The following is a 57,671-nucleotide window of genomic DNA, read 5'->3' as shown; positions in this document are numbered from 1 at the left end:
GGCGTCATAGGTCAGGATCGGTTGCAGGGTGACAGGGTCGATACGGCCGGATTCGTGCGGGTTGTAGGCAACAAGGCCGCCATCGAAGGCAATCCGGCTGGGCGGCTGGAAGGGTTCATAGCGGCTGTCGGGGTCGTGGGGCGCGAGAAAGCCGCCGAAGATGACCGTGACCAGCAGCAGCACCAGCATGGCGAGCCCGGCGAGGCCCAGCCACGAGCGGCGAAAGCGCTGCCAGACGAGGCGCGGATAGCTCTGCGGCGCCGTGCTCACGCGTCGTTCCCGAGGCGCAGGCGCGGATCGAGCAGCACCAGCGCCAGGTCGGCGAGGATATTGCCGACGATCAGCGTCGTCGCCAGCACCAGCATGAAGGTCGCGGCGACATAGATATCGCCCACCGCCATGGCGCCGACGATGGCCGGGCCGACGGTGGCGAGGCCGAAGACGATGGCGACCTCGATCTCGCCGGTCATCATATAGGGCAATGCGGTGCCCTGATAGGCGATGATCGGGTGGATGGCGTTGGGCACGGCATGGCGCAGCATGACGGTGCGGGGCGACAGGCCCTTGGCCCGCGCGGTCTCGACGTACTGCGCGCCGAGCACATCGAGCAGATTGCCGCGCATGACGCGGACATTATAGGCCAGCCCACCCCAGGTCGCGATCAGGATCACCGGCCAGACATGGGCCAGAAGATCCCGGAATCGCGCCAGATTCCACGGCGCGCCGGCGAATTGGGCGGACTGGAAGCTGCCGATTCCGGTGATTCCGGCGTGAAAAATCAGCACATAGAGCATCACCAGCGCGAGCAAGAAGCGCGGAGTCGTCATGCCCATGAAGGCAATTATGTTGATCGCGCGATCAACCCAGGTTCCCGCCCGGGATGCCGCCAGTACCCCCAGACCGATACCGATCGCCGACGCCAGCAGGTGGCAGACCAACGCCAGCGCGATCGTCGCGGGCAGCCGCTCGGCGACGATGGCGGCAACAGGGCGGTTGCTCGCCATCGACATGCCGAAATCGAAGCGGGTGACGATGCCCCAGAGCCAGCGGGCGTACTGCACGAGCAGCGGATCATTAAGGCCGTTCTGCGCGCGGTACAGCGCCGCCTGGGCATCGGCCTCCGCCGCCGAGGCGCCGCCCTGGTTGACGAGCATGGTGCGCAGGCCATCGGCATAGTCGCCGGGCGGTGCCTTGATGATGAGGAAGGTGACGAGGCTGAGCGCCAGCAGCGTCGGCAGCGCCGCCAGCACGCGGCGGCCAAGGAAGGCGAGGACGGGCCCGGTGAACAATCGGCTCATGATCGACAATCGAAGCAGCCGGGCAGCGTGCGCGGGCGCAGCTCGGCACCGCCCTGCCGGGCCCGCGGCACGAACAATCGCTCGCGCATGATCGCATCCTCGGCCCAGTTGAACATGAAGATCGGCGTCGCCGGTGGCACATTGGCGATGCGGCGGTTGACGATCAGCGCGCCCGGAAAGCGCACCAGCCCGATGCTGTTGGCGTTGGCGGTGGACAGCCGCTGGTAGCGCGCCATGGCGGCGCGGCGGACGGCGGGGTCGCGGCTGTCCTGGAACGCCGCGACCGCCGCGACCATGTCCCGCTCATAGGGCAGCAGGTCGAGCCGGCCGCCGGGGCCGGCGCGGTGGAAGGCATGGGTGTACGGCCCCATCGGCGCCAGCGCATCCGACCCCTGCACGACGGTGATCAGCTCGGTGGTGTTGTTGCGCGACAGCAGCCAGTCGAACTGGCCACTGGCACCGGCGGCGTCGCGCTGGGTGCCGCCGACGAAGCGCAGGATGATCCGCAGCCCGATCTCGCGGGCAAAGATCTGCACGCCTTCGGCCAGGCTGCGATCGGTGGCAGTATCGGGGCTGGCGGTCAGCACGATCTCGATATCGGGGCCGCCACCGGGAAAATTGCGCATCCCGCTGCCGTCGCTGTCGATGATGCCGGCGTCATCGAGCAGCGCCCGCGCCCGGGCGGCGTCATGGCCCCATTGGACGGTGGCGGCAGCGTCGTAGAAGGGCGTATCGGGCAGGATGCCGCCGGCATAGGGCAGCACGAACGGCCCCTTCACCAGCGTCGTCGCCAGCGCCTGGCGATCCATGGCGAGGCTGACAGCCTGGCGAAAGGCGAGGGTGCGGTTGAGCCGCCGCACCTGCTGGCCGCGGGCATCGGGTTCGCCCCAGCCGTTGCCCGACAGGTTCATTAGCACCGCATAGGCGGCGCCGCGTGGCCCGAAGGCGATGCGGAACGGCGCGCCGGGTTTCGCCGCCTGGCGCAGCACCTCGACATAATTGCCCGGCACCTCGACATTGGCGAGATCCGACGTGCCGGCGATGACCTGGATGTCGCGGTCGTTCCAGCCGAGCAGGCGGTACTGCAGTTCGTCGAAATAGGGCAGTTGCTGCCCGGCGGCGTCGACCTTCCAGTAATAGGGATTGCGGCGGAAGATGATTATGTCGTCGGGGCGATATTCGGTGGCGACCCAAGCGCCCATGACCGGAAAATTGACCCGCGCCGCCGGAAAGGCGTTGCGATAATCGGCATAGCTGTTGCGCGGGTTGTGGCGCGGATGCTGCGGCCGCAGCACATGCGCCGGGCCGGGGCAGAACTTGCCATAGGCCATCTGGTAGAGGACATCCTCCGGGAACGCCTGCCTGAACGTCCAGCGGATCGTGTACGGCCCCAGCGCCTCGAGCGTCGTGCCGGCGCCGAAGCTGTCGGGCCCCGCCCCGCCCAGCGGCGACACCTGCGGATCGAGGACATTGTCGGTCCAGAAGAACATCACGTCGTCGCTGGTGAACGGGTGCCCGTCGGACCAGCGCGCGCCTTCGACCAGGTCCATGGTCAGCTGGTGGCCGTCGGGCGACCAGGTCCAGCGGCGGGCGAGGTTGGGCAGCGGCTGCAGCGCGTCGCTGCGCACCAGGAACAGCGGCCCGGTGCGGGTCAGGCATTCCAGCGTGCCGATGTCGACGCCGCCCCAGCCCTGCGACTGGCCGGCGCTGGTGTTCCAGCCTTCGGGGCGCCCGCCGGTGACCTGGCGCAGCGCATCGCCATGAACGCCGATGCCGTCGGGCATGGCGCCGGCGGCGACGACCAGAGGCTGCTTCGGCAAGCGGTCGCGAAGCGGCGGCAGGCGACCCTTGGCGACGAAATCTTGGCTCACCCAGGCCGGTTCGGAATAGGCCGGCAGGCTGCGGAAACCGACGAGATCGGCGGGCTTCAGCCGGGGCCGGACGCCGCCACCAGGGGCCAGCGCCGCGGTCGCCTGGGGGTCGGCGACGCCGGCGGACGGTGCCGGCGCCGAACAGCCGGCGAGCAGCAGCAGCACGGCAATGCCGGCCTCCACGCTCCAGCACCGCCGCTCCATCCCGACCCCTTCAGCACTTGGTAATCCGGTTCTGTCAGACAGGATGCCTGCGCAATCACCCCGTCGCCGCCGCTGGTTTGACTTTAGCAGATTGATATTATAATTCGCAAATCGATGGTGATCGGGATCAACCCGGCACCCGCAGGCGCGGCGCCGGTCCCCCCGACCCGCCGCAAACGGGGAGGAATTTCCATGGCACAGTGCATGGCACGGCTGACGGCGTCGACGATCCTGGCAGGCCCGGCTCTGGTCGCCCTGGCGCTGGCCTTCCCCGCGACAGTCGCCGCGCAGACGACGGCCACCCCCGCTGCCGCGCCGGCCGAAGAGGAAATCATCGTCACCGGCCTGCGCGCCGGCCTCGCCCGCTCGATCGACACCAAGCGCAACAGTGACCTGATCGTCGATTCCATCTCGTCGGAAGATCTCGGCAAGTTCCCCGACACCAACGTCGCGGAATCGCTGCAGCGCATCACCGGCGTGTCGGTCGACCGTTCCGGCGGCGAAGGCCAGTTCATCACCGTCCGCGGCTTCGGCCCGCAATTCAACACCGTGCTCGTCAACGGTCGCTCGATCGCCACCGAAAACGCCGGCCGCGCCTTCAGCTTCGACCTGCTGGCGTCCGAGCTCATCGCCGGCGCCGATGTCTTCAAGAGCAGCAACGCCCGGCTGCAGGACGGCGGCATCGGCGCGACGATCAATGTCAAGACGGCGCGGCCGTTCGACTACAACGGCCAGAAGATCATCGTGTCGGGCCAGGCCAATTACGAGCGCCTGTCGGACAAGTTCGCCGGCGACGGTTTCGCGCTCTACAGCAACACCTTCGGCGACGACCGCATCGGCGTGCTCGCGTCGGTCAGCTACCAGCGGCGCAAGGCGCTGGTGAACACCATCGCCACCAACGGCTATTTCCGCGCCGACCTGCCGCTGGCCGGGCTGACCGGCGTCAACTTCCCGCAGAATTACGACCAGATTTCGGACGCGCAGGACCGTGAGCGCATCGGCATCAACGGCACCGTGCAGTTCCGCGCGTCCGACGAGCTGCTGCTGACCGTCGACGGCCTGTGGAACAAGTTCACCGTCGATTCCCAGGGCAACAGCGTCGGCCATTTCTTCTCGCCGGGTTCCGCGACCACCGCGACGATCGACAGCAACCGCACGGTCACCAATTTCTCGCAGAATGCCGACGGCCACACCGATTACATCAACCGCACCTTCAACCGGCCGACCAAGCTGCTGGCGTTCGGCGCCAACCTCAAATGGACGCCGACCGACCTGATCGAAGTGGCTTTCGACAGCAGCTATTCCAAGGCGACGTCGAACAACGGCGGCAACGAGATCTTTGCCGTCATCGGTTTCAACAATGCCGTCAATTTCGACAACACGGGCACCGGCCTGCCCAGCCTGACGGCGGCCAACGGCTTTACCAACACCGGCGTCGGCCGCGCGCATTTCGCCACGCGTGAAGGCTTCGACCGCAGCGAGGAAAATTACGAGAACCGTATCGACGCGACGCTGAAGACCGATGGCGGCTTCGTCAAGGCGCTGCGCTTCGGCGGCTATTTCCAGGATCGCACCAAGAAGAATACGCTGGTCCGCACCGAATCGAACGTCGGCTGCGCCTATTGCGGCTATGCCATCCCGGTCGCGCCGGGGCTGCTGCAGCCGTTCGCGCCGAACAATTTCTTCAACGGCACGGCAGGTAATTTCCCGCGCCAGTGGCTGCAGTTCAACGCCGAGGATTATTTCACCTTCCTCGAATCGACCGCCGCCGCCAACGCCCAGGATGCCGCCGTCGGCCGCCCGGTCGGCACCCTGGCCGGCTTCCTCGCCGCCAACAACGGCTATGCGGCGATCGTCTATCCCGACAGCTTCACCGTCAAGGAACGCGTCATCGGCGGCTATGCCCAGGTCGATTTCGGGTCGGAAATCGCCGGCCTGCCGATCAGCGGCAACCTTGGCGTGCGCTATACCCACACCCGCGTCCGCTCGCGCGGTTCGCAGCAGCAGCTGCTCGACCTGCGCGTCGTGCCGGGCGACACCACGTCGTACACCGGCGTTTTCGCACCGACCGCGGTGCCCGTCGAACAGACGACGACCTACAATAATTTCCTGCCCAGCCTCAACGTGAAGGTCGATTTCACCGACAGTTTCATCGGTCGCTTCGCCGCGTCGCAGACGGTGACGCGCCCCGATCTCAGCCTGCTGGCGCCGCGGGTCAGCTATACCAACCTGCGCCCGGGCAATCTGCAGGCGGCCGGCGGCAATCCCGACCTGACGCCGTACAAATCGACCAATTTCGACCTGACCGGCGAATGGTACTACCAGCCCGGCGGCTATCTGACGGTCAGCGGTTTCTACAAGCGCGTCGACGATTTCGTCGGCAGCTCGGTCGCCGTCGAGAATTTCCCGGTCGCCAATGCCGACAATATCTTCCCCGGCGGCCAGGCGCCGTTCAACGTCCAGCGACCGCGCAACCTCGGCACCATCGATGTCTATGGCGTCGAGATCGGCTTCCAGCACAATCTGACCTGGCTGCCGGCGCCGTTCGACGGGCTCGGCGTCACCGCCAACGCGACTTTTGTCGGCAGCAACAACCCGACGACGGCAACCGGCACGACGCTGGCGCTGGAAGGGCTCGGCAACAGCCAGAACGCCGTGCTCTTCTATGAAAAGGGTCCGGTGCAGGCGCGCATCGCCTACAACCACCGCGACGAGTTCGTGCAGACGCTGGCCAACGGCACCGGCGGCCGGCCGATCTATTTCGAGGATTACGGCCAGCTCGACATCTCGGCGGCGTTCGCGGTGACCAGCTATGCCACGCTGTTCGTCGAAGGCGTCAATGTCACCAATGCCAAGACGAAGACGCGCGGCGAATTTGCCAACCAGTTCCTGTCGATCGTCGATACCGGCGCGCGCTATGCCGTGGGCGCGCGCTTCAACTTCTAGCGGGTCCTCCCCCGCTGGCCGGGCGTTGCCTCGCGGCGACGCCCGGTACGTCACGTCCGCGGCACGCCGCCGGGCAGGGTCGGGAAGGTCTATGCCCGGGCAGGAACGCCGATCGCCGCCCGACGTCGCACGGCGGCGCCGACGAGGCCGAAGCCGATGACCAGCAGCGCCCAGGACGCCGGCTCGGGGACGTTGGACGCAAAGGTGATGCCGGTGATCTCCGCCGGGATCAGGAACGGCTGGTTCAACGCCACCGACGTGAAGACACCGTCGATGACGAAACCGGGCGCTTCCTCGCGGCCGCCGCCGGTGAACAGGCCGGTGAAACCCGTGCGGCCCGGCGTCAGCGTCAGCGACTGCGGGTTCGATTCGGGACACGTGCTGGGCGAGGTCGGCCGCACGCAGGTGAACCATTCGACCCGGATGACGCCGAACGGGCCGACCGCGACGCGCGAGCTCTGGAGAAAGACGTTGTCGAAGTCGAGCTCGACATTCTGCCCGGCACTGACGAGGTCGATGCCATAGCTGGCCGGAGCCGGCGTGCCGCCTGCGAAGATCGTATCCTGGAAGCTGGGCTCACCTTCGGGACCCGAGAAGAAATCAACCGCGCGTCCAAAGGTCAGCAGCCCGTTGCCATGGGTGATGACATTGGTAAACGCATCCGCCGATCCGATCTTGACGGTATAGCCCAGCGCGGTGCCGCCGCCGCAATCATCGCCATTGATGTCGCAATAGCCGCCGAGTGAATAGCGCACCTGGCTGCCGTCGGGATTCTCGTCGACGGCGGTGCGGCGCGCCGCGGCCGGCGTGGCGGCGATCGTCGCCGCCAGCAGGCAGGCGGATACCAGACGAGTGCGCATGACGCTTCCTTGGTTCGACGAGACGAGGCATTTTTGGATAGGCGTAATCACCAAATTGTTAAATGTTTTTCTGACGACGCTTCAAGCGACCGGGCCGACGCCGCCGCGCGCGTCTTGCAGTCGCTGTTCGGCCAGTGCGCCGAACAGGGTGGATCGCGGCCAACGCGCGCGAATGGCGGCCATGCTTTCGGCGATGGCGGCCCTGCCCTCCGCTCCGCGACCCGCGGCGACCAGGCATTTGCCGCGCGTGTTCAGCACCCAGGCCTGCCGCCACGGGTCGTCGGGATAGTCCGCGCGCATGATCGGCGCGGCGCGGTCGAGCAGCGCCAGGCCCCTTGCCGGCGTCCCCCGGTCGCAGGCCAGGTCGGCAAGTTCCGCGAGGATCGGCGCGCGGTTGCGGTGCTTGTGAGCATCGGCCGCCAGCAGGGCCGCCTGCAATGTCGCCGTCGCCGCCGCGGCCTGCCCCAGCCCGCGTTCGGCGAGACCCAGATTGCCGAGGACGAACGCCAGGTCGTCGTGCGTCGCGCTGCGCTGCCGCAGGCTGATGTCGCGGGCGCGCACCAGCAGCTTGTAGGCTTCGGCAAAGCCGCGGCGTTCGAGCATGACCCGGGCGACGTTGTTGATCGAGATGGCGACATCGGGATGATCGGGCCCGAGCACCAGCTCGTCGGATTTCAGCGCCCGGGTCCACAGCGCCTCGGCGGCGGCGGAATCGCGCTGCAGATAGGCGATGGAGCCGAGCTCGTTATAGTCTTCGGAAACGCGCGGATGGGCGAGGCCCTGCAGCGGGATGCGGATGGCCAGCGCACGCTCGAACAGCGCCTTGGCATCGCCGAGCCGATCTTCCGCCAGCGCGTTCAGCCCCAGCGCCTCGAGATCGCGGGCGACGGCCGGATGGCGGTCGCCGAAGCCGGCCCGATCGACCGCCAGCGCGCGGCGGATGTCGGCCTCCGCACCCCTGGTGTCGTCGACGGCCGATCGTGCCTCCCCCCGCCCGACGAGGATCGGGGCGATCAGCGCCGGGTTACCGCGCCGGCTGTCGCTGGCGAGCGCGAGTGCGCGCGTGAAGGTTTTGGCCGCGGTGGCATATTCGCCCTGCCGGGTTTCGGAATCGCCGAGCGCCAGCAGTTGCCGCGCCGCGACGCCCGGGTCATCGACCTTCAACCGCAGCGAATCGCGGATGATCGCATCGCCTTTCCTCAGCGAACCGAGGCCGAGATAGACCTTGCTGAGGGTCGTCATCAGCTCGGCCTTGACGCTGGGTTCGTTGCCGAGCGAGCCGGCGATCCGCGCCGCGCCCTTTTCGAGGATGGCGAGCGCGCTGACCTGCGCGCCCTTGGCTTCCGACGGGTCCGACACCTCGAACAGCGACTGGACGAACTCGACGGTGCGTTCGGCGGTGATCGTCTTTTGCCGGGCGATGTCGCGCTGCAGGACGGCTTCGTTGCGGGCGAGGACGGCGCTCACCGCCAACCCGGCCATGACGACGAAGCCGATCGCCGAGGCGCCGGCGACGATGGCCAGCTGGCGCTGCCGGCGGCTGGCCTCGCGCTGCCGCAATTCGTCATAGCCGACCCCCATGATGCCGGCGAGCAGCTTCAGCCGGGCCGCGGCGCGGCCGTCCTTGCCGGGCCGGATGTCGGAGGCGAGCGGTTCGGCGCCACCATCCTCGAACAGCGCCGGCGGCAGGCATTCGAGCGCCGGATCGGCGCCCGGCAGGGTCGACGCATTGGGCTCGCCGCCGATGATCAGGCACTGGATGCGGTCGCGGCGGCCCAGGGCGACAAAGGCGCGGATTTCCTCGTTGACCCATTTCGACCGGGCGCCGTCGGGTGAACAGACGACGATCAGCGATGCCGAATCAACGAGCGCGGCGCGGACGGATTCGGCGAGGTTGGACGAGGCGGCGAGCTCGGCACGGTCCTGGAACACCGGCGGCAGCCGGTTGCCGAGCACGCCGACGGCGCTCGGCCGGCCCTGCAGACGCTTCGGTACCCGATAGCTTTCGAGCGCCTTCAGCAGCCAGGACGCTGCCTTGCGGTCCCGGTGGTTGTAGCTGATGAAGGCGGCGTAGCGCATCGGGCGGTCAGGCTGACGGATTTGCGCAGCGGCTGGGTACGGTCAATGTCGCGGCTCTCCTGGTCGTCATGTGCCGGGTCATCGCGACAGGCGGTAAAGCGCCATCGTGCCATAGCCCTTCGCCAGCGTCACCCTGCCGGCATATTCGAGGCGGAACGGTGCATCCCGCTCCAGCGCCAGCATCGCGGCAAAGGGCTGGGTGACATAGACCTGGCCGATCGGCGTCACCGGTTCGATCCGCGCCGCGCGGGTGACTTCGGTGCCGATATAGCCCGGCAGGCCGGTGATCGGGTCGATCATCCGGTAGACGGGGCCATAGTGCAGCGCCACCCGCATGCCGCCGGCATCGGCCGGCGCCGGGATGGCGGCGACGATGTCGATCGCCACGCGCGCCGCCACCTGCAGGTCGTCGACGACGGCAAAGACCGCATCGCCCCAGCTGTTGCGGAAATCGATGGCGGTGCCGGCGCTGGCCAGCACGCCGGCGACGGCGCCCATGACATCGGCCCAGAACGGCGGCAGGTCGTGCTCGCCGATACGCGAAAAGCCGGCATAGTCGGTGAACAATATGGCGCGCTGGCAGCGCGTCGCCGTCGTCGCCGGCGCGACCCGGCGGCCGGCGGCGACGGGCGGCCGAACGATGGCGCCCGGGTCGATGATGCGCGCCGCATGGCCGAGGCTGCGCCAGTGATCGACATAGGCGCCGGTGCCGCCGACCCCGCGCGCCGCGGCGCCGTCCCAGACCGTCACCAGTTCGGCGGCGGTCTGCAGGTGCGAGGCGCGCAGCACCGCCAGGCCCATGGCGAGGCTGTTGCCGTGCTGGAACTGCGCCGGGTCGCCGATATAGGCCGCCTCGCTGGCGAAGGTGACATCCCTTGCGGCTGACAGCACCGCCTCGAAGCGCGGCAGCCAGCCCGCGCCGCCCGGCAGCACCGATTCGGCGATGAAATCCCCGGTACTGAAAGGCAGCACGACGTGGAGATCGGCGCCGCGCCGCAACACGCCTTCCGCGAACAATATGTCGGCGCCGCACGCCAGCGCGCCATAGGCGATCGCAGTCCCCGATGCTGCGAGCGCCGCATCGATGCGTGCCGCTATGGCCGCCTCGATGGCGGGATCCTCGACGAACAGATGGCCCGAATAGAACAGGATCGGCGGCGGCCGCAGCAGGCTGCACAACCGCTCGGCAAGCGCGGCGGAGACGGCGGCCTGCCGGCCGAGCCAGAGCAGCTGGCGCACGGTGGAACCGCGGGGCCCGAGCCCGGCATCGGGCAGCGCGCAGGCGCGTGTCGCCGCGGCGATCGCCGGTTCGGCATCGCCGAGCAGCAGCCACGCCTCCGCCGCGCTGGCAGCGGCGAAATAGGATGTCGGCGCCGCCACCTCGGGATCGGCGAGCACCCGCCGCGCCAGGTCGTGGCCGCGCGCGACATCGCCGGCGAGGCACGACAGGCTCGCGGCGTTGATGAGGCTGTAATAGCCGCCGAACCTGGTGTTCGCATCCTGATACGCCGCGCTCGCCGCCGCCAGCAGCGCGGCCCGCGCCGGGCCGGTGGCGGCGATGGCGCGGTCCTTCAGGATGCGCGCCCGCAGCGACAGCACATCCTCGCTCGCCTCCGAGGCCAGGTCATGGTGCAGGAACAGCGCATGGGCGCGATCGGTGTCCCCCATGCGGGCCAGCGTCAGCACCAGCAGATAGTGCAGCTCGCGGCTCGCCTGCCCCGCCGCGATGCCGGCGACGGCGGCATCATAGGCGCCGAGCAGATCGCCGGCCCTGATCGCATCGCGGGTCTGCTCGAGCGGCATTGCTGGGTCCCCCGGCCGTTCCTGCAAGCCGTATGCCCGCGCGCCGCCGCTGCCGTAGCCGCATATGATTGCGAGCGCGATACCCAGGCGCGCGGCAGGGTCGCGCCCGCATCGAAACCTGCCCCCGGGCGTTCTTCCGCCAACCAGGGAGCCTTTGCCGATGCCGATCATTCTGAAACCCGTTGCCGCGCAGCGCATCGTCATCACCGGCGCCAGCAGTGGCATCGGGCTTGCCATCGCCGAGGCGGCGGCAGCGACCGGCGCGCGCCTGATGCTGTCGGCGCGCAACGAGCCTGCGCTGCGCGAAATCGCCGACCGGCTGGCGCTCGACGGCGCCGACGTCGCCATCCTGGCCGCCGACATGGCCGACGAGGACGCCGCCGAACGCATCGCCACCGCCGCGACCGACCGCTTCGGCGGCTTCGATACCTGGGTGAACAACGCCGCGGCGGGCATTTTCGGGACGGTCAGCGAAACACCGATCGCCGACCAGCGCCGGGTCTTCGACGTCGGCTATTGGGGCACGGTGGCGGGATCGCTGGCGGCGGCACGGCGGCTGCGCCAGACCGGCGGCGCCATCATCAACATCGGCAGCGTGCTCGGCGACCGCACGATGATCCAGCAGGGATCCTATTCGGCGATGAAGCACGCGGTGAAGGGCTTTACCGACGCCCTGCGCGTCGAACTGCTGGAGGCCGACGCCCCCGTCGCGGTGACGCTGATCAAGCCGTCGGCGATGCACACGCCGTTCCCGCAGCACGCCCGCAACTTCATGGACGCGCCGGCCCGGCTGCCGCCGGTGCTCTACGATCCGCGGCTGGTGGCGCGCGCCGTGCTGTTCGCCGCCGCGCATCCGCGCCGCGCGATCACCGTCGGATCGTTCGGGGAGGGTGCGACCTGGGGCGACATGCTGGCGCCGGGCCTGCTCGACCGCGCCATGGCAAGCTTTGGCACCGAGGTTCAGCAGACCGGTCAGGCGCCGCCGGCCGAAACCGCCGACAATCTGTGGGAAAGCCGCAGCGACGGCAGCGTCGAAAGCAACCAGCCGCAGTCCGTCCGCCGCACCAGCCTGTGGCTGGAGGCGCAGCTGCGCCCCGTCGCCGCCACCCTGATCGCCGCCGGCCTGGTGGCGCTGCCGCTGGCAATTGCCCAGGCGCGGCAGCGCCAACCGCGTTTGCGCCAGCGCCCGCGGCGCTAGCAACAAAGGCCGGGGCTTGCGCGCGGCGCGGCTCCGGCGCCAGATAGGGCATGGCGACCCTCGCGCTCCACACCGCCGAAGGCGGCTGCCACTGCGGCGCCGTTCGCTTTCGCGTGACCTTTGCCGACCCGCCGCAATTGCTCGACTGTGACTGCTCGATCTGCGCCAAGACCGGTTACCTGCATCTCATCGTACCGGCCGACGGCTTCACGCTCCTCTGCGGCGGCGACGCGCTCACCGAATATCGCTTCGGCACCGGCACCGCCCGCCACCTGTTCTGCCGGCATTGCGGCATCAAAAGCTTTTACGTCCCCCGTTCGCATCCGGGCGGCTACAGCATCAACTGGCGGGCCCTCGACGACGTCGGCGGCATCGTGCCGGTGATCACGCCCTATGCCGGTCGCGACGGCTGGGAACAGGCGCGCGCCGACCTGGGCTAGCTGCAGGGCTGCGGTTGACCGCGTTGTGCCGATAGCCAATTGTAACGCGCCGGCAATGGCAAGGACATGAGGACGCATGGCGAGAGGCTTCAGCTGGGCGTGCCTGCTGTTGATGGCGGCATCGCTCGCGGCGTGCAGCGAGCGGACGTCCAACCCGGCGCCGCCGCGGCTGACCAGCGTATCGCCGATCCAGCCCCAATCCTCCACCATCGTCGTGCCGATCAGCGCGCGGGTCGCCGACCTGGAGGCGCGGCTGAACGCCGAGGTGCCGCAGACGCTGGTCGAGATCGACAAGCAGACCGAATGCGTCAAGGCGGCCCGCGTCACTGCCTGCGTCGTGCCCAAGTTGAAGTGCAAGGGCCTGAAATGCGAGAAGACCGGCTGCGAGGTCGGGCTCGACAAGGCCAGGATCACGCCCGACATCAGCTGCCGCATCGTCGGCCGGGTCACCCGCGGCCCGATCCGCCTGTCGGGCAGCGGCGATGTCATCCGGCTGGTCATGCCGGTGTCGGCGACGGTCGCCGCCAGGGACGTCGGCCATGTCATCAAGTCCGAAACCGCCACCGCCGCCGCGGAGGTCCGCGCCAGCATCCGGCTCGGCATGACCGGCAACTGGCAGCCGACCGCCAAGGTCGACATCGATTACGACTGGACCGAAAAGCCCGGCATCTCGCTGCTCGGCGCGCGCATCACCTTCGCCGGCCGCGCCGATCCGGAGGTCGCCAGGATCATCGCCAGGCTGCAGGCGCGTATCCCGACCGAACTCGAACGGCTGCACCCGCGCGACCGCATCGAGACGGCGTGGAAAAAGGGCTTCACCGCGGTAATGCTCAACCGCACCAACCCGCCGGTGTGGCTGCGCATCGCGCCGCAGCAGCTGCGCTATGACGGCTATCACCTCGCCGATGGCGAACTGATGCTGAAGCTGGCGGTGCTCGCCAACACCGAGACGTTCATCGGCAAGCGGCCGCCCGACCCGCCGGCGACGCCGCTGCCGCCGCCCTCCCGCATCGCCGTCGACAACGGCTTTCGCGTCCATATCCCCGTCGTCGCCGAATACGACCAGCTCGAACCGGTGCTCGCCCGCGCGCTGAAGAAGCTGGCGCGGCAACCGATCGAGCTGCCCGGCATCGGCGCCGTCACCGTCGAATTCGGGCGCGTCCGCATCTATGCGACCACCGTCGGCCGGCTGGCGATCGGCGTCGACATGAAGGTCACCGGTCCCGGCGGGCTGGTGCAGGCGCGCGGCACCGTCTGGGCGACCGGCATCCCCTATAACGAGCCGGGATCGCAGCGCGTGCTGGTCCGCGACCTGCGCATCGATGGCCGCGGCGACGATGCCGCCTTCGACGTGCTGCTCGCGGTCATGCAGGCCCCTCCTGTACAGGCGGAACTGCGCGGCGGCCTGTCGCAGAATTTTGCCCGCGACTATGCCAAGCTGCTCGTCAAGATCGACCGCGCGCTGACCGAAAAGCGGCTGGGCGATTTCGTGCTCAGCGCCGATATCACCGGCGTGCGCAACGGCGTCGTGACGCCGTTTGGCCAGGGGTTGTTCATGCCGGTGGATGCGGAAGGGGCAGGCTCGCTGCGCTATGCCCCGACGCAGGCGCCGAAATGATGTCACCATCTATCTCAGGAGCATTGTCACAGGGGTCAAATACCCCATTGCGGTGGCGCCGCGTCGCCGTGTCCACTGGCATCTATCGCACTGCACAATCGGGGACGTAGCTGCATGGACATGGCCGGGGGCGCGCCGACACGACGTGAAATCCTGCACGCGATCGGGGTCATGGGCGGTGCGTCGGTGCTGTACCAGGCGATGGCGACCATGGGCCATGCCGCCGAAACGCAATTCGCCGGGCCGCCCAACCTGTCGGGCGCCCGCCCCGGTGCCAGCGTCGTGGTGCTCGGCGCCGGACTGGCCGGGATGCTGGCGGCGTACGAGCTCGGCAAGGCCGGCTACAAGGTCCGCATCATCGAATACAACAACCGCCCGGGCGGCCGGAACTGGTCGCTCTATGGCGGCGACACCTATACAGAACTCGGCGGCGCCACCCAGAAAGTCGGCTTCGCCAAGGGCAATTACCTCAATCCCGGGCCGTGGCGCATCCCCTATCACCACCGGTCGCTGCTGCATTATTGCAAGGCCTTCGGCGTTGCGCTGGAACCCTTCATCCAGCTCAATCACCAGGCGCTGATCCACAGCAGCAAGGCGTTCGGCGGCAAGCCGCAGCGCTACCGCGAGCTCGCCGCCGACTGGGACGGCAACGTCGCCGAGCTGCTGTCCAAGGCTATCGACAACAAGGGCCTGAACGGGGTGATGACCACCGAGGACGGCGAGATGCTGAAGGAGGCGCTGCGCACCTGGGGCATGCTCGACAAGGACATGCGCTATGTCCGCGGCCGCGAATCGGCGTCGCGGCGCGGCTATTACCGGCCTCCCGGCGGCGGCGTCGACGGCGCGCCGATCCCGTCCGACCCCTTCGATTTCCGCGATGTCCGCCAATCGGGCGTGTGGCGCGCCTTTGCCCAGCACATGGGGCACGAGCGCCAGACGACGATGTTCCAGCCGGTCGGCGGCATGGGCATAATCGGCAAGGCCTTTGCCCGCCAGGTCGAAGGCAAGATCCGCTATGGCGCCAAGGTCACCGGGATCGACCAGTCGGGCGGTGCCGTCACCGTTACCTATACCGATGTCGCCAGCGGCGCGGTGGCAACGGAAAAGGCGGACTATTGCGTCTGCACCATCCCGCTCGGCATCCTCAGCCAGATCGATGTCGACGTGTCGCCCGGCATGCGCGCCGCCATCGCCGCGGTGCCCTATTCCAACTCGGTCAAGGTCGGGCTGGAGATGAAATCGCGCTTCTGGGAGGATGACGAGGCCGTCTATGGCGGCATCAGCTTCACCGACCAGCCGATCGGCATGATCTCCTACCCCAGCGGCGGCATGCACAGCGCCGGGCCGGGCGTCATCCTCGGCGCCTATGCCTTTGGCCCGGCCTCGTACAAGCTCGCGGCGCTGACACCCGAACAGCGCATCGCCGCGGCGCTCGACCAGGGCGCGGTGTTCCACCCCGGCCGCTACAAGGAGCAGTTCAGCAACGGCGCCGCCGTCGCCTGGAGCCGATCGCCCTTCACGCTGGGCTGCTGCGCGCAGTGGAACGAGGATACCCGCAAGGAACATTACCAGACGCTGGTCGCCGTCGACGACCGCATCGTGCTGGCCGGGGAACATGCCTCGTACATCGGCTGCTGGATGGAAGGCGCGCTGCTGTCCTCGCTCGATGCCATCACCCGCCTGCACAAGCGCGCGCTGGAGGCCTGACATGAAGACGATTTTCATCGCCGCCCTGCTCGCCGCCACGCCGGTATTGGCCAAGGATGCCCCGCCGCACCCCGGCGCCATCGTCTATCTGGAGGTCTGCCAGGCCTGCCACATGGCGAACGCCAAGGGCGCTGTCGGCGCCGGGCGCATTGCGGCGCTCGCCGGCAACAGCAACCTTGCCTATCCCGAATATCCGATCGCCGTCGTCACCGGCGGCAAGGGCGCCATGCCCTGGTTCCGCGGCAACCTGACCGACCAGCAGATCGCCGACGTCATAGGTTATGTCCGCACCCATTTCGGCAACGATTACAGGGGCAAGATCACCGCCGCACAGGTCGCCGAGCTGGGCGTCAAGGCGCCAAAGGGCAACCGCGAGTAACCTCTCCCCTCCCTTTCGAGGGAGGGGCCGGGGGAGGGTGCTTCGATCGAAATCACGCCTGCCGTTCAAGGCACCGCACCTTCCCCCACCCGCGTCACCGCCGCCAGCCGCTGGAACTGCCCGTCGCAGCCATTCTCGACAAACGCCGCCCCCAGCGCGTCGACCGCCGCCGGTGCCGCCGCCAGCTTGCGAAACCGGATCGTCGCCGCCGCCCCCGCGCCCGTTACCTTGAAGCTGTCACCATCCGAAATCGCCAGCGCCGCCGGCCAGGCCGCGACCGCCTGCCCCGCCGCATAGGCCAGCGGCACGCCGGCGCCGCCGCCGGCCCGCGCGATCGTGACCGTGCCGGCGGCAAGCGGATCGGCCCGCCACAGCGACACCCTGCCGACATCGAGCGCGCAGACCGTGCCGCTCGCCCCGGCATCGACCGCCCATACCCCGGGCGGCACCGGCGTGCCGGCAAAGGTGGCCCCCGGCCCGCGCACCGCCCCGATGCGCGCACGGCGTTCGGATTTCTGGGTCAGCAGCTCGGCAAAGGGTGTCGTCGCCACCACGCTGCTCGCCGCCGCCAGGCTGAAACTGCCCGGCCCGGCAAAGCTGCGGGTGCCGCGCGCGTCGAGGATGGTCACCCTGTCGCCGGCCCTGAGGGTCAGCGCCGCGGTTTCGGCGAGCTTCTGCCCCGGCTTGAACAGCGCCGCCGACGGGCCGACGGCCCGCACCACCATCGGCGCCGCCACCGCCGGTGCCGCCAGCAGCAGCGCCGCCGCAACGGCCGGTGCCGCCAGCAGCAATGCCGCCGCCATTCCCGGCCATTTAATCGAGATCATGACATCCTCCCGGTCCGACTGTTTCCATCCGCTGCAACAGATACGCCAGCGCAACGTCTTCGGGTGCAGCCGCCGCCCGCGCCGCCAGTGCCGGCAGCACCGCCGTGTCGCAGGCGTCGAACCTCGCATAGAGCGCCGCAAATTCCGGGTCGGCGACGGCATGGCCGACACCCAGCGGCTCGAAGACCTCGATCGGCGCATCGCGGCCGCGCACCCGCACCCGCCCCATCGGCCGGAACTGCGCCAGCCCGACGCGCTCCGCCGCCTCGCGGCTGACCAGCACCGCCGTCTTCAACTGCTTGTTGGCCCCCTCCAGCCGCGCCGCGACGTTCATGCTGTCGCCGAGCGCGGTATACTGGATCCGCCCTTCCCCGCCGAAATTGCCGACGATCGCCATGCCGCGGTGCAAGCCGACGCGGGTGCGGCCAAGCGAGGCCCGCCCCGCCACCGGCCGCATCAGCGCGTCGCCGGCGCGGCTCATCGCGATCGCCGCCGCCAGGGCATTCTGCGCATCGTCGGCGCGGGCCAGCGGTGCCCCCCAGAATGCCACCACGGCGTCGCCGACGAACTTGTCGATGGTGCCGCCATGCGCCAGCACCGCGCGGCTCATCGTTTCCAGATACTCGTTTAGCATCGTCGCGACGCTTTCGGGGTCGAGCGTCTGGCACAGCCGGGTGAAATTCTCGATATCTGTGAACAGCGCATAGATTTCGCGGCGCTCGCCGTGCAGCGCCAGCTGCGCCGGCTCGCGCAGGATCTGCTGCGCCACGTCGCGCGGCAGATATTTGCCCAGCGCGCCCTGGGCGAACCGCCGCTGCTCCGCCCCGACGATCCGCGCCGTCGTGCTGGCGGCGATCACCGCCAGCAGCCAGCCCGCCGCCAGCCCCGCCGCCGGCAGGCCATAGGTGTCGATGCGCTGGCTGCCGTGCAGCACGAACGGCAGCACCAGGATGGCGGCGACCTGCGCCAGCCCCAGCGGCACCAGCAACCGCGCCGGCAGGTCGAAACCGCCGGTTACCGCCGCCAGCAGCACGGCGGCGAACGCCAGTAGCCAGAGCAGCGGCCCCGGCACCGGCACCGGCCGCCGCCCGTCGAGCGCCTGGGCGATCAGCGTCGCATGCAGCTCCACCCCCGCCGTCGTCGCGCCCGACAGCCGGGTGAACGGCGTGATGAAGCGATCGGCCTCGGGCAGGTCGGCGCCGATCAGCACGATCTTGCCGGCGATGGCGGGCGCCAGTGCCGCCGCCGCTTCCGGTTCGGCGAACAGGTCGATCGGAAAGGACGCGAACACCGGGCGATCGACGAAGCGCGGCTTGCGCACCACCGCGGCCCCGGTGAAGCCGTTGAAATTGCCGGTGATCGCATTGGCCAGCAGTGCCGGCGGGCCCCTTGCCGGCGACGGCCAGGTTCGCCAGCCATTGTCGGCGTCGACATCGAGCCGGATCGATGCCGGCCGCACCGGCCCCGCCGCCACCCGCGCGAACAGCCCGCGCAGATGCTGCTCCTGCCAGGGCATGATATAGTCGCCATTGTCGGCGTTGGTCGAAAAGGCAAAGTACGTCGGGGTTCGCAGCGCCGTCAGCACGCTTTCCAGCCGCGCGTCATCGGGCTGCGGCTGGTCGATCAGGATGTCGACGCCGATCGCCCGCGGCTGCAGCCGGTCGATGTTGGCCAGCGCCTTGCCGAGCAGCACACGATCGAGCGGCGACCGCTTGCCCGTCGCCGCCAATGTCTCCTCGGTATAGGTGACCAGCACCACCCGGCTGTCCTGGTCGACACGCGGCGCGGTGATCGCGGTGCGGACATCGTACAGCCCGCGCTCCGCCGTCAGCAACACCGGCAGGTGCCAGCCGAAGCGCGCAACCAGCACCGCCACCACCAGCACCCCCAGTGTCGCCAGCAGCCGCAGCCAGCCGGCCTGCACCAGCGCGGCGCGCAGCACGGCAAGGCGCTGCAGCAGCGGCGGACCGGTCAACGCCCGGCCGGCGCCGAAGCCCCGGGCACTGCGCCGATGAGGGGTTTGGCCGCATCGCCGACAATGGCGAAGCCCGACCAGTAATAGGGATGCGAGGTTTCCGCCCGGTCCATCAGGCGGACCTGCGACGCCCGCAGCGCCTCCCCGACGCTGATCCGCCCGGCGTCGCTGAACAGCCCTGAAATCAGCGTCCGTGTCGCATCATAATTGTCCGGCACCGGCCAATGGCTGGCGACCACCGCGCGGGCGCCGGCGCCGACAAAGGCGCGCACCAGGCCATCGAGCGCGTAATTCCCCCCCGTCGCGATGCCGGCGTCACGCGTCGCGCTCGCCGTCGCCGTGCCTGCGGTATCGCACGCCGACAGGATGATGGTGTCGGCATCGAGCCCCAGGTCGAAGATCTCGCGGAACGACAGCAGCCCGTCCGACGCGCCGGCGCCGAACGACGTCAGCAGCGCCGGCCGCGCCGGGCATTCGAGGCGCGGCGCGGTGACGAGGCCATGGGTGGCGAAGTGGATGACACGATAGCTGCGCAGGTCGGTGCGCGCCATCAGGCCGGTGTCGCTGAACGATCCGCCGGTGACGACATCGCTGCCGCCGCGCGCCAGCAGCGCCGCGCCGATGCGAAGTTCGGCCGCCGAGATCGGGTTCCCCCATTCGCGCAGCGACCAGTCGCAGGCGTCACGCGCCGTGATCGGAGCGGTCGGCACGGCGTTCTCGCCGAGCCCCAGGTAACTGCGGCCGCCGCGCGACGCCGCCACGCCGCGCACCTCCAGGAACGCCCGCGGGCTGACCGCCGTCGACACCATGCGGCCGCGCCCCAGCCAGGCGAGGCCGCGCATGTCGAAGGCATCCGCCGCCGGATCGTCCACCCGCGCCGCATAGGCCGCCAGCCCGTCGTCGCCGGCGATCAGCAGGTTGGGCGGCAATTGCAGCAATGGCCCATCGGGTTCGAACACCAGGTGCGTCACCGCCGGCATCGCCGCCGCGACCGGATCGAACAGCACCCGGTACAGTTGCCGCGCCGTCGCCGCATCGAACGGATAAGTCGCGGCGCGGCCGTTCTCGAAGGTGACGATGGTCTCGCGCAGCCGCGCCACCATCGCCCCGATGGCGCCCGTCCCGGCGCCGACGCGGAAGATGCGCGCCGTATCGGTGCCGGCGAACAGCCCATAGGCATCGTCGCCGGCCAGCACGAGCTTGTAATAGGCCTCCCCCGGCCGCAGTTTTGCCTGCAGGTCGCGCAGCGTCACCGTGGCGTTGCTGAGGCTGCGATAGCGCGGATAATCCGCCAACCGGGAAAGCACCGCGGTCTGGTCGCGGCCCAGCGCCTCGCGCCGGGCACGCAGCGTGGCGACAGTCGCGGCGTCGTCGGGATCGGCTTCGGTCTTCGCGGCGATCCGCGCAATGTCGCCTTCCACCCGCACGATGTCGCGCGACAGGGTGATCGACTGGCGGAACAGCCCGGCGGCTTCGTCGCTGCCGCCCGACAGCTCGCGCGCCAGGATCGCCTGGGTCTGGGCGACGCCCGGTCGCACCAGGATCTGACTGGCGCCGAAGAAGTCGCTCGCTGCACTGTCGCCGGTGCCGACGAGCAGCGCGAAATAGGGGTCGACAAGGCCCCGCACGGCCTGCCCCGCGCCCGGCGTCTCGGGGCTGGCGGCGATGACCCGGGCGTACAGCGCCCGCGCCGCCGTCGTGTCGCCCTGCCGTGCCAGCAGCGCCGCCAGCCGCGCCTCGGCAACCAGTGCCGCCGCCGTGCCCGGATATTCGGTCCGGTAGATGATGGTCGCGGCCGCCAGCGAGGCCCGCGCCGCAGTGCCTTGGCCTTCGCGCTCCTCGATGATCGCGCGTTCGGTGGCGATGGCGGCGCGCAGCCAGCCGGCGCTCGACACCCGCGCCAGCCGCAGCCTGTCGAGCTGCGCGGCGGCGGCGGCAAGCCCCCGGCGCGCCGCGGCGTCGCGGCCCTGCATGCGGTCGGCGGCCGCGGCCAGATACTGCGCCTGGGCATCGAGGACGACGACGCGGTCGGCCGGGTCCAGCCGGGCATCGCCGCCCGCCATGCCCTTCAGCGCCTTTTCATCGCTGTTCAGCTTTTGCGCCAGCGGCACGTCGATATAGCCGGCGGCAACCCGGTCGGTCGCCAGCCCCGATGTGTCGGCCACAGCGATGCGCGCCAGCTCGACGCGCGCCGCGTCGGGACGCCGCCGGTTGAGCTCGTGCAGCGTCCGGAAATTGCGGTGCAGCCGGGTGGCGACCGGGTCGGCGGGATCGAGCGCGCGGCCGGCGCGGACGAACAGCGCATCGGCCTCCGCAAAACTGCCGAGGTTCGACTGCTGCAGCGCCTGGTTGGCGAGATATTCGGCGCTGCGGTCGAATCCGGGGCTGTTCAGCCGGCTGCGCTCGATCAGCAGGTCGAAGAATTCCGATGCCTCGGCATAGCTGCCGGCATTGTTGCGGATATAGCCTTCCGCCAGCGCCTGGCCGGGATCGAGGCTGCCGGCCTGGACACGGGCAAAGGCCGCCGGATCGCCGGCCTCGGTCGCCGCCACATCGACGGCACCGTTGACCGGCGCATCGGCAACGAGCGCGCCGAGGCCGAGGCGCAGCGCCGCGCCATAACCCGTCAGGCCTTCGGCGGCATAAAGCGTGTTGCCGCGCAGGACGGTATAGACGCTCCAGGCGAGGTCGCCCTGGCGGCAGCGCGCCAGCCGGGCGCCCGGCAGTTCGGCGATATCGGCCGCCCCCGCCGCTTCGCACACCACCCCGTCGCTGCGCGGGGCGAGCAACACCGCAGCGCGTTCGGCGCCGCCGCGCAAGGCGAGCAGCCGCCCGACCGGGCTCGCCGCGTCACGGCAGACGATGCGATAGCCGCGGTCGAACATCGTCGCCAGCTGCGGGTCCGCCACCCGCGACTGGGCGGTGCACAGCACGCCGGTGCTGCCGATGCGGAAGCTGTCCGCGAGTTTCAGGCTGGCATGCGCCGGCGCGGGGAGGCCCGCCAACAGCAACACCGCAAGCAAGAAGCGGCTCATTTCGGGCCCTCCGCGCCGGTCGTCGGCGTGTCCAGCCACAGCGCCGGGTTGCCGCCGCCGGTGACCGGGTCTGCCATGCCGGTGTCGTCGGTTGGGTCGCCCGGGTCGTAGAGCCTGTCGATCCGCTGCTGCGGCCGGGTCGCGGCAAGGTCGCGCAGGGCCTCCTCGCGGTTGCGGCGCTGGTCGTCCTGCAGGGCGACGAGATCGACGATGTTGATGGTGATGTTGCCCACGCCCGCGCCGCCGAGAACGGGCGGGCCGCCGCCATCACCCCCGCCATCACCGCCGCCGCCATTACCGCCGCCATCACCGCCGCCGCCGCCGCCGCCGCACGGCGCTCCCGACACCAGGCAGCCGTTGACCGACGATCCCGGCGTATAGCTGCCGCCCAGCGTCAGCGTCGCCAGCGTCGCCGCATTGGTCGCAACGGTCCCGCCGGCGGTGGTCGTGCGGCCATTGATGACCATGTCGAGCGGGCCATCCGCCCCCGGCGTCACCGCAAAACCGCCCGCGCCGCTGCTGAAGCCGGCGCGCGTCGCCGCATCGCCGCTGTTCTGGACAAGGAACGTCCGGGTTGCCGCGACCGCGATCCGGCCGGCGCCGATCGCGCCGGCCAGGTTCGGCGTCGCCGGCACCGCCGCCAGTGCAGCGTCGCGCCCGGCAAAGGCCGGGTCGACGGCAAGCTGGCCGAGCAGGCTCGCCGTGCCGACCCACAGGTCGCCGGCGCGGATGTCGAGCGTGCCGCCGCCGGCCAGCAGCAGCCGGCCGCCGGCATCGGTCACCACCTCGACGCGCCGGCCGGACGTCAACCGCAGCATGTCGCCGCTGCCGGCGCCGGCCATGGTCACCGCGCCGGTGACGCGGATGATGCCCGGCGCCTGCACCGCGATGCTGCTGCCGGCGGCGGACGCGGCCAGCGCCAGCGTGCCGATGGTCAGCGGCAGCGCGGCATTTTCGACGGCGACCATGATCGACCGTGACGTCAGCCGGCCGAATTCGGCGTTCGACAGCGACCAGCCGCCATCGGAACCGTCGTCGCCGAGCGTCTGTGCCGACGCGCTGCCGTCGATCGCCAGCGCGATGCTGGTGGTCGTCGCCGTGCCGATGCTGCCGCCGAGCGCGATGTCGGCCGAACGCAGCGTGATGGTCGGCGCCGCCACCGTCCCGTTCAGCCTCGCAAGGCCGCCGCTGTCGATCCGGACTGTGGTGGCGGCGGTGATCGCGCCGGCGCTGATGCCCGACGCGCCGGCGCTGCTGAACACCCCCGTATCGACCGCGCCGGCCAGCGCGACCGGCCCGGCGATGCGCACCGGCGCCAGCGCGAACAGCGGCGCAAAGTCGTAGCTCGCAGGCGGCCCGAGCGGATCGAGCGCCGAAAGCGCCACGGCCATGCTGCTGCTGGCAAGATAAGTCGTGCCGCCGCCCCCCGTGGTGATGCCATTGGCCGCCACACCGGTCGCAGCCAGCGCCGCGAAGGATCCGGCCGTCGAGACGGCGCCGGCGCTGATCGCGTCGTTGCGCGAAACCAGCCCGATATTGCCGCGCGCGGTGATCGTGCCGGTCGTGACCGCGCCCGGCGCCGACAGGCCGATCTGGTAGCCGGCGCCCACGGCCGCCGAAGGGGCGGCAATGCCGGCGTCGATCGCGCCCGTGCTGATGCCGGCGGTGGCCCCGGTAATGGTCATCGCGACCGAATCGCCGGCGCTTACCGCACCGGTGGCGATGCCGTCGCCGCTGCGCAGGTCCACATCGGCGCCGCCGCGCAGCGCCGCGGTGGAGATCGTACGGTCGGCGACCAGCGTCAGCGCACCCCCGGCGGTGACATTGCCGGTGTCGAGGCTGCCGACCACCGCCAGCCTGACGTCGCCGCCGGCCGTGAGATTGCCGAGGATGAGGTCGCTGCCGCTGACCAGCGACAGGAAGCCCGCCGACATGACGTCCGCCAGTTGCAGGCGGCCGCCATCGAGCGACAGGCCGGTGCGGGTATCGATCGTCCCGGCGATGGTGATGCGCCCCGTCGCCGCCGCCCGCAGCGTGCCGGTGGCGATGCCGCCCGCAATCGCGATGTCGCCCGCGACGGCGACCGGCGCCGCCGCCAGCAACGCCGCATAGTCCGGCGTGGCGCCAGGGACGATCAACCCGGCCTGCCCGGCATTGGCGAGATAGACATTGCCGGCAGCGCCGGTCGCAATGCCGCCGGCAGCAATGCCGGTGTGGCCGAGCAGCACCACATCCGTGGCCGCGGTTATGGCATCGGTGGCGACGCTGCCGTCCCGCGCGATCACGCCGACGCTGGCGCCGGCGGCGATGGCGCCGGTGGTCGCATCGCCGGCCGCATCGACGAGCACAAAGCCGGCCCCCGGCTCTACGGTGCCGGCCGTGATCGCACCGGTGGCGACGTCGCCGCCCCCGGCCAGCGCCACCGACCGGCCCGCCGTGATCGCGCCGACCCCGATGTCGCCGCCGGCGTCGACAGCGACATCGGCATCGCCCTGCAGCCCCAGGCCCGCCACGGCGGTCGCCGCCGCGATCCGCAGCGTGCCGCCCGCGACGACATTGCCGACCGCGACCGCGCCGGCCCGCGACCGGATCAGCGCCCCCGCGCCCGCGGCGCCGTCGCCGAGCACGATATCGCCGCCGATCGCATCGACGGACAGGCCGCCCCCGGCGTCGAGCGTGCCAAGGTTGCGTACACTACCCGCCGCGGTGATCGACAGATCGCCACCCGTGGCGACCGGGCCCGGTGCCGTCAGCGGCGCGCCGAACACGCCGGCGATGACGGCACGGCGCGTGTCGAGCGTCAGCGCGCCACCGACGGCGATGCGGCCCGCATCGATGCCGAGCGTCGCATCGGCGTCGACATCGATGACGGCATCGCCGCCGATGCGGATTTCGCCGGCGCTGCCATGCAGCCCCGATGCCAGAAACCCGGACGGTGACACCGCGACCGGCACGCCGTCGCCCCGGCCCTGCAGCACGACGCTGCCCACGGACACGATTCCGCCCACCGCCGAAACGCCGACAAGCCCGGCAAAGCTGTCGCCCGGCACGACGCCGGCCCCGGCGCTGCCGTCGGCAACGCCCCGAAAATTCCCGGCTGCCAGCGTACTGGCGCTGCCGGCCACTGAATGCGGGCCGACGCCGGCACCGGCGATGCCGCCCGCGCCGCTGCCGCCGCTGCCGGCAAGCCCGCCCGCACCCGCCGCGCCACCGCCGCCGCCACGGCCGTTGGCGGCCATCGCCAGCAGCCCCGTCACCGCCATCGCACCGCCGCTGCCGCCCGACTGGGCAAAGCCGCCGCTGCCGGCGCCACCCGCGCCGCCGTTGCCGGCGCTGCCGCCCGCGCCGCCGGCGCCGCCGATGCCATCGGCGCGCCCGTCGACCGCGGCCCAGGCAAGGCTGCCGACCGCCGCGCTGGCGCCGCCGTCGTTGCCGACGCCGACCCGGCCGCCCCGGCCCGCGCCGCCGGCGCCGCCTGCCGCACCGGTCGCGCCGGCACCCCCCGCGCCGCCGCTGCCGTCGGCGTTCTGCGTGACCACCGCCACGACCATGTCGCCGGCGCTTGTCGCCGCACCGCTCGTCGCGCGGCCGCCGGTCCCGATGCCGCCGGCGCCACCCGCGCCCATAGCGGCGCTGCCGCCGTCACCGCCCCGGCCGCTGGCATCCTGGGCCAGGTCGGCAGCGCGGAGGACCGCGGCCACCGACAATGGCGTGCCGATACCGAACAGGCTGGTGCCGCCGACCGCTGCGCCCCCGGCCCCGCCGCTGCCCGCCAGCGCGTCGCCGCCGTCCGCCCGCGCATCGAGCACCGATCCGCCGCCGACCGTCGCGCTGCCGCCGCGCACCAGCAGCCGCGCCATGCCGCCGTCGGCCGCGCCCCCGGCCGCACCGCTGCCGCCCCGCGCACTCGCCCGCAGCGTCAGCGCGCCGAACAGCGCGCTGCCATCGTCCACACCGATCGCTGCCGTGCCGCCGCTGCCGGCACCACCCGCACCCGCCACGCCCGCGCCGCCAATGCCGGTCGCGGTGATGACCAGTGCGCCACCCTCGATGCGGCCGCCGGCGCCTTCGACCGTGACAGTGATGACGCCGCCGCGGCCGGCGCCGCCGGCACCCGCGCCGCTGCCGCCACGGCCATCGGCGGCGAGCGTCGCCGGCAGCGTCAGCGCCGATCCGCCACCCGCGAGCAACGTGATCGTGCCACCGATGCCATCGCCGCCGTTCCCGGAACTGCCGTCGGCGCCCGTTCCCGACACATCCAGTGGCCCGATGACGACCCCCATATTGGTCGCGCCCCGACGGCTGGCGATCAGCACGCTGCCACCCGTGGCGCTGCCGCCATTCGCCCCGGCGCCGGCGGCCGCGCCGCCGCCCAGTTGGAGGCCTGCGGTCGTGAAGGCGGCCGCCGTGTTGTCCAGCGCCAGCGTGCCGCCAAAGGCGCTGCCACCGGAACCCAGGGCTGCGTCGGCCTGCCCGGCCTCGGCGGCGGCAAACAGCGAAGCCGTGCCGGCGATGGCCAGGCTGCCCGACACCAGGTCGTCGGGCCGCGCTGCCGACAGCGCCAAGGTGATCGTCGCCGCGCCGCCGATGGCGTCACCACCGCGGGTGCCGCCAAGGCCCCCGACGGCGCCGGCGTCGGTCGCCAGGCTGGCGATGGCCATGCTGCCGGCCGCGCCGGTGTCGTCATGCTGCATCACCAGCAGCGCCGCACGGCCACCGCGGGCGTTGCCGCCGCCCGCCCGTATTGCGCCCGGCCCCTGGCCCAGCCCGCCTTCGCCGCCCAGCGCACCGACGTCGAAAACCACCTCGCCCGCCGTCAGCGACCCGCCGCGTGCCGCCAGCATGGCACTGCCCGCGACGGCATTGCCGCCGGCGCCGCCCAGGCTGGCGCCAAAGGGACCCAGGCCGCCGGCGCCACCACTGCCGCCTTCGGCGCCGGCCGCGACGGCCACCCGGCCGAAATCGGCAAAGCCGACCAGCGGTGCCGCGATGCCACCGGCAACGATGCCGATTTCGCCGCCGCCGCCGGTGGCATTGCCGCCATTGCCGCCCCGGCCACCGATCGCGCCGGCAAAATCGAGAGCGGCGCCGCCGTCACCGCCGCGGCCGCCGCGGGCATGATTCGCGACGGTGACATCGCCAGGATCGACCTGTCCGCCCGCTGCGCCGACCAGCAACGCGACCGCGCCGGCAACCGCCGCACCGCCGCTGCCGCCTTCGACGCCGGGCAGCGTCTGCTGCGAACCGGTGCCGCCCTCGGCATCGATGCCGATCACCAGGGCGCGCGCGGTCAGGATCGACAGCCCGTCACCGGGACCGTCGCCGACGCCATTGCGGCTCGCCAGCGTCGTGGCACTGCCGCCGGCGCCGAACTGCGCATCGCCGCCGCGGGCACGACCGCTGAGCGTCAGCACGCCATCGACCAGCAGCGATCCGCGCAGCACGTCGAACGCCACGCTGCCGCCGATGGCATTGCCGCCGGTGCCGCCGCCGCCCGCCACGGCATCGGCCGTCAGCAGCAGGGAGCCGCCGACAGCGATGCTGCCGCGATTGGCGACGACCCTGGCGCCACCCGCCGTCGCATCGCCACCTGCGCCGACACCGGAGCTGCCGGCGAAGGTGTCGGCCAGCAGCGTCGTCGCGCCGGCGATCGTGATCGTGCCGCCCGTGCCGCCCGATGCCGCCGAAGCCGCCGCCAGCAGTGCCGTGCCGCCGATGGCAGACCCGGCCCGGCCGCTTTCGGCATTGCCGCCGCGCACCGTCAGGTCGATGCCGGCACTGCTCTCGTCGTCGTTGATGGTGATGGCCGATCCGGCATCGGCGGCACGGATCACCAGGCTGCCGCCGAACGCGTCGCCGCCGCTGCTGCCCGATCCGCCGGTGGCCGTGCCGCGATAGTCCAGCCCCGATCCGATGGTGATGCTGCCGCCGCCGGTCGCGACGATGCTGCTCGCCGCCGCCTTGCCGATGCCGCCGGCCAGGTCACCGTTGGCGCCGATGCCGCCGGCGTCGATCGACAGGGTGGGCATCGTGATGCTGCCGCCGCCGGCGAGGATGTCGACGCCGCCGCCGGTGCCATCGCCGCCATTGCCGAAGCCGCCGAGCCCGACACCGCTGACGTCGATGTCGTTCTGGCCGACGATGCTGAAACTGCCGGCGCTGGTGATCGTCACCCGGCCGCCCGCGGCGCTGCCGCCGATGAACGCATCGGTGGCATTGATCCGGCCCGCGGCGACCATGTCGACCGATCCGGTGAACAACAGGCTGCCCCCCGTCGTCGCGGCGATCGCGATCGTGCCCGCGGCGACCGCGATGCCGACATTTTCGGCCGCCGTCGCCGACGCATCGAGGATGAGCGAGCCGGACATGGTCATGTCGCCGCCGTTGCCGCCCGTTGCCAGTGCGATGCTGCCGCCCCGCGCCTGGCCTTCGGATCCGTCGGCCACGAAGCTGCTGCCTTCGCCGACCGCCAACAGGCTGCCGCCGTCGGTCAGCACGGCGATCGCGCCGCCGATACCGCTGCCCGGTGTGATGCCGCTGTACGGCAGCGCAAAGCCGAGGCCCCGGGCCTGTGCCGCGATGCCGCCGCGCGACTCCAGCCGGCCGAGCACCGAGGCAATGTCGATCCGCCCGCCGACGCCGTCGCCGCCGGTCGCCCCATCGGCAAAGCCGGCGCCGCCGACGCCATTGGCCGTCAGGCGCGTGAAGCCCGACAGGTCGATGCTGCCGGTGACCGGCGCGACGCCGTTCGCCCATTGGTCGAGCCTGACGCCCGCCGTGCCGCCGGCGCCATTGCCCGCGGCGCCGGCGGACCCACCGCCCGATCCCGTGGCATCGATCGACAGGTTGTTGACCGATACCGCCACCGGGTTGCCGCCGATGTCGTGCGGGCTCGCCAGCAGCAGCCCGGATCCGCCGGTGCCGCTGCCGCCGGCGCCGAACCTGATGTCGCCGTCGCGAAATCCAGCGTCGCCGCCCGTGCCTGAAACCGCGATCCCGAGCCTGCCCGTCGCCAGCGTGCCGCCGCGGGCCACCACCGTCGCACTGCCGCCGATGGCGTCGCCGCCGCGTCCCCCTTGGCTGTCGCCGATGCCGACGCCCGACTGCCCGCCGGAGCCGCCGTCGGCGAACATTTCGAGGAGTACATCGTTCAGGCCGACGCTGCCGAGAATGATCGGCGCGCCGATGGGGCCGGAAAGCTGGCCGATTTCGCCGACACCGCCGGTGGCATTGCCGCCCCGGCCGCCATCACCGCCCGGCGCGTCGGCCGAATTGCCGCCCAGACCACCCCGGCCGCCACGCGCCACCGCCTCGACGAGCAGGCTGGCGGCACCGATCGTGCTGTCGATACCGCGCGCCGTCAGCCGCAGGCCCGACCCGGGCTGGGCCACCGGCCCGCCGCCGGCGACCGTGGCGTTGCCGCCATCACCGCCCGGCGCACCGTCCGCGGCATCGCCGCCGTTGCCGGCAAAGGCGTTGGAATTCATCAGGAAGCTGCCGGCCGTGAAGCGGGCGGTTTCATCGGTGCCCGATGTGACGATCCAGTCGATGCTGCCGCTTTCGGCGTCGCCACCGCGCCCGCGCACCGCATCGCCGCCGACCGCGCCGGTGCCGACAACCGCGCCGCCGTCGACATCGACGGTCGATCGCGTGGCCAGCAGCCGCGACAAACCGCCGATCGCAGCGCCGCCACCGGTGCCGCCGCCGCCGACCGCGCTGACGTCGACCCCAAGGGCACCGACCGTCACCTCGCCATCGGTCACACCGATCAGCACCTGGCCGCCGGCCGCCGTGCCGCCGTTGCCCTGGCCGCCGCCACCTTCGGCGCCATTGCCGGCAAGTCCCCGCGCGTCCAGCACCAGCCGCGTGCCGAGCGCCAGCGTGCCGTCATCGATTGCCAGGTCGATGCGCCCGCCCGCGGCGCTGCCACCATCGCCCGTGACGCCGCCGCCGCCGGTCGCCTGCGCCGAAACCAGCAGTTCGCCGGCGGTGGCAAGGCGGCCGCCGTTGGCCGCCTGGAACGCCACCTGGCCGCCCGTCGCGCGGCCGCCGACGCCGGCCGCGCCGCCGATGGCATCGGCCAGCACCCTGTCCTGCCCGCTCGGCAGGGTCGTCGTGATGCTGCCGCCATCGGCGACGAGCCGGGCGAGGCCGCCGCTGGCGTCGCCGGCCACGGCATTGTCGTCGGCCCGGCCGCCGATCCCGCTGGCATCGACCAGCAAACCCGTTCCGATCGCGACCGCGCCGCCGCTGCCGCTGGTCGCCAGGCTGGCGGTGCCGCCGGTGCCCGCGCCGGCCGGAAATTGCCCGCTTTCGCCCACGGCAAGCACACCGAGCGCGCCGGCGATCGTCAGTTGCGAATCCTGGCCTGCCGTCGCAAAGGCGATGCCGCCCCGGCCGTTACCGCCGCCGCTGCTGTCCTGGCTGGCGGCGCCGCCGCCGAAGCCGCCGGCATCGATGCCGGCATCGGTGGCGATCGTCACGCTGCTGCCGGCGACGGCGCTGAGGCCGATGCGGCCGCCCTGCCCGTTGCCGGCGCCGGCATCCGACACCCGGCCACCGATGCCCCGCGCCAGCCCGACGACGACGCCAGCGTCGATGGTGCCGTTGCGCGCCGCAAAGATGCCGCCGCCTTCGAGATTGCCGCCGCCGCGGCCGCTGCCGCCGCCGGCGCCGCCATTGCCGCCCGCCCCGGTCATGTCGACGACGAGCAGGTTGGCGAGGGTGACGACGCCGCCGTCGCTGGCCAGAATGTCGGCCGTGCCGCCGAAACCGTCGCCACCGATGCCCTGGTCGATGGCGTCGCCGCCAAAGCCGCGCGCGCTGGCGCTGACGATCGAATCGCCGCCCGGCACGAGCAGCGAGCCGCCGTCGAAAGCCCCCACGACGGTGCGGCCGCCGATGCCGGTGCCGCCACTGTCGCCGCGGCCGCCCTGGCCGTCGACGTCGGTGGTGATGCTGCCGGCCGTGATGGTGCTGCCGGCCATCGCCATGACGGTGGCGGTGCCGCCGACGCCATTGCCGCCGACGGCCGGACCGTCATCACCGACGCCGCGCGCCGACGCGACCAGAACGCCACCGACCGTCAGGCTGGCGCCGCCCTCGGCCGCGACCCGCGTCGTCCCGGCGGTCCGGCTGGCGCCGCCGGTGTCCGACGAGGCCGCATCGGTGCTGATCCGGGCATCGCCGGCAATCGTCGTCGCATGGCCCGCGGCGACCAGCGACGCGACACTGCCCGCCGCCAGCGTCAGCCCCGCGGCATAGCTGGCGGTGCCTTGCACATTTTCGGCACGCGCAGCGGTTTTGGCCAGGCCCAGCACCTGCGAGGTATAGCTGGTGGCGTCGAGAATGAGGCTGGCGGCGCCCGGCCCACCCGACGCCTGCTCGGCAAAGGGCGTGCCGGTACTGGCCTCCGTGATATTGTGGCCCGCCGACAGCACGATCGCGTTGCCGGCGACATCGGCGGCGCCGGCGATATCGAAGCCGAGATTGCCGCTGCCGGCGATCAGCAGCGTCACCGCGTTGTTCCTGGGCATCGCCATCAGGTAGATGCGATGCGCCTCGCTGACCGTACCCGCCGCCCCCGTCGTCGTGCCGGTGTGCACGATCGCATCGCCGACATCGGTGCCGATCGTGGCGGTCACGTCGAACAGCCCGGCGTTGTAGGTGATGTCGACCGCTTCCGCCGCGACCAGCGCCGCGCTGCCGTTGACGTCGATGGCGCCCGCCTGCCGGATACGCGGCGCCACCGCCACGACATAGGAGCCGCCGTTGAGCGCGCTGATGCGGGCGCCGGCGGCAATGTCGATCGCCGCCGTGCTGCCGCTCGCCGCCCTGAGGCTGTAGCTTGCGCCATCGAGAAAGCTGCCATTGCCGTCGGTGACCGGATCATTCGCCGTCAGCAGCAGGTTGCCGATGTCGAACCGCGCCGTTTCGCCCAGCAGGATGCCGCCCGGCGCATAGAACCACACCGAGCCGCCGGCCCCCGAATTGACCGTGCCGTTGAAGGCGATGACGCGCGACGGGTCGGCGGCGATGATGCGATTGAGGATGGTGTAGACGCCGCCCGGCGCCTGGCCCGCGATATAGGCGACGGTATTGCCCGCCGGCAGGAAATCGATGGCACCGCCGCCGATGGCGGTATCGGTCGGCGTCCAGTTGATCGTCGCCTGCGAACTGTTGACGATGACTTGGTCGAGCCCCGGCGTGCTGCGATCGACGAAGACATCGCCAAAGGTCAGGATGCCCGACCCGGCAAAGGCCTGGGCAAGTGCCGGCGCCGCATGGAGCGGTTGCACCGCCAGCAAGGCGGCCAGCACCCGCCGCGAGGACCCGACGGCGCACTGCCTGTTGCCGGCCATCAGCGGTCTCCCCAGGGCACCAGGCGTGTCGACAGCGACACCAGCAGCCGGACGTCGCCGCTCTGGACCCGGCCGGCATCGCGCAGCGGCACCGCGATGCTGACATCGACCCGCGCCTTGTCGGCCCAGCCGAGCCGCGCGCCGGCGCCCACCGACGTCACCTGCTGCGGATCGAACCCCGGCGGCGTGCCGCGATTCCACACCCATTCGGTGTCGACAAAGGCATAGGGCTGCACGCCGACCCTGTATTGCGACAGGATGCCGATGCGGTCGTGGCGCAGCTCCGCCTGGAAGCCGATACCGCTATCGCCGGCCAGCGTGCCGGGATCATAGCCGCGGCCGATGGTGTAGTTGCCGGCCGAAAATTGTTCGATCGAGAACAGCGGTGCGCTGGAAACCTGGGCGCGCGGCAGCAGCGCCAGCGTCATCGTGCGGGCGAACCGCCATTCGGCGAGCCCGGTCAAGCGCAGCACCGTCGCGGTCGGATCGCCATCGACCTGGCTCGGCGTCACCACGCCGCCGCCGCAGGCCGCGATATCGGCGAGGCAGTTGGGGCTGGCGTTCAGGATGTCGAGGCCGCGCCGCAGCTCCAGCGCCCCGGCCAGATGCCAGCCGATGGTGCCGCCCGGCCCCACCCCGCGCATGTCGACGGCATCGAAATCGAGCCGGCCGTACAGCACGCGCAGCCGGTCCCGCGACAGCGCCTGATCGGGCAGGCCGGCACCGGCGTTGAAGCGCACCCGCTGGTCGACGAGGTCGAAGCCGAGCGCCGTGCCGATCGTCAGCGCCTGCGACCGCACCAGCGGATAGCTCGCCTCGACATTGGCGATCAGCGAGCGGGCGTGGACCGAGACCGCCGGATTTCCGGTATCGGGCGCCGTCCAGGCATAGGTGAAATTGCCGCCGAGCCGCAGGCCCTGACTGCCGATCGCGAAATCATGGCCGAGCTGCAGCACCTGCTGTTCGGCGAAATCGGCGGTCGAATAGAACGATACGCTGGTGCGATCGCCGAGCCCGGTCAACCCGTTGAACTGCGCCCGCAACTGCCCGCCCCAGCGCCCGGTCTGGGCCGGGGCGTAATCCTGGATGCCGAGGTCGATGGCGACGGGGGTGCGCTTGACCGACACCTCCCCGATCATGTCGCCCGGCGCGGTGCCGGCCGGCTTCAGCGCCAGCCGCACGTCCAGCCCCGGCAGGTCGCGCGCCAGCAGCAGATAGCGTTCGGCGGCGAGGCGATTGAACACGACGCCCGTGGCGATCCGGTCGAGATAGCGCGCCACCTGGCGTTCGTTGCGGCCGGCGTCGCCGCGCACCCGGATCGCGGTCAGCCGCGCATACAGCACCTCGAAGGTCACCGCGCCGCCCTCGATGCGCTGGGTCGGCACCTGCACCGCCGCCAGATAGCCCTGGCGGCGCAGGATCGTCGCCGCCGCGTCGCGGATCTCGCAGACGACAGCGATCGGCTGTTCGGTGCCGACATAAGGGCGCCACGCCGGGTCCAGCGCGGCCGGGGACACCGGGCCGAGGTTGTTGAAGGTCGCGGCGGTCAGCGTCACCTTGATCGCCGCATAGGCCGGATCGGCCAGCGCGCAGGGGCTGCGCTCGATATCGCCGTCGACCCGCAGCCGTGTCGGCGCCGCCAGCGGCTGGCGCCGGGCGGGATCGATTTCCTCGCGGGTCGGCAGGTTGGTGGCAGGTGTCGCGACCTGGGCCGCGGCGCCGGCGGCGCACAGCATTGCGGGCAGCAACAGCAGCCGGACGCCGACGCGGCCCTGATCCCTTGGCATCGGAAAATGCCTCCCCCAGTCGCAAAGGCTATGCCTGTCGCGGCATCATGTCATTACCGAAATGACAACATTCCTGTATAAATCCGTCAAATCGACCGGTTGCCGCGTGCCGGCCCCGGCGCTAACCCGGCGCCAGCCCTCGTTGGAATTCCGCCATGACCGCCGCCACGCCGCCGACCGCCAGCACCTTGACGCTCCGCCGGCCCGACGACTGGCACGTCCATCTGCGCGATGGCGCCATGCTCGGCGCCGTCGTCGGCCACACCGCGCGGCAGTTCGCCCGCGCCATCGTCATGCCCAATCTGAAGCCGCCGGTAACGACCGCCGCGGCCGGCGCCGCCTATCGCGACCGCATCCTGGCGGCGCTGCCGCCGGGCAGCGACTTCACGCCGCTGATGACCTGCTACCTGACCGACGGCATCGATGCCGACGAGATCGCCCGCGGCCATGCCGAGGGCATCTTCACCGCCGCCAAGCTGTACCCGGCCAATGCCACGACCAATTCGGCGCATGGCGTCACCGATGTCCGCCACATCCGCGCCGCGCTCGACACCATGCAGCGCATCGGCATGCCGCTGCTCGTCCATGGCGAAGTCACCGATGCCGATGTCGACATCTTCGACCGCGAGGCGGTGTTCATCGACCGCACCCTCGCTGGCCTGGTGCGCGACTATCCGGCGCTGAAGATCGTCTTTGAACACATCACCACCGCCGAGGCCGCGGCCTTCGTCGAGGCCGCGCCGGCCACCGTCGCCGCCACGATCACCCCGCACCATCTCGCCATCAACCGCAATGCCATGTTCGAAGGCGGCATCCGCCCCCACCTTTACTGCCTGCCGGTGCTGAAGCGCGAGACGCACCAGCAGGCGCTGCGCCGGGCGGCGACCTCGGGCAACCCGAAATTCTTCCTCGGCACCGATTCCGCGCCGCACGCCGCCCCGACGAAAGAAACCGCCTGCGGCTGCGCCGGCATGTTCAACGCGCCGTTTGCGCTCGAAAGCTATGCCCGCACCTTCGAGGAGGAAGGCGCGCTCGACCGGCTGGAGGGCTTTGCCAGCGAGTTCGGCCCGGCCTTCTACGGCTTGCCGCGCAACACCGGCACGGTTGCGCTGGAACGCGCACCGGTCACGGTGCCCGACCGTGTCGGTGACGTGGTGCCGTTCCTCGCCGGTGAAACGCTCGACTGGCGGTTCGCCGGCTGACGATCGTCATGGGTGACGGCACCATTCTGGCAGTCGTCACCTTCGACGCCGTGGTCATCAGCTGGCGCGGCCCGGCGCCGTTCCTGTTCGCGCCAGTGCCCGACGCGCATTTTGGCGAAATCCGCTTCGCCGCGCACGAGGCCAGCTATGGCTGGGGCGTGGTGCCGGTGACGGCGACCATCGGCGCCACCACGTTCACGACCTCGCTGTTTCCGCGCAATGGCGGCTATCTGCTGCCGATCAAGGTCGCCGTGCAACGCGCCGAAGGCATCGGCGCGGGCGACGCGATCCGCGCCACGATCGCGATCAGCGCGCGCTGATCAATCGAGATAGCGCCGCCCCAGCGCCGTCAAATCGTCGGCCAGCTCATAGACCATCGGCCGCCCGGTCGGAATCTCCTCATGGACGATATCATCGTCCGAAATGCCCGACAGATGCTTGACGAGCGCGCGCAGCGAATTGCCATGCGCGGCGATGATCACCCGCTTGCCCGCCTGCAGTTCCGGCACGATCGCGCTTTCCCAATAGGGCAGCACCCGGGCGATCGTGTCCTTCAGGCTTTCGGCGTCGGGGATGGCGATGCCGGCATAGCGGCGGTCGCCGGCCAGGTCATATCGGGAGCCTCGCGCCAGTGGCGGCGGCGGCACGTCGAAGCTGCGGCGCCAGATCTTGACCTGGTCCTCGCCATGCTGCGCCGCGGTCTCGGCCTTGTTCAGCCCGGTCAGCCCGCCATAGTGCCGCTCGTTGAGCTGCCAATTCTTGGTGACCGGCAGCCATAGCCGGCCCATCGCCTCCAGCGCCAGGTTGAGCGTCTTGATCGCCCGCGACTGCACGCTGGTGAAGGCGATGTCGAAGTCGAGGCCCGCCGCCTGCATGGCGACCCCCGCCGCCGTCGCCTCGGCCACGCCCTGTTCGGTCAGGCCGACATCCCACCAGCCGGTAAAGCGGTTTTCGAGATTCCAGGCCGACTGGCCGTGGCGAAGGAGGACGAGGCTGGGCATGGACGCTCCGGTGATTGTGCGCCGCCGCTTTGCCAGTTGCCGCGGCCCGAGCGCAAGCCATCGCCGCACGTGCCGACCCCGGTCATCCGGCAAGCGCCAGGATCGCCGCCGCCACCGCGCCCGGGTGAACATGGTGGATCATGTGGCCGACATCGGGCAGCGGCTTGCCCGCCGCCGTGGAAACCTCGTCGACAAGGCGCGCCGATTGCCCCGATTGTTTCACCAGCTTGTCGCCGTCGCCCCACAGCACCACGATCGGCAGCTTGAGTTCGCCGTAACGCTCGGCCAGCCGTGCGGCATTGGCCGGCATCTGGGCACCGTCTTCCGCCGACGCGCGCACCTGCCCCGGCCGCAGAATCAACCCGAAGGGCATTCCATCGCGAAAGCCCGGCGTCACCGATGCCGGTGAAAAGACGAGCTTGTTGCCGAGCGGACCGATGAGCCGCGACTGCACGGGCGCCCAGGCGTCGGTGAACACCCGCCCGAGAAGCGGCACCTCGGCGATGTTCAACAGCATCGCGTCGGGCCGGGCGGTCGGGTAGTAGTAGCCGGCGAGCAGCGCCAGCGCCTTCACATCGCCGGGCCGGGCCAGCGCCCAGGCGATGGCGACCAGCGTCCCCCAGCTATGCCCGACGACGATCGGCTGCGTGACGCCAAGGCGCTCGGCCGCGGTTGCCAACAACGCCGCCTGCGCCTCAGCCGTCCAGTCCCGGCCCTCCGGTCGCGCGGTATAGCCATAGCCCGGACGATCGAAGGCGATGACGCGATGGCCTGTCGCCAGGCGCTCTACCAGCCCAGCCGCGATGAAATCCTGCACCAGCGAGCCGTTGCCGTGGATGAGCACGATGGGATCGCCGGTGCCGCCGCTGTCGGTGTAATGGACGGTGACGCCGTCGACCTCGATGACGTCACCGACCGGCGGATATTCGGCCTCGGCCGCCACCGCTGCACCGTGGTTCAGCACCGCGGCTGCCGCCAGCGCCGCCACGCCACCGGCAACCCAGGGTGCCATCGATCCTCGTTGTCCTGCCATGTCCGTCACCTTCGCCTTGCTCGGGGAAAGCCATGCAACCCGGCCCTGGCGGTCGGGGTTCCCGGTGACGGGCGGGCGTCGAGGCGCTAGCCGGGGAAAAACGCCCCCGCGACGCCGGGATACACCACAGGGCTGGCCGTCCCGTCCGCCCCGACCGCCGACACGCCGAAGAACCAGGTGTCGATGTCGATGCCCTTCAGCGTCAGCGTGGTTTCACCGGCCGGCACGTCGCGGCTGTTGGTCCAGGCCGGCGATGTCGTCGGGCGCCACCAGACCCGGTACTTCGCCGCGGCCGGCACCGGCTTCCAGCTGATCTTCGTGTCGGGCGACACCTGGCCCTCGATCGTCACCCCGGCCGGCGTGGCGGGTGCCGTCGCCAGCGCCGCCAGCGCCGTGATATTGAGCGTCGTCACCTTGGCGAGATAGGCGAAATCGACGCCCGAGATCAGGTCGCCATAGGCGCGGGCGCCTTCCGTGCGGACATTCTGGTGCTGCCGATCGTAATTCTCCTGCCGCTCGGTGATGCGCACCGCCGGATAGCCGGCCTGCAGCATCGGCACCTGGTCGCCGCCGCGGCCGAAGCGATCGGTGCGATAGACCTGCTCGACGGCGATCCCCGCCTTGCCCTGCAGGCCGGCGATATAGCGCGACAGGTTGCGCGCCGGGCTGTCGACCTCGCCGCCGTTATAGCGGCGGCGGTTGGCCTCCTCCGGCGTCTCGGTCGCCCGGGTGCCTTCCGAAAACACCCGCACCGTCTTGTCGTCGCGGGCGCCGCCCGACCCCGTCGCGTTGCCGATAATGTCGTTGTTGAGCACGGCCTGGACCTGCCAGCCCTTGGCCTTCGCCGTTTCGGCGAGCAGCCCGCCGCCGAACAATCCCTGTTCCTCGCCCGACAACACCGCAAAAACGATGGTCGCCGGGAATTTCTGCTTCGACAGCACCCGCGCCGCCTCGATCACCGCCGCGGTGCCCGAGCCATCGTCATTGGCGCCCGGCGCATCGCCGACGGCATCGAGCGGATCGGAATTGCGGCTGTCGATGTGCCCCGAGATGATGACGACGCGATTGGGGTCGCTGGTGCCCGGCAGGATGGCCATGACGTTGACGATCTCGGTCGGCACCGGCACCCGGGCGCCCGACACCGTCTTGGCCGGCGTCTCGATGACCAGGCAGCCGCCACAGTCCTTGGAAAACGCGGCGAATCGCGACGCGGCATAGCGGCGGGCGGCGCCGATGCCGCGCGTTTCGGATTTCGTGTCCGACAGGGTATGGCGGGTGCCGAAGCCGACCAGCCGGGTGATCGTCGCCTTCAATTCGGCCTGGGACACGGGTACCGGCGCCGCCTGCACCGCCCCCGATGCAAGCAAGATGGCAAGACCCGGTGCAAGACGGCGCATTTTGATCGACCCCTGATGTGATGCCCCGGACTGCCACGCGCCGCCGGGGCTGGCAACCGGGCAGCGGATGACCCTATCGTCGCGCCCGAAGGGAATTGCCATGCTGCCGATCATTGCCGTGCTCGCTGCCGCGGTCGCCACCGCACCTGCCGAGACTCCCGGCGACCGGCCGCGCTTCCGCGAGGCCGGCCTTGCCGTCGGCGCGCTGCCGACAGGGCCGCTGAACGCCATCACCGATGTTCCCGGCGTCAGGGTGGGCCAGGTCACCCGACAGGACGGCGACCGGATCCGCACCGGCGTCACCGCGATCGTCCCCCATCCCGGCAATGTGTTTCAGGACAAGCTGCCCGCCGCCTTCTATCGCGCCAACGGCTTCGGCAAATTCGCCGGATCGCCGCAGATCGACGAGCTGGGCGAGATCGAGACGCCGATCGTGCTGACCAACACGCTGAACGTCGCCGAAGGCATCGCCGCCACCGTCGAATGGACGCTGGCCCAGCCGGGCAACGCGGCGGTGCGGTCGGTCAACGCCGTTGTCGGCGAAACCAACGACAGCTATCTCAACGACATTCGCGGCCGGCACGTGACCAAGGCGGACGTTACCGCCGCCATCGCCGCCGCGGCGTCCGGGCCGGTGGCGGAAGGCAGCGTCGGCGCCGGCACCGGCACCCAGGCCTTTCAGTTCAAGGGCGGCATCGGCACCAGCTCGCGCCGGCTGGCGAGCGGCTGGACGGTGGGCGTGCTCGTCCAGACCAACTACGGCGGGCGTCCGACGATCCTGGGCGTGCCGATCCCGCCGGCGCCGGCGCGCACCGCCGACATCACGACCAGCGTCGGCGGCTGCTCGATCGTGATGATCGTCGCCACCGATGCGCCGCTGTCGGACCGCAATCTCGGCCGGCTGGCCAAGCGCGCCATCGTCGGCCTGGCGCGCACCGGCAGCATCATGGAAAACGGCTCGGGCGATTTCGTGCTGGCGTTCTCGACTGCCGCCGAGGTCCGCCGCACGCCGGCCCGCCGCACGGCGGTGGCGACGGTCGCCGACGTGCCCAACGACGGCATGAACGACCTGTTCGTCGGCGTCGCCGATGCCACCGAGGAAGCGATCTACAACGCGATGTTCAAGGCGACCGCGGTCACCGGCAACGGCCACCGGCTGGAGCCGATCGACCTGAGGACGGCAATCCCGCTGTTGAAGGGCCGTCGCTGAAGTCAGCCTTCGAACAGGGCCTTCAGCCCGCGTGGCTGGCAGCGCAGATACTGGTTCGACGCGTGCACGCTCGCCCCCAGTTTCGCCGCCGCATGCCAGGGCCAGCGCGGGTCGTAAAGGATCGTCCGCGCCAGTGCGATCATGTCGGCGTCGCCGGTGCCGATGATGGCCTCGGCCTGCTCGGGCTCGGTGATCAGGCCGACGGCGATGACGGGAATGCCGACCGCGGCCTTGATCGCCCGCGCCAGCGGCACCTGATAGCTCGGGCCGACCGGGATTTTCTGCAGCGGCGACAGGCCGGCGCTCGACACATGGATCGCAGCGCAGCCCCGGGCCTCGAGCGCGCGGCAGAATTCGATGCTCTGTTCGATATCCCAGCCGCCATCGACCCAGTCGGTACCCGACAGCCGCACCGTCACCGGGCGATCGGCGGGGAACGCCGCGCGCACCGCGTCGAACGCCTCCAGCGGGAATCGCATGCGGTTTTCAAGGCTGCCGCCATAGTCATCGGTCCGCCGGTTGCTGAGCGGCGACAGAAACTGGTGCAGCAGATAGCCGTGGGCGGCGTGGATCTCCACGAGGTCGATGCCCAGCCGCGCCGACCGACGCGCCGCCTCGACAAAGCCGTCGCGCACCCGCGCCAGCCCGGCGGCATCGAGCGCGGTCGGCGCGTTCTCGCCATCGGCATAGGCGAGGCCCGACGCCGACACCGTCTGCCAGCCGTTCGGCGCATCGGGCGCGATCTGCGCGCCGCCGACCCAGGGCAGGTCGGTCGAGGCCTTGCGCCCGGCGTGCGCCAGCTGGATCGCCACCGGCATCGGCGAGTGGCGGCGGATGCTGGCGAGGACTTTGCCAAGCGCCGCCTCGGTCGCATCGTCGTACAGACCGCTGTCGGCATAGGAAATGCGCCCTTCCGGCACGACCGCCGTCGCCTCGATGACCAGCAGCCCGGCGCCGGATTGCGCGAGGTTGCCGAGGTGCATCACATGCCAGTCGGTCAGGCAGCCATCGACGGCCGAATACTGGCACATCGGCGCGATGACGATGCGGTTGGCGAGCGTCAGGTCGCCGATGGCGATGGGCGTGAACAGTTTCGGCATGGGGCAGGCTTTCGATGGGGCCGGTCGATTAGGGGTGGCGACGGGCCGGCGTCAACGATCGCCCCCAATTAGGCAGGTGGACAGCCACCGCCGCGCCTCCATAATCGCCGGCAAAACAGTCTTCGGGGAATTTGCATGGCCGAACCGTTCAGCGACAGCGAAGCCGACATTGCCGCCCGGCTGGAACCGGTGAACATTCCGGCGCTGCTGGCGACGCTGATCCATTTCACCGGCAATGCCGATCACCTCGACGACTTTCCGCTCCCGGTCACCGATGTCAGCACCTGGGGCGATGAAAACGGCGGCATTCCGCCCGAAAAGCAGGCCGAGGCCCGCGCCCTGGCGGCCCGGCATCTCGCCCGCTGGCGCGACGCCGGCTACCCCGCCCTGCCCCGCCCGCCGGCGGCTGCCGTCGATCGCGCCATGCATTTCGTCGCCGGCGGCCAGGTGCCGGCCGAATATACCGACCTGCTGACCAGCGAATTGCATCTCGACGGCACGCCGACGGCCAGCGGCATCACCATCGACGCGCCGGCGAAAGCCAGGGCCGAATTCCCCGTCGTCGTCATCGGGGCCGGCATGTCGGGCCTGCTCGCCGGCATCGCGCTGAAAGAAGCCGGCATCCCCTTCACCATCATCGATGCGCAGGATCGCGTCGGCGGCACCTGGACCGCCAACCGCTACCCGGGCGTCCGCGTCGACACGCCCAACCACCTCTACAGCTATTCCTTCGAGCCGGCGCATGAATGGCCCTACCGCTATTCGACCGGCGACGTGCTGCAGGATTATTTCGAGCGCATCGCCACCAAATACGGCCTGCACCGGCACATCCGCTTCCGCACCCGGGTGGAAGGCGCGACCTGGGACGGCCGCGCCTGGCAGGTGACGCTCGACAGCGGCGAGACCCTGCCCGCCCGCGCCGTGATCAGCGCCGTCGGCCAGCTCAACACCCCGAAACTGCCCGACATCGCGGGCGTCGGCAGCTTTGCCGGCCCGGCCTTTCATTCGGCGCAGTGGGACGCGAGCGTCGACCTGAAGGGCAAGCGCGTCGCCGTCATCGGCACCGGCGCCAGCGCCTTCCAGATCGTCCCCGAGATCGCCGGCGATGTCGCGTCGCTCGCCATCTTCCAGCGCACCCCGCCCTGGCTGCTGCCGAGCGCCGTCTATCACGACAAGGTCCCCGACGGCGTCCGCTGGGCGCTGCAGCACATGCCCTTCTACGCCAACTGGAACCGCTTCGGGCTGTTCTGGAGCCTGACCGAATTCCTGCGTCCCGCCGTGGCGCGCACCGACGGCTGGAACCAGCCCGGATCGCTGTCGCAGATGAACGCCGACCTGCGCCTGCTGCTCGAAGGCGCGCTGGCGGCGCAGCTCGGCGACCGGCCCGACCTGCTGGCGAAATCCATCCCGCCCTATGCCCCGGGCGGCAAGCGCATGCTCGTCGACAACGGCGTCTGGGCGGCGGCGCTGAAGCGCGACAATGTCGAGCTGATCACCGATCCCATTGCCGCGATCGAAGCCGGCGGCGTTCGCCTCGCCTCCGGGCAATTGGTGGCGGTCGATGTCATCATCTACGCGACCGGCTTCACCGCGTCCGAATTCCTGGTGCCGATGCACATCATCGGCGAAAACGGCATCGACCTGCGCACGATATGGGATGGCGACGCCCGCGCCTATCTCGGCATGACGGTGCCCGGATTTCCCAATTTCTTCATGATCTACGGCCCCAACACCAACATCGTCGTCAACGGCTCGATCGTGTTCTTTTCGGAATGTTCGGTCCGCTACATCATGGGCTGCATCAAGCTGCTGATCGAGGAGGGCAAGACGTCGCTCGAGCCGCGTCCCGACGTGACCGCCGCCTTCAACGACAAGGTCGATGCCGAAAACGCCCGCATGGCCTGGGCCGCGCCGGACGTGAACAGCTGGTACAAGAATGCCAAGGGTCGGGTGGCGCAGAACTGGCCGTTCGCACTGGTCGATTACTGGAACGCGACGCGGACGCCCGCAAAGGCCGATTTCGAGGTGACACCCTGACACCCCGGGCGCTCGCCTTCGACGTGTTCGGCACGGTCGTCGACTGGCGGTCGAGCATTGCCCGCGCCGCCGCCCCGGTGCTGGCCGCGGCCGGGCGCGACGATGTCGACGCGTTCGCCTTCACCGACCAGTGGCGCCGGCGCTATTTCCTGATGATGCGCGACGCCGGCAGATCGACGCGCGGCTTCGTCAAGCTCGACGTGCTGCACCGTGAGATGCTCGATGCCGTGCTCGCCGACATCGGCGTCGAACTCGGCGAGGCGGAGCGCCAGACGCTGACGCTGGCCTGGCACACCCTCGACCCCTGGCCCGACAGTGTCGAGGGGCTGACCCGGCTGAAACGCCGTTTCCCGATCGTCACCTGCTCCAACGGCCATATCGCGCTGATGGTCGCCATGGCACGCCACGCCGGCCTGCCCTGGGATGCCATCCTGGGCGCCGAGATCGCCGGCGCCTACAAGCCGGCAAAGATCGCCTATCAGGCGACCGCGGCGGCACTCGACATCGCGCCAGGTGAACTCTGCCTCGTCGCCGCGCACCACGGCGACCTGGCGGCGGCCCGGGCCGCCGGGCTGATCTGCGCCTTCGTGCATCGCCCGCTGGAATATGGCGGCGCGCCGGCGCCCGACCTCGCCTATGAGGCCGCGTGGGAATATCGGTCGACGAGCCTGCTCGACCTGGCGGATCTGCTGGGCTGCTGAGCCACAACAAAAAAGGGCGTGGGGACCGGCCCCACGCCCTTTTTCCGAATTCCGGATCACCAAGGATCCAGCCGTGTCAGCGCCGGAAAAACCGCCTCTGGTTCATCGGCATGGGCGCTGTCTTCTCGCGGAAGACGATGCGACCCTTGTCGAGATCATAAGGCGTCATTTCGACATGAACCCGGTCGCCGACAATGGACCTGATGCGGTTCTTGCGCATCTTGCCCGCCGTATAGGCGATGATTTCATGTTCGTTTTCCAACCGTACGCGAAAACGGCCGTCGGGCAGGATCTCGGCGATCACGCCCTCGATCTTGATAACCTCTTCTTTCGGCATAAGCGCGTCTTAGGCCATCGAAAGATTGACAGCCGAAGCGCGGCCCTGGCGATCGTTCTCGAGATCGAAAACAACCTTGGCGCCTTCGGCGAGGTCGGAAAGACCGGCACGCTCGACGGCCGAAATGTGGACGAAGACGTCCTTGGAAGCGCCATCGGGAGCAATGAAGCCATAACCCTTGGTGGCGTTGAAGAATTTGACTGTGCCAGTGGCCATGTCAGTAACCTTTAAGTTCGTTTAGAAATTTCGCCGGAAACAGTCCGGCAAAATGCTTGTTGGACCGTTCGGTCGAAGAGGGGGCCGAAGCACCGCGGATCGCTTGCAGGCACCTTCGCGCCAGCGGCCAATGCGCGTCTTTTGACGAAAAAGCAAGCTTGGCGAATTCTTGATGTGCGATTCTGCGACGTTTCGCGCTAGGAACGCGCCCGAACACCAAGCAGGAACCGCCCCGATGAAGACCCGCGCCGCCGTCGCCTTTGCGCCGAAAACGCCCCTCGAAATCGTCGAGGTCGATCTCGACGGCCCGCGCGCCGGCGAAGTCCTCGTCGAGATCATGGCCACCGGCATCTGCCACACCGACGCCTATACATTGGACGGCCTCGACAGCGAGGGGCTGTTCCCGTCGATCCTCGGCCATGAAGGCGCCGGCATCGTCCGCGAGATCGGCCCCGGCGTCACCAGCGTCGCGGTCGGCGATCATGTCATCCCGCTCTACACCCCCGAGTGCCGCCAGTGTAAGTCGTGCCTCAGTGGCAAGACCAACCTGTGCACCGCGATCCGCGCCACGCAGGGGAAGGGCCTGATGCCCGACGGCACCAGCCGTTTCAGCTACAAGGGCCAGATGCTGCACCATTACATGGGCTGCTCGACCTTCTCAAACTTCACCGTGCTGCCCGAAATCGCGGTCGCGAAGATCCGCACCGACGCGCCGTTCCAGACCAGCTGCTACATCGGCTGCGGCGTCACCACCGGCGTCGGCGCCGTCGTCAACACCGCCGATGTGCGGCCCGGCGACAATGTCATCGTCTTCGGGTTGGGCGGCATCGGCCTCAACGTGCTGCAGGGCGCGCGCATGGCCGGCGCCAACCTCATCATCGGCGTCGACATCAACCCGGCGCGGGAAGAATGGGGCAAGCGTTTCGGCATGACGCATTTCGTCAACCCGAATACGGTGGAGGGCGATCTCGTGGCCCACCTCGTGGCGCTGACCGACGGCGGCGCCGACTATACCTTCGATTGCACCGGCAACACGACGGTGATGCGCCAGGCGCTGGAGGCCTGCCACCGCGGCTGGGGCACCAGCATCATCATCGGCGTCGCCGAGGCCGGCAAGGAAATCAGCACCCGCCCGTTCCAGCTGGTGACGGGGCGCAACTGGCGCGGCACCGCGTTCGGCGGCGCCAAGGGCCGCACCGACGTGCCCAAGATCGTCGACTGGTACATGACCGGCAAGATCGAGATCGACCCGATGATCACCCATGTCCTGACATTGGACGAGATCAACAAGGGCTTCGACCTGATGCACGCCGGGGAAAGCATCCGCTCGGTCGTGGTGTTCTGACCATGGTGTCGCATAAATCTTACCTCTCCCGCCTGCGGGAGAGGTCGACTCGTCCGCTTGGACGAGCGGGTGAGGGTGTCCTTCCAGTTGCCGCGCGAGCAAACACCCTCACCCGGCGCGCTGGCGCGCGTCTCGCCTCTCCCGCAGGCGGGAGAGGGGCAGCATGACCCCCATGGAAAACCTCTCCTCTACCGCCTGCCATGGCGGCCGCCAGTCCTTCCATTCGCACGCCAGCACCAGCACCGGCACGACGATGAAGTTCGGTGTCTTCACCCCACCCGGACAAGGCCCCTTCCCCGTCCTCTGGTGCCTCGCCGGCCTGACCTGCACGGAAGAAACCTTTGCCATCAAGGCCGGCGCGCAAGCGTTCGCCGCCGAACTCGGCCTGATGCTGGTCACGCCCGATACCAGTCCGCGCGGCGAAGGCGTCGCCGACGACCCGGCGTACGACATGGGCCAGGGCGCCGGCTTCTACCTCGACGCCACCGAAGGTCCCTGGGCGCCGCACTATCGCATGCGCAGCTGGCTGATCGACGAGCTGCCCGGCATCATCGCCGCCGATTTCCCCGCCGACCTGGACCGCCAGTCGATCACCGGTCATTCGATGGGCGGCCATGGCGCGTTGACCCTCGCGCTGAAACACCCCGGCCGCTTCCGCAGCGTCTCCGCCTTCGCGCCGATCGTCGCCCCCACCCAAGTGCCCTGGGGGCAAAAGGCACTGCCGCTCTACCTTGGCGACGACCCGGCCGCCTGGGCCGCCCACGACGCCGTCGCGCTGATCGAAGCCGGCGCCCGCGTCGCCGAACTGCTGGTCGATCAGGGCCTCGCCGACAATTTCCTCGAAAGCCAACTGCAGCCCAAACGCCTCGAAGCCGCCTGCACCGCCGCCGGCATCCCGCTGACCCTGCGCCGCCACGCCGGCTACGACCACAGCTATTGGTTCATCCAGAGCTTCGTCGCGGACCATCTGCGCTGGCATGCGGCGCGGCTTTCGTGAGGCTGCAGGCACGCGAGCTTGGGGTCGGTTCGCCGCAGTCACGCCGAGCGAGCGCACCTGCATTACCCTCTCCCGCCTGCGGGAGAGGCGACTCGGCGCCTCCGCCGAGCAGTGAGGGTGTTCTTCTCGCTTCGAGGCACCGGAACACCCTCACCCGGCGCGCTGGCGCGCGTCTCGCCTCTCCCGCAAGCGGGAGAGGGATTGACATTTATCTCCTATTTGGTTATAACAGCGAGCATTTCGCTCTTTGACATCGTGAGTATCGGAAATATTCCCCGGCGAAGATATATCTTTGCCGCGTGCATATCCCAAAGTGAGTGACTTTCGAGACTTTTGGAGGATTTGGTCATACTGGCTCAAGCCCGCTCTCGACCATTTGCGGTCGCTGCGGCCATCGACCAAATATCGGCTACTTGGATACGGCTTAGAAGGTGTGTCTCGTGGAGTTTCCCGACGGTCTGCTCGACCTTTATCTCACTAATATCGGCGAACCGGCCGACAACCAATTGCGGATCATCGTGGCAGAAGGTCTGCTCGGCGAGCCAACCAAGATCGACTTTGATGGCGTTGATTTGGGTGAAGGGCGACCGATTATCCTAACGGACGCAGGCCGGTGTTACGAACTCCGCTGGGATAACTACGTGGCCTATGCAGTTAGGAATGAGAGCTTTTGGAAAGCCGAACCAAGCGAGCCGTCCTGCATTAATATGTTGGAGCGGCGTTTCAACTCGGCATTCCTTCGGTATGTGTCGGAGACGACATTCGCGGACGACGAGTATCCGGGACCACTGGAGCACTGGTCGCTAACCACGCTCAACCACTGCGTGGATGTAGTGAGCGTCGGTCCACCGCGGGTGGTGCCGAGTGGGTCAAGAAATTGAATGCTTAGACGAGGTCTTCGTCTGCTCCCCACCCAACGCTAACGATACCCCCAACGCGGCGAAGTCGCCGATGTTTACCTTTCCCACCGTCCCCGCTACCCCTCGCCCATGTTCCCGCTCCACGGTCTCAAGGTCATCGACCTGTCGTCGGTCATCTTCGGCCCTTATTGCGCGCAATGGTTCGCCGATCTCGGCGCCGACGTCGTCAAGCTGGAGGCGCCCGAGGGCGATTCCACCCGCCAGACCGGCCCCGGTCTCGAACCCGGCATGGCGGCGCTGTTCCTCGGCAGCAATCGCGGCAAGCGTGGCCTTGTCCTCGACCTGAAGACCGCGGACGGCCAGGCGGCGCTGCACCGGCTGCTCGAAACCGCCGATGTGCTGCTGCACTCGATCCGACCGCAGAAACTCGCCGGCCTCGGCCTCGATCCCGCCGCCACCTGCGCCCGCCATCCCCGCCTGGTGTTCGCCGGCATGCACGGTTTCGGCGCCGCCGGCCCCTATGGCGGCCTGCCGGCGTACGACGATGTCATCCAGGGCATGTCGGGCATCGCCGACCTGATGTCGCAGTCGACCGGGTCCCCACGCTACATGCCGACGATCATCGCCGACAAGGTGTCGGGGCTGACGGCGGGCCTCGCCATCCTCGCCGCCATCGTTCGCCGCCAGACGACGGGCAAGGGCGGCTTTGTCGAAATCCCGATGTTCGAGACGCTGGTGGCCTTCAACTTCGTCGAGCATTTCTACGGCCATCATTTCGATCCGCCGCTGGGGCCATTGGGCTATCCGCGGGTCATGGCGCCGTGGCGCCGGCCGCTCGCCACCGCCGACGGCCATGTCTGCATGATGGCCTATACCGATGCCCATTGGCGAGGGTTTTTCACGGTCGCGGACGCCGCCCAGCACCTCGACGATCCGCGCTTCGCCAGCATCAGCACCCGGACGACGCACATCGACGCCATTTATGGTTTGGCCGGCGATCTGGTGCGCCACAGGACGACAGCGGACTGGCTGAAGCTGCTGGAAGCCGCACAGGTCCCCTGCGCCCCGGTGATCCCGCTCGATGCGCTGGAAACCGACCCGCACCTTGCCGCCACCGGATTTTTCACCCGCATCGACACCCCGGCGGGCCCGCTGCGCTATCCCGGCGTACCGGTGCTGTTCGACGGCGAACGCCCCGCGGTCAGCGCGCCGCCGCATCTCGGCGAGCATACGGAACAGATATTGGCCGAGGCGGGCTTCACCCCCGAGGACATCGCCGCGCTGCTCGCCAGCCGGGCCGCACGCCAGGCCTAGAGCCCCAGCGCGCCGAGATTGAGGATCCCCCTGGGATCGAGCGCCGCCTTGATCGCCCGCAGCAAGGCGACACTCGCCGCGTCACGGGTCTCCAGATAGGGATAGGTCTTGCCGATCTGGAAATGCACGCCGCCGTGCGCCTGCATGATCGCGATGACGCCGGTGCGCAGCCGGTCGACCGCCGCCGCGGCCGCGTCATTGGCCGGATAGGCCGGCAGCCCCGCCAGGTGATCGGCCGGCGCCATGCGATCATGGTAGATCGTCCGCGCATCGGGCCAATAGAAGGTCGGTTCGTACAGGAACCCCGAATTGACCGTCATGAACATGCCGCCGTTGACGATGCCATGCGCGTCGAGATCGACGCGGTTCGCCGCCCAATAGGCCTGCAGCGCGCCGTGAAACGCCGGCACCCGGTCGTGCGGCAGCAGCGTGTGCACCGGCACCCAGCGCTCACCCCTGGGCCCCAGCACATTGGTCAGCGGGGCAAAGGGCATGCCACGCACCACGGTCGGCACGGTATTGGCGATTTCGCTGCCGTGCGCCGCGGCGATGCGCTTCACGACGGCAATCCGGGCCCGGGCGTCGGCGGCATCGACGCCCTCGACGCTCCAGTGCGCGACATAGCTCGCCGCCTTCAGGTCGCGGTCGCCGGCGATCGCCATCCGGGCGAGGCTCTTCATGCCGCTGGCCACCGACGATGCCGATTTCATCACGCTGGCGGCGATCTCCGCCTTGGCCCCGACGCCGGCCTGGCGGCCGAGCTGCCCCTGTTGCAGCGTCGCATCGAGGGCGAAATTCTCCTCGAGCACATTTTCCAGCCCGACCAACCGCATCGCCGCGTGCAGCGCGTCGAAGTCGGCAAAGCTGAAACTCGCCGCCTCGAAGGCCGGCTGGCGACGGGTGAGGCGCAAGGTGACGCGAGCCTTTACCCCGAGCGCGCCGCAATCGCCGGTGAACAGCCCGGCCAGGTCGGGGCCGAAATGCCGGAAGAATGCCGCGCCGCCGCCGGTCGCCAGCAGGTCGCCGGTGCCGGTCACCACCTCGATGGCGACCAGGCTTTCGGCCGAAACGCCGGTGCCATGGCTGACGCTGTGCTGCGACATCGACCCGGCGATCGTCGCCGCCAGCCCCGAAAACGGCCCCCAGAACGGCGTGCGCAGCCCGCGCGGCTTCAGCGCCTCGTACAGATCGGCCCAGGTGACGCCGGCCTCCACCGTCACCACGGCATTGGTCTCGTCGATGGCGATCGCCTTCAGCCGGACGGTGTCGATGGTCACCCCGCCCGGCCGGCTGTGGATGTAGCCGTCGGTATAGCTGGCACCGCCACCACGTACCGTGACGGCGGCGCCCGCCGCCGCACAGGCCGAGACGACTGCCTGCAACTCGGCAACCGTGCCGGGGCGAACGACGGCGACCGGGATCTCTCCGGCGCGATAGCAATCGGTGCCGGCAAAGCGCCGGTCGTCGTCCCCCGTCAGCACATGATCGCTGCCGATCGCCGCCGCCAGGGCATCGATCAGGTCGGGCGCAGTGCGGAGCAATGTTGCCATGACAGGGCCTTTCGATGCGGCATGATGCCCGTCGACCGCGCCGCTGCCAAGTCCGGGCGCCGCATTCATCCGCCGGTCATTGGCATCGGGCCAGCAACGAGACTAAACCCGCATATCATCGCATCCCGGAGACCCCATGCGCCTGTCGATCGTCGCGGCCCTGCTGCTCGCTACTCCCCTCGCCGGCCCCGTGCTGGCCCAGCCGTCGACCAGCGCGCCGGCCCCGGCGCCGGTCGCCGCGCTGGTCAGGTCGGTCGACATCCCGCACCAGGATTTCACCCTGGCCAACGGGTTGCGCGTCATCGTCCACACCGACCGGAAGGCGCCGATCGTCGCGGTCAGCGTCTGGTACCATATCGGATCGAAGGACGAACCCGTCGGCAAGACCGGCTTTGCCCATCTGTTCGAGCATCTGATGTTCGGCGGCAGCGAGAACAACAAGGGATCGTACATCAAGACGCTGGAGGGCATCGGCGCCACCCAGCTGAACGGTACCACCTGGTTCGACCGCACCAACTATTTCCAGAACGTCCCCACCCCGGCGCTGGAGCTGGCGCTCTATTATGAATCCGACCGCATGGGCCATCTGCTCGGCGCGGTCACCCAGGAACAGCTCGATGTCCAGCGCGGCGTCGTCCAGAATGAAAAGCGCCAGGGCGATAACGACCCGCTCGGCCTGACCGAATATGCCAAGCTGAAGGCGCTGTTTCCGGAAGGGCACCCGTATCGCCATTCGACCATCGGCAGCATGGCCGATCTCGACGCCGCCAGCATGGACGATGTGCGCAGCTGGTTCCGCGCCAACTATGGCCCGAACAACGCCGTGCTGGTGCTCGCCGGCGATATCGACGTGGCAACCGCGCGGCCGCTGGTTGAAAAATACTTTGGCGACATCGCCAAGGGGCCGGCGGTCACCCGCTATCCGGCGCCGGTGCCGAAGTGGACGACGACCCGCCGCGAGTCGATGTACGACCAGATCCCGACCCCCCAGCTGTCGCGGCTCTGGGTCATTCCCGGCCGTACCGATGCCGCGGCGCCGCTTGTCGACGTGGCGCTGACGGTGCTCGCCGGCGGCAGCAGCTCGCGCCTATACAATGATCTCGTCCGCGACAAGAAGCTCGCCGTGGCGGTGTCGGGGGGGGCCCAGGCATTCGAAAAGAACAGCCAGGCCAGCATCGACGTCACGGTCGCCAAGGGCGTCGACCCGGCCGCTGTCGAGGCGCGCATCGACGCGATCGTCGCCGATTTCCTGAAGAACGGCCCGACCGCCGATGAAGTCACCCGCGTCGCCACCCGCAATGTCGCCGGCACCATCCGCGGCCTCGAATCCGTCGGCGGTTTCGGTGGCAAGGCCGTCGCGCTCGCCGAGGGCGCGGTTTATGCCGACGATCCGGATTTCTACAAGGTCGAGTTGGCGCGCTATGCCGATGCGACCCCCGCCAGCGTCGCTGCCGCCGCGCGGACCTGGCTGGCGCGCGGCGACTATCGCCTGACTGTCCTACCCGGCAAGCGCGAGCTCGCCGAGGCCGCCGCGCCGGTCCGGCCCAAGCCGGCGACCGCCGCGCCGATCGCGATCAAGCCGCGCGACCCGGCGCCGCCCGTCGGTGGCTCGCCATCGCTCAGCGTCGCCAGTGTCGAGCGCGCCACCCTGTCGAACGGCCTGAAAATCGAGCTGGCGCGCCGCGAGACCATCCCGGTCGTGCGGTTGCTGCTGTCCTTCGACGCCGGCTTTGCCGCCGATGACCGCAGCAAATTGGGCGTCCAGGGCCTGGGGCTCAGCCTGCTCGACGAAGGCGCCGGCACGTTGACCGGGCCGCAGATCGCCGAGGCCCGCGAACGCCTGGGCGCCGGCATCGGCGCCAGCGCCGGGCAGGATCGCACCCGGCTGACGCTCGACGCGTTGAAGCCCAACCTGCCGGCCAGCCTGGCGCTGTTCGCCGACATCGTGCAGCGGCCGACATTCGATGCCGCCGAATTGGAACGCGTCCGCGGCCAGACCCTGACCGGGATCGCGCAGGAACTGGCCGACCCCAATGGCATCACCCGCCGGTTGCTGCCGGTGGCGCTATACGGTGCCGCCCACCCCTATGGCGTGCCGTCGTCGGGCAGCGGCACGCCGGAAGGCGTCGGCGCCGTGACCCGCGCCGATCTTATCGCCTGGCACAAGCGCTGGATCCGGCCCGACAACGCGACCTTCTTTGTGGTCGGCGACATCAGCATGGCCGAGCTGAAGCCGCTGCTCGAGGCGAGTTTCGGCAAATGGGCGCCCGATCCGGCGGTGGTCAAGGGCAGCCGCAGCTTTCCGGTCGTGCCGACGCCCAAGGGGGCGCGCATCATCCTGATCGATCGCCCCGGCAGCCCCCAGAGCTTCATCCGCGGCGGCGTCGTGCTGCCGATCAAGGGCCGCGAAGATCCGATCGCGCTGCGCGCCGCCAACGACATCCTGGGCGGCCTGTTCAGCTCGCGGCTCAACATGGACCTGCGCGAGGAAAAGTCATGGGCCTATGGCGTCGGCTCGGGCATCAGTGACGTCGAGGATCAGGTGTCCGCCCAGATCACGGCGCCGGTACAGGCCGATCGCACCGGCGATTCGATCGCCGCGATGATTGCCGATGTGAAGGCGTTGACGGCCGGCAAGCCGATCGACCAGGCCGAGCGCGACAACAGCATCGAAAACACCGTCCGCTCGCTGCCCGGCGATTTCGAAAGCGGCGCCGCACTCCTCGGCGCCATCGAAAAGAACGCCGTCTACGGCCGCGGCGACGATTATTACGGAAAGCTGGTGCCGCGCCTGCAGGCGCTGACGCCGGCCCAGCTGAACGACGCCGCGCGGATCTTGTCGACCGACAATTTCACCTGGATCGTCGTCGGCGACCGGACGCTTGTCGAGCCGCAGCTGAAAAAGCTCGGCCTGCCCGTGGAGGTGCGCTGACCCGCGCCGCCGGCGCGATGAACCGACACGATGCGACCATTTCTGTCGTTTCCATGCAAGCAGCGTAGCGCCCTTACCGTTAGGGTAGCGGCCTCCTACTGGCTAACAGGATGTCGGTCATGGCAACGATTGTGGCAGGCGCGCGTGGTCGGCCCCGCCAAGATCGCCTGTTTTTCGGCGGTGCCGCGCTGGCGTTGGTGCTGGTCACGTTCGTCGGCTTTGCCCCGACCTATTACCTGGCATCGGCCTTCCATGCCCCGGCGCTGAGCCCGCTCGTCCATCTGCACGGCATCGCCTTCAGCGCCTGGATCCTGCTGTTCGCCGCACAATCGGCCCTCATCGCCAGCCGGCGAACCGACCTGCATCGCCGTGCCGGGATGTTCGGCGCTGCCCTTGCCCTGTTCGTGCTCGGGCTCGGCATCGTCGTCGCGATCGAAGGCGCCCGGCACGGCGGCGGCGGGCCCCAGCGCAACCAGCCGGTGTTCCTGATCAACCCGCTTACCAACATCCTGTTGTTCGGCGGCCTTTTCGCCACTGCCATTCTCTGGCGTCGCGATGCCGGGCTGCACAAGCGCCTCATGCTGCTGGCGACGGTGGCACTCGCGGTCACGCCGCTGGCGCGCCTGTCGCGAATGTTGGGCAGCCCCTATCCGCCCCCGATCGGTGGCATGTTGCTAAGCGACCTGTTCGTGATTGCGCTGATGATGTTCGACTATCGCACCCGCGGCCGCCTGCATCCGGCCACTGCCTGGGCCGGGGGGATCATGCTGGTATCGCAGCCGCTGCGGGTCTTCGTCAGCCACACGCCGGCATGGCAAGGTCTTGCGACGATGATCATCGGCTGAACAACGCGTCGCCGGGCCGCCGCCAGTCGGGGCCTCTGCGGACGGACGTCGGGCTGGTCGTCGTGAACCTGGTCACTCTGCTGCTGCTCGGGCGTTCGTAGCGCCGGCGCCCATCGCAACGGCGCGAAAGAATGTGACCAGGGTCAGGACGCTGAAGACCGCCGCCAGCACGAACGGCGCGCCCGGCAGATAGAAGGGTGCGCCGGGGCTGGAAAAATAGGCGAAGCTGCCGGTCATCACCGGCGGCCCCATGATGGAACTCAGGCTCTGGATGCTGCTGACTGCGCCTTGCAGCTCACCCTGTTCCGAAGGCGCGACGCCAGCCGACATCATGCCCTGCAATGAGGGGAAGACCAGGCCCTGCAGGGCCGCGACAGTGATGCCGACATACATCATCCAGCCAACCCCGGCGAAGGCGTAGATCAGATAGCCGCCGATACCCGAGAATACCCCGGCAATGACGATGTTGCGCGCGCCGTAGCGCGGGATCAGGCGGCGCGACAGCACACCCTGGACAAGCGCACCGGTGACGCCGACCGCCGCGAGGCTCCAGCCGACCTCACCCGGCGTCCAGTCGAAGCGTTCGATGCCGAAATAGCTCCACGTTGCGTACAGCGATTGGTAGCCCATGGTCCACAACAGCACCGTCAACGCCAGCATCAGCACGCGCGGATGCGCCGCGCGCAACCGCAGCAGCGCGCCGACCGGATTGGCGCGGCGCCATTCGAACCGCCGGCGGTTCTCGGGCTTCAGGCTTTCGGGCAGCACGAAATAGCCATAGGCGACATTGGCCAGCGCCAGCCCGGCCGCCAGCAGGAACGGCAACCGCGCATCATATTGGGCGACGATGCCGCCCAGCGCCGGCCCGATGATGAAGCCGAAGCCGAAGGCCATGCCGATCACCCCGAAATTGGGTGCGCGCTTTTCGGGCGGCGAGATGTCGGCGATATAGGCATAAGCGGTCGGGAATGAGGCCCCGGTCACACCGGCCACCAGCCGCGCGGCGATCAGCCAGCCGAGCGTCGGCGCGAAGGCCATCGCCAGATAATCGAGCCCGAACGCCGCCAGGCTGGCGAGCAGCACCGGCCGCCGACCGAACCGATCCGACAGCCCGCCGATGATCGGGCCGCAAACGAACTGGGTGATCGCGTAGAGAAACATGATCAGCCCGGCGACTTCGGCGGCGCCCGCCACGCTGCGCCCGGTCAGGCGGACAATGAGAGCCGGGAACACCGGTATGACGATACCGAAGCCAATGGCGTCGATCAGCACCGTGACGAACAGGAAGGCCAGCGCTCGCCTGGCGGAACGGTCCGCGGTCATCGTGCCAGTCTCGTCGCCGGTCACAGCCAGGTCACGTGCCCCATCTTGCGCCCAGGCTTGACCTCGCTCTTGCCATAGAGGTGCAGATGCGCGCGTCGGTCGGCGAGCAGCGTTGCCCAGTCATGGACATCGTCGCCGAGCAGGTTCTTCATCGTCACCGACCACGCGGTCAGTTCGGTGGAGCCGAGCGGCAGCCCGCAGACGGCGCGGATATGGTTTTCGAACTGGGACGCACGGGCACCCTCGATCGTCCAATGGGCGCTGTTGTGGACGCGCGGCGCCATCTCGTTGAAACGCGGGCCTTCGGCGGTCGCGAAGAACTCCAGCGTCAGCACGCCGACATGGTCGAGCGCGTCGGCGACCAGCCGGGCGAGCGCCGTGGCCGCCGGTGCCTGGGCAATGACCTCCGGCGGCGCCGGCACCGTCGATGTGTCGAGGATGCCCGCCACATGGCTGTTGTGCGGCACGTCCCAAACGACCACCTCGCCATCGGCACCGCGCGCCAGCACGACCGAAAACTCATGGCTGAAGGTCACCCAGGCCTCGAGGATTGCCGGCTGGCCGCGCATCGCTGCCCATGCGGCATCGGCATCACCGGGTGCCAGGATCCGGGCCTGGCCCTTGCCGTCATACCCCATTCGCCGGGTTTTGAGCACGGCCGGCAGGCCGATCTCGGCGATCGCCACGTCGAGGTCGGCGCGACTGTCGACGGCACGGTAGTCGGCCGGCCGGCCCCCCAGTGCCTCGACGAAGCGCTTTTCGGCAAGCCGGTCCTGCGCGACTTCCAGGCTGTCGGCGCCCGGATGCACCCTGACCTGCCGCGCCAGATGCCGGATGGCGGCGGTGTCGATATTTTCGAATTCGAAGGTCACGACGTCGACCGTGGCGGCAAAGCGATCGAGCGCCGCCAGGTCGCCATAGCCGGCACGCGTCACCGCCGCCGCGACATCGCCGGCGGGCAGTTCGTCCTCGGGTGCCAGCACATGGACGCGATAGCCCATGCTGGCCGCCGCCAGCGCCAGCATGCGACCGAGCTGGCCGCCGCCGAGGATGCCGATCGTCTTGCCGGGTTCGATCACGACAGGCCGGGTTCCGGGGTTTCGGCGACGCCGGCCGTCTGCGCCGCGCGCCAGGCCGTCAGCCGCTCGGCAAGCGCCGCATCGTTCAACGCCAGGATCGCAGCTGCCAGCAGGCCGGCATTGATCGCCCCGGCCTTGCCGATGGCGAGGGTGCCGACCGGGACGCCACCGGGCATCTGGACGATCGACAACAGGCTGTCCATGCCGCTCAACGCCTTGGATTCGACCGGCACGCCGAGCACCGGCAGCGCCGTCATCGCCGCCGCCATGCCGGGCAGATGCGCCGCCCCGCCGGCACCGGCGATGATGACTTTCAGCCCGCGGCCGGCGGCACCATTGGCATAGTCGTAAAGCCGCTGCGGGGTGCGATGGGCGCTGACGACCCGGCTTTCATGGGCAATGCCGAGCGCCGTCAGGATTTCCGAGGCATGGCTCATGGTGGCCCAGTCGGACGTCGATCCCATGATGATGCCGACGATCGGATCGTGCAACGCGGTGGCTCCCCCCAAGACAGGAAGCGGCGGACCTTAGGGGCGGCGCCGCAACAGGGCAACTGCCCTGCCGACGGATGTCGAAAAGCGCACGCATTCGCACACGAAAAGGGGGCCGCGGCTCGTGCCACGACCCCCGTTTCGCATGTTTCAGCCGGGGCTAGAAGGCGCCGGTGATCGAGAACACGACCTTGCCGTTGGAGATCGGGTCGCCGCCGGGGATCTGGAACTTTGAAAAGTTCGGCTGCAGGCGGAGATAGTCGAAGCTGGTGTCGCTGATGTCGGTGTCGACATAGGCGACGCCGAGCGTGAC

The 57,671-nt window shown here is 69.8% G+C and carries 38 protein-coding genes (1 of these 38 running past the window's edge); 17 read left to right on the top strand and 21 right to left on the bottom strand.

Annotated features, from left to right (window positions below):
* The 3 genes in view from ACP7AI_RS00190 to ACP7AI_RS00180 are tightly spaced (each overlapping or abutting the next) and all read right to left on the bottom strand, a layout consistent with a single transcriptional unit that may run on beyond the window.
* Window positions 1-270 carry the start of an ABC transporter permease gene (locus ACP7AI_RS00190; RefSeq protein ID WP_426162755.1) on the bottom strand. It extends 792 nt beyond the left edge of the window, so the window shows 270 of its 1,062 coding nt (coding positions 1-270); the start codon lies at window positions 268-270; its stop codon lies beyond the left edge, outside the window.
* The gene (locus tag ACP7AI_RS00185; protein ID WP_426162752.1) at window positions 267-1,298 is read right to left on the bottom strand and encodes an ABC transporter permease; all 1,032 of its coding nucleotides are present in this window, start codon (window positions 1,296-1,298) and stop codon (window positions 267-269) included. Before ACP7AI_RS00185 ends, ACP7AI_RS00190 begins: the two co-directional genes overlap by 4 nt.
* Window positions 1,295-3,373, bottom strand: a complete 2,079-nt coding sequence (locus ACP7AI_RS00180; RefSeq protein WP_426162749.1) for an ABC transporter substrate-binding protein — start codon at window positions 3,371-3,373, stop codon at window positions 1,295-1,297. Before ACP7AI_RS00180 ends, ACP7AI_RS00185 begins: the two co-directional genes overlap by 4 nt.
* A 192-nt stretch (window positions 3,374-3,565) precedes the next feature.
* Here ACP7AI_RS00180 and ACP7AI_RS00175 point away from each other — a divergent pair, with 192 nt between their 5' ends.
* Window positions 3,566-6,319: a TonB-dependent receptor gene (locus tag ACP7AI_RS00175; protein WP_426162747.1), complete on the top strand. Its 2,754-nt coding sequence runs from the start codon at window positions 3,566-3,568 to the stop codon at window positions 6,317-6,319.
* An 89-nt stretch (window positions 6,320-6,408) separates the two neighbouring features.
* Here ACP7AI_RS00175 and ACP7AI_RS00170 read toward each other — a convergent pair whose 3' ends face one another.
* The 3 genes from ACP7AI_RS00170 to ACP7AI_RS00160 all read right to left on the bottom strand — a co-directional run bounded on the left by ACP7AI_RS00170 (window position 6,409) and on the right by ACP7AI_RS00160 (window position 11,061).
* Entirely contained in the window at window positions 6,409-7,179 is a 771-nt protein-coding gene (locus ACP7AI_RS00170; protein ID WP_426162745.1) for a PEPxxWA-CTERM sorting domain-containing protein, read from the bottom strand.
* An 81-nt stretch (window positions 7,180-7,260) separates the two neighbouring features.
* Entirely contained in the window at window positions 7,261-9,258 is a 1,998-nt protein-coding gene (locus ACP7AI_RS00165) for a tetratricopeptide repeat protein (protein WP_426162743.1), read from the bottom strand.
* A 78-nt stretch (window positions 9,259-9,336) separates the two neighbouring features.
* Window positions 9,337-11,061: a tetratricopeptide repeat-containing protein gene (locus ACP7AI_RS00160; protein ID WP_426162741.1), complete on the bottom strand. Its 1,725-nt coding sequence runs from the start codon at window positions 11,059-11,061 to the stop codon at window positions 9,337-9,339.
* A gap of 160 nt (window positions 11,062-11,221) precedes the next feature.
* Between ACP7AI_RS00160 and ACP7AI_RS00155 the strand changes: the two genes are divergently transcribed.
* The 5 genes from ACP7AI_RS00155 (at window position 11,222) to ACP7AI_RS00135 (ending at window position 16,403) form a co-directional block, all read left to right on the top strand.
* A complete protein-coding gene (locus tag ACP7AI_RS00155; protein ID WP_426162739.1) occupies window positions 11,222-12,259 on the top strand; it encodes an SDR family oxidoreductase in 1,038 nt (345 codons plus the stop codon).
* 50 nt (window positions 12,260-12,309) lie between these two features.
* Window positions 12,310-12,699 (top strand): GFA family protein, encoded by a 390-nt coding sequence (locus ACP7AI_RS00150; protein WP_426162737.1) that lies wholly within the window; start codon window positions 12,310-12,312, stop codon window positions 12,697-12,699.
* Window positions 12,700-12,775: 76 nt separating this feature from the next.
* Window positions 12,776-14,317, top strand: coding sequence for a DUF4403 family protein (locus ACP7AI_RS00145; protein WP_426162735.1), 1,542 nt, complete (start codon window positions 12,776-12,778; stop codon window positions 14,315-14,317).
* Between the two features lie 114 nt (window positions 14,318-14,431).
* Window positions 14,432-16,024 carry a flavin monoamine oxidase family protein gene (locus ACP7AI_RS00140; protein ID WP_426162733.1) on the top strand — a complete coding sequence of 531 codons (1,593 nt, stop codon included), beginning with the start codon at window positions 14,432-14,434 and terminating at the stop codon, window positions 16,022-16,024.
* 1 nt (window position 16,025) lies between these two features.
* Window positions 16,026-16,403: a c-type cytochrome gene (locus ACP7AI_RS00135; RefSeq protein ID WP_426162731.1), complete on the top strand. Its 378-nt coding sequence runs from the start codon at window positions 16,026-16,028 to the stop codon at window positions 16,401-16,403.
* Window positions 16,404-16,468: 65 nt separating this feature from the next.
* Here ACP7AI_RS00135 and ACP7AI_RS00130 read toward each other — a convergent pair whose 3' ends face one another.
* The 5 genes from ACP7AI_RS00130 to ACP7AI_RS00110 are packed head-to-tail and all read right to left on the bottom strand — an operon-like array spanning window position 16,469 to window position 34,388.
* Entirely contained in the window at window positions 16,469-17,230 is a 762-nt protein-coding gene (locus ACP7AI_RS00130; protein WP_426162729.1) for a hypothetical protein, read from the bottom strand.
* The gene (locus ACP7AI_RS00125) at window positions 17,217-19,205 is read right to left on the bottom strand and encodes a CHASE2 domain-containing protein (protein ID WP_426162727.1); all 1,989 of its coding nucleotides are present in this window, start codon (window positions 19,203-19,205) and stop codon (window positions 17,217-17,219) included. Before ACP7AI_RS00125 ends, ACP7AI_RS00130 begins: the two co-directional genes overlap by 14 nt.
* On the bottom strand, window positions 19,202-22,240 hold the full coding sequence (locus tag ACP7AI_RS00120) for a CHAT domain-containing protein (protein WP_426162724.1): 3,039 nt from the start codon (window positions 22,238-22,240) through the stop codon (window positions 19,202-19,204). Before ACP7AI_RS00120 ends, ACP7AI_RS00125 begins: the two co-directional genes overlap by 4 nt.
* Window positions 22,237-32,601 (bottom strand): beta strand repeat-containing protein, encoded by a 10,365-nt coding sequence (locus tag ACP7AI_RS00115; protein ID WP_426162721.1) that lies wholly within the window; start codon window positions 32,599-32,601, stop codon window positions 22,237-22,239. The genes ACP7AI_RS00120 and ACP7AI_RS00115 overlap by 4 nt, the downstream gene beginning before the upstream one ends.
* Window positions 32,601-34,388, bottom strand: a complete 1,788-nt coding sequence (locus ACP7AI_RS00110) for a ShlB/FhaC/HecB family hemolysin secretion/activation protein (protein WP_426162719.1) — start codon at window positions 34,386-34,388, stop codon at window positions 32,601-32,603. Before ACP7AI_RS00110 ends, ACP7AI_RS00115 begins: the two co-directional genes overlap by 1 nt.
* Before the next feature lie 155 nt (window positions 34,389-34,543).
* On the opposite strand from ACP7AI_RS00110, the gene pyrC reads away from it, so the two are divergent.
* Together pyrC and ACP7AI_RS00100 are read left to right on the top strand one after the other, a co-directional pair.
* Window positions 34,544-35,590: a dihydroorotase gene (pyrC, locus tag ACP7AI_RS00105; RefSeq protein WP_426162717.1), complete on the top strand. Its 1,047-nt coding sequence runs from the start codon at window positions 34,544-34,546 to the stop codon at window positions 35,588-35,590.
* Window positions 35,591-35,598: 8 nt separating this feature from the next.
* The gene (locus tag ACP7AI_RS00100; RefSeq protein ID WP_426162714.1) at window positions 35,599-35,910 is read left to right on the top strand and encodes a DUF1905 domain-containing protein; all 312 of its coding nucleotides are present in this window, start codon (window positions 35,599-35,601) and stop codon (window positions 35,908-35,910) included.
* Here ACP7AI_RS00100 and gpmA read toward each other — a convergent pair whose 3' ends face one another.
* The 3 genes from gpmA to ACP7AI_RS00085 all read right to left on the bottom strand — a co-directional run bounded on the left by gpmA (window position 35,911) and on the right by ACP7AI_RS00085 (window position 39,021).
* Window positions 35,911-36,591 carry a 2,3-diphosphoglycerate-dependent phosphoglycerate mutase gene (gene gpmA / locus ACP7AI_RS00095; protein ID WP_426162712.1) on the bottom strand — a complete coding sequence of 227 codons (681 nt, stop codon included), beginning with the start codon at window positions 36,589-36,591 and terminating at the stop codon, window positions 35,911-35,913.
* A gap of 82 nt (window positions 36,592-36,673) precedes the next feature.
* Window positions 36,674-37,603: an alpha/beta fold hydrolase gene (locus ACP7AI_RS00090; RefSeq protein ID WP_426162710.1), complete on the bottom strand. Its 930-nt coding sequence runs from the start codon at window positions 37,601-37,603 to the stop codon at window positions 36,674-36,676.
* A gap of 107 nt (window positions 37,604-37,710) precedes the next feature.
* A complete protein-coding gene (locus ACP7AI_RS00085) occupies window positions 37,711-39,021 on the bottom strand; it encodes a M20/M25/M40 family metallo-hydrolase (protein ID WP_426162708.1) in 1,311 nt (436 codons plus the stop codon).
* A 100-nt stretch (window positions 39,022-39,121) separates the two neighbouring features.
* Here ACP7AI_RS00085 and ACP7AI_RS00080 point away from each other — a divergent pair, with 100 nt between their 5' ends.
* Window positions 39,122-40,231, top strand: a complete 1,110-nt coding sequence (locus ACP7AI_RS00080) for a P1 family peptidase (RefSeq protein WP_426162706.1) — start codon at window positions 39,122-39,124, stop codon at window positions 40,229-40,231.
* A 2-nt stretch (window positions 40,232-40,233) separates the two neighbouring features.
* Here the strand turns inward: ACP7AI_RS00080 and ACP7AI_RS00075 are convergent, their stop codons facing one another.
* A complete protein-coding gene (locus ACP7AI_RS00075; protein WP_426162704.1) occupies window positions 40,234-41,331 on the bottom strand; it encodes an NADH:flavin oxidoreductase/NADH oxidase in 1,098 nt (365 codons plus the stop codon).
* Between the two features lie 135 nt (window positions 41,332-41,466).
* Here ACP7AI_RS00075 and ACP7AI_RS00070 point away from each other — a divergent pair, with 135 nt between their 5' ends.
* Together ACP7AI_RS00070 and ACP7AI_RS00065 are read left to right on the top strand one after the other, a co-directional pair.
* Window positions 41,467-43,368 (top strand): flavin-containing monooxygenase, encoded by a 1,902-nt coding sequence (locus ACP7AI_RS00070; RefSeq protein ID WP_426162702.1) that lies wholly within the window; start codon window positions 41,467-41,469, stop codon window positions 43,366-43,368.
* Window positions 43,317-44,069 carry a haloacid dehalogenase type II gene (locus tag ACP7AI_RS00065; protein ID WP_426166518.1) on the top strand — a complete coding sequence of 251 codons (753 nt, stop codon included), beginning with the start codon at window positions 43,317-43,319 and terminating at the stop codon, window positions 44,067-44,069. Before ACP7AI_RS00070 ends, ACP7AI_RS00065 begins: the two co-directional genes overlap by 52 nt.
* Before the next feature lie 76 nt (window positions 44,070-44,145).
* Here the strand turns inward: ACP7AI_RS00065 and infA are convergent, their stop codons facing one another.
* Window positions 44,146-44,406, bottom strand: a complete 261-nt coding sequence (gene infA / locus ACP7AI_RS00060) for a translation initiation factor IF-1 (RefSeq protein WP_152576140.1) — start codon at window positions 44,404-44,406, stop codon at window positions 44,146-44,148.
* 9 nt (window positions 44,407-44,415) lie between these two features.
* Window positions 44,416-44,622 (bottom strand): cold-shock protein, encoded by a 207-nt coding sequence (locus ACP7AI_RS00055; protein ID WP_310525142.1) that lies wholly within the window; start codon window positions 44,620-44,622, stop codon window positions 44,416-44,418.
* A 235-nt stretch (window positions 44,623-44,857) separates the two neighbouring features.
* Here ACP7AI_RS00055 and ACP7AI_RS00050 point away from each other — a divergent pair, with 235 nt between their 5' ends.
* The 4 genes from ACP7AI_RS00050 to ACP7AI_RS00035 all read left to right on the top strand — a co-directional run bounded on the left by ACP7AI_RS00050 (window position 44,858) and on the right by ACP7AI_RS00035 (window position 49,138).
* Window positions 44,858-45,967: an S-(hydroxymethyl)glutathione dehydrogenase/class III alcohol dehydrogenase gene (locus ACP7AI_RS00050; RefSeq protein ID WP_426162699.1), complete on the top strand. Its 1,110-nt coding sequence runs from the start codon at window positions 44,858-44,860 to the stop codon at window positions 45,965-45,967.
* A 172-nt stretch (window positions 45,968-46,139) separates the two neighbouring features.
* Window positions 46,140-46,964: an S-formylglutathione hydrolase gene (gene fghA, locus ACP7AI_RS00045; protein WP_426166516.1), complete on the top strand. Its 825-nt coding sequence runs from the start codon at window positions 46,140-46,142 to the stop codon at window positions 46,962-46,964.
* Between the two features lie 440 nt (window positions 46,965-47,404).
* On the top strand, window positions 47,405-47,845 hold the full coding sequence (locus ACP7AI_RS00040; RefSeq protein WP_426162697.1) for a hypothetical protein: 441 nt from the start codon (window positions 47,405-47,407) through the stop codon (window positions 47,843-47,845).
* 108 nt (window positions 47,846-47,953) lie between these two features.
* Window positions 47,954-49,138 (top strand): CaiB/BaiF CoA transferase family protein, encoded by a 1,185-nt coding sequence (locus ACP7AI_RS00035; protein WP_426162695.1) that lies wholly within the window; start codon window positions 47,954-47,956, stop codon window positions 49,136-49,138.
* Here ACP7AI_RS00035 and ACP7AI_RS00030 read toward each other — a convergent pair.
* A complete protein-coding gene (locus tag ACP7AI_RS00030) occupies window positions 49,135-50,688 on the bottom strand; it encodes an FAD-binding oxidoreductase (RefSeq protein WP_426162693.1) in 1,554 nt (517 codons plus the stop codon). The genes ACP7AI_RS00035 and ACP7AI_RS00030 overlap by 4 nt on opposite strands.
* A 136-nt stretch (window positions 50,689-50,824) precedes the next feature.
* On the opposite strand from ACP7AI_RS00030, the gene ACP7AI_RS00025 reads away from it, so the two are divergent.
* Window positions 50,825-53,620, top strand: a complete 2,796-nt coding sequence (locus tag ACP7AI_RS00025; RefSeq protein ID WP_426162691.1) for a M16 family metallopeptidase — start codon at window positions 50,825-50,827, stop codon at window positions 53,618-53,620.
* 119 nt (window positions 53,621-53,739) lie between these two features.
* The gene (locus tag ACP7AI_RS00020) at window positions 53,740-54,465 is read left to right on the top strand and encodes a hypothetical protein (RefSeq protein WP_426162689.1); all 726 of its coding nucleotides are present in this window, start codon (window positions 53,740-53,742) and stop codon (window positions 54,463-54,465) included.
* A 72-nt stretch (window positions 54,466-54,537) separates the two neighbouring features.
* On the opposite strand, the gene ACP7AI_RS00015 is transcribed toward ACP7AI_RS00020, so the two are convergent.
* Genes ACP7AI_RS00015 through purE form a run of 3 tightly spaced genes read right to left on the bottom strand, consistent with a single transcriptional unit; the run spans window position 54,538 to window position 57,331 of the window.
* Window positions 54,538-55,788: a TCR/Tet family MFS transporter gene (locus tag ACP7AI_RS00015; protein ID WP_426162687.1), complete on the bottom strand. Its 1,251-nt coding sequence runs from the start codon at window positions 55,786-55,788 to the stop codon at window positions 54,538-54,540.
* Window positions 55,789-55,808: 20 nt separating this feature from the next.
* Window positions 55,809-56,867 (bottom strand): 5-(carboxyamino)imidazole ribonucleotide synthase, encoded by a 1,059-nt coding sequence (locus ACP7AI_RS00010; RefSeq protein ID WP_426162685.1) that lies wholly within the window; start codon window positions 56,865-56,867, stop codon window positions 55,809-55,811.
* A complete protein-coding gene (gene purE / locus ACP7AI_RS00005) occupies window positions 56,864-57,331 on the bottom strand; it encodes a 5-(carboxyamino)imidazole ribonucleotide mutase (RefSeq protein WP_426166514.1) in 468 nt (155 codons plus the stop codon). The genes ACP7AI_RS00010 and purE overlap by 4 nt, the downstream gene beginning before the upstream one ends.
* Between the last annotated feature and the right edge of the window lie 340 nt (window positions 57,332-57,671).

The organism is Sandarakinorhabdus sp. DWP1-3-1, from assembly GCF_049896705.1.
GTDB lineage: Bacteria > Pseudomonadota > Alphaproteobacteria > Sphingomonadales > Sphingomonadaceae > Sandarakinorhabdus.
The sequence above is the reverse complement of the archived record's forward strand: the minus strand, read 5'-3'. Positions and strand labels throughout refer to the sequence as shown.

Excerpts from the sequence above, each read along its gene's own strand:
- ACP7AI_RS00085 (WP_426162708.1), bottom strand. The coding sequence starts at position 39,021 with ATGCGCCGTCTTGCACCGGGTCTTGCCATCTTGCTTGCATCGGGGGCG.
- ACP7AI_RS00015 (WP_426162687.1), bottom strand. The coding sequence starts at position 55,788 with ATGACCGCGGACCGTTCCGCCAGGCGAGCGCTGGCCTTCCTGTTCGTC.
- gpmA (WP_426162712.1), bottom strand. The coding sequence starts at position 36,591 with ATGCCCAGCCTCGTCCTCCTTCGCCACGGCCAGTCGGCCTGGAATCTC.
- fghA (WP_426166516.1), top strand. The coding sequence starts at position 46,140 with ATGGAAAACCTCTCCTCTACCGCCTGCCATGGCGGCCGCCAGTCCTTC.
- ACP7AI_RS00180 (WP_426162749.1), bottom strand. The coding sequence starts at position 3,373 with ATGGAGCGGCGGTGCTGGAGCGTGGAGGCCGGCATTGCCGTGCTGCTG.
- ACP7AI_RS00115 (WP_426162721.1), bottom strand. The coding sequence starts at position 32,601 with ATGGCCGGCAACAGGCAGTGCGCCGTCGGGTCCTCGCGGCGGGTGCTG.
- ACP7AI_RS00120 (WP_426162724.1), bottom strand. The coding sequence starts at position 22,240 with ATGAGCCGCTTCTTGCTTGCGGTGTTGCTGTTGGCGGGCCTCCCCGCG.
- ACP7AI_RS00020 (WP_426162689.1), top strand. The coding sequence starts at position 53,740 with ATGGCAACGATTGTGGCAGGCGCGCGTGGTCGGCCCCGCCAAGATCGC.
- infA (WP_152576140.1), bottom strand. The coding sequence starts at position 44,406 with ATGCCGAAAGAAGAGGTTATCAAGATCGAGGGCGTGATCGCCGAGATC.
- ACP7AI_RS00145 (WP_426162735.1), top strand. The coding sequence starts at position 12,776 with ATGGCGAGAGGCTTCAGCTGGGCGTGCCTGCTGTTGATGGCGGCATCG.
- ACP7AI_RS00155 (WP_426162739.1), top strand. The coding sequence starts at position 11,222 with ATGCCGATCATTCTGAAACCCGTTGCCGCGCAGCGCATCGTCATCACC.
- ACP7AI_RS00030 (WP_426162693.1), bottom strand. The coding sequence starts at position 50,688 with ATGGCAACATTGCTCCGCACTGCGCCCGACCTGATCGATGCCCTGGCG.
- ACP7AI_RS00185 (WP_426162752.1), bottom strand. The coding sequence starts at position 1,298 with ATGAGCCGATTGTTCACCGGGCCCGTCCTCGCCTTCCTTGGCCGCCGC.
- ACP7AI_RS00130 (WP_426162729.1), bottom strand. The coding sequence starts at position 17,230 with ATGATCTCGATTAAATGGCCGGGAATGGCGGCGGCATTGCTGCTGGCG.
- ACP7AI_RS00055 (WP_310525142.1), bottom strand. The coding sequence starts at position 44,622 with ATGGCCACTGGCACAGTCAAATTCTTCAACGCCACCAAGGGTTATGGC.
- ACP7AI_RS00165 (WP_426162743.1), bottom strand. The coding sequence starts at position 9,258 with ATGCGCTACGCCGCCTTCATCAGCTACAACCACCGGGACCGCAAGGCA.
- ACP7AI_RS00035 (WP_426162695.1), top strand. The coding sequence starts at position 47,954 with ATGTTCCCGCTCCACGGTCTCAAGGTCATCGACCTGTCGTCGGTCATC.
- ACP7AI_RS00135 (WP_426162731.1), top strand. The coding sequence starts at position 16,026 with ATGAAGACGATTTTCATCGCCGCCCTGCTCGCCGCCACGCCGGTATTG.
- ACP7AI_RS00160 (WP_426162741.1), bottom strand. The coding sequence starts at position 11,061 with ATGCCGCTCGAGCAGACCCGCGATGCGATCAGGGCCGGCGATCTGCTC.
- purE (WP_426166514.1), bottom strand. The coding sequence starts at position 57,331 with ATGGGATCGACGTCCGACTGGGCCACCATGAGCCATGCCTCGGAAATC.
- ACP7AI_RS00025 (WP_426162691.1), top strand. The coding sequence starts at position 50,825 with ATGCGCCTGTCGATCGTCGCGGCCCTGCTGCTCGCTACTCCCCTCGCC.
- ACP7AI_RS00075 (WP_426162704.1), bottom strand. The coding sequence starts at position 41,331 with ATGCCGAAACTGTTCACGCCCATCGCCATCGGCGACCTGACGCTCGCC.
- ACP7AI_RS00170 (WP_426162745.1), bottom strand. The coding sequence starts at position 7,179 with ATGCGCACTCGTCTGGTATCCGCCTGCCTGCTGGCGGCGACGATCGCC.
- ACP7AI_RS00175 (WP_426162747.1), top strand. The coding sequence starts at position 3,566 with ATGGCACAGTGCATGGCACGGCTGACGGCGTCGACGATCCTGGCAGGC.
- ACP7AI_RS00100 (WP_426162714.1), top strand. The coding sequence starts at position 35,599 with ATGGGTGACGGCACCATTCTGGCAGTCGTCACCTTCGACGCCGTGGTC.
- ACP7AI_RS00090 (WP_426162710.1), bottom strand. The coding sequence starts at position 37,603 with ATGGCACCCTGGGTTGCCGGTGGCGTGGCGGCGCTGGCGGCAGCCGCG.
- ACP7AI_RS00070 (WP_426162702.1), top strand. The coding sequence starts at position 41,467 with ATGGCCGAACCGTTCAGCGACAGCGAAGCCGACATTGCCGCCCGGCTG.
- ACP7AI_RS00110 (WP_426162719.1), bottom strand. The coding sequence starts at position 34,388 with ATGCCAAGGGATCAGGGCCGCGTCGGCGTCCGGCTGCTGTTGCTGCCC.
- ACP7AI_RS00080 (WP_426162706.1), top strand. The coding sequence starts at position 39,122 with ATGCTGCCGATCATTGCCGTGCTCGCTGCCGCGGTCGCCACCGCACCT.
- ACP7AI_RS00050 (WP_426162699.1), top strand. The coding sequence starts at position 44,858 with ATGAAGACCCGCGCCGCCGTCGCCTTTGCGCCGAAAACGCCCCTCGAA.
- ACP7AI_RS00150 (WP_426162737.1), top strand. The coding sequence starts at position 12,310 with ATGGCGACCCTCGCGCTCCACACCGCCGAAGGCGGCTGCCACTGCGGC.
- pyrC (WP_426162717.1), top strand. The coding sequence starts at position 34,544 with ATGACCGCCGCCACGCCGCCGACCGCCAGCACCTTGACGCTCCGCCGG.
- ACP7AI_RS00140 (WP_426162733.1), top strand. The coding sequence starts at position 14,432 with ATGGACATGGCCGGGGGCGCGCCGACACGACGTGAAATCCTGCACGCG.